This window comes from Bradyrhizobium altum, assembly GCF_020889705.1.
Lineage (GTDB): Bacteria > Pseudomonadota > Alphaproteobacteria > Rhizobiales > Xanthobacteraceae > Bradyrhizobium > Bradyrhizobium altum.
Window position 1 is genome coordinate 57672 of record NZ_JACMYP010000001.1, and the last position, 55525, is coordinate 113196.

General features: G+C 63.6%; 56 protein-coding genes and 3 pseudogenes (2 of these 59 only partly in view). 27 read left to right on the forward strand and 32 right to left on the reverse strand.

Annotated elements, in window-relative coordinates; all coding sequences use genetic code 11:
* Both H8B02_RS00215 and H8B02_RS00220 read right to left on the reverse strand, forming a co-directional pair.
* Positions 1–1387, reverse strand: partial view of a methanol/ethanol family PQQ-dependent dehydrogenase gene (locus H8B02_RS00215; protein ID WP_229163921.1) — the 5' portion only. 278 nt of this gene lie to the left of the window's left edge; the window shows 1387 of its 1665 coding nt (coding positions 1–1387); it begins with the start codon at positions 1385–1387; its stop codon lies beyond the left edge, outside the window.
* Between the two features lie 228 nt (positions 1388–1615).
* The gene (locus tag H8B02_RS00220; protein WP_229163922.1) at positions 1616–1861 is read right to left on the reverse strand and encodes a hypothetical protein; all 246 of its coding nucleotides are present in this window, start codon (positions 1859–1861) and stop codon (positions 1616–1618) included.
* 196 nt (positions 1862–2057) lie between these two features.
* Between H8B02_RS00220 and lanM the strand changes: the two genes are divergently transcribed.
* From lanM to H8B02_RS00240, 4 genes are all read left to right on the forward strand, one after another.
* Entirely contained in the window at positions 2058–2450 is a 393-nt protein-coding gene (lanM, locus tag H8B02_RS00225; RefSeq protein WP_229163923.1) for a lanmodulin LanM, read from the forward strand.
* A 340-nt stretch (positions 2451–2790) separates the two neighbouring features.
* Positions 2791–2871 carry a pyrroloquinoline quinone precursor peptide PqqA gene (gene pqqA / locus H8B02_RS00230; RefSeq protein ID WP_009031067.1) on the forward strand — a complete coding sequence of 27 codons (81 nt, stop codon included), beginning with the start codon at positions 2791–2793 and terminating at the stop codon, positions 2869–2871.
* 207 nt (positions 2872–3078) lie between these two features.
* Positions 3079–3963, forward strand: coding sequence for a DUF6662 family protein (locus H8B02_RS00235; RefSeq protein ID WP_229163924.1), 885 nt, complete (start codon positions 3079–3081; stop codon positions 3961–3963).
* A gap of 102 nt (positions 3964–4065) precedes the next feature.
* Complete coding sequence (locus tag H8B02_RS00240; RefSeq protein ID WP_173637820.1) at positions 4066–4302, forward strand: hypothetical protein; 237 nt, start codon at positions 4066–4068, stop codon at positions 4300–4302.
* Between the two features lie 3 nt (positions 4303–4305).
* Here H8B02_RS00240 and H8B02_RS00245 read toward each other — a convergent pair whose 3' ends face one another.
* The 4 genes from H8B02_RS00245 to H8B02_RS00260 are packed head-to-tail and all read right to left on the reverse strand — an operon-like array spanning position 4306 to position 7073.
* Positions 4306–4659: a hypothetical protein gene (locus H8B02_RS00245; RefSeq protein ID WP_229163925.1), complete on the reverse strand. Its 354-nt coding sequence runs from the start codon at positions 4657–4659 to the stop codon at positions 4306–4308.
* A 41-nt stretch (positions 4660–4700) separates the two neighbouring features.
* Positions 4701–5411 (reverse strand): ABC transporter ATP-binding protein, encoded by a 711-nt coding sequence (locus tag H8B02_RS00250; protein WP_229163928.1) that lies wholly within the window; start codon positions 5409–5411, stop codon positions 4701–4703.
* Positions 5401–6138: an ABC transporter permease gene (locus H8B02_RS00255; protein ID WP_229163929.1), complete on the reverse strand. Its 738-nt coding sequence runs from the start codon at positions 6136–6138 to the stop codon at positions 5401–5403. Before H8B02_RS00255 ends, H8B02_RS00250 begins: the two co-directional genes overlap by 11 nt.
* A gap of 2 nt (positions 6139–6140) precedes the next feature.
* On the reverse strand, positions 6141–7073 hold the full coding sequence (locus H8B02_RS00260; protein WP_229164231.1) for an ABC transporter substrate-binding protein: 933 nt from the start codon (positions 7071–7073) through the stop codon (positions 6141–6143).
* A gap of 149 nt (positions 7074–7222) precedes the next feature.
* Here H8B02_RS00260 and H8B02_RS00265 point away from each other — a divergent pair, with 149 nt between their 5' ends.
* Positions 7223–7564 carry a hypothetical protein gene (locus H8B02_RS00265; protein ID WP_376711575.1) on the forward strand — a complete coding sequence of 114 codons (342 nt, stop codon included), beginning with the start codon at positions 7223–7225 and terminating at the stop codon, positions 7562–7564.
* Positions 7565–7589: 25 nt separating this feature from the next.
* Here H8B02_RS00265 and H8B02_RS00270 read toward each other — a convergent pair whose 3' ends face one another.
* Together H8B02_RS00270 and H8B02_RS00275 are read right to left on the reverse strand one after the other, a co-directional pair.
* The gene (locus H8B02_RS00270; RefSeq protein ID WP_229163931.1) at positions 7590–8414 is read right to left on the reverse strand and encodes a quinoprotein dehydrogenase-associated SoxYZ-like carrier; all 825 of its coding nucleotides are present in this window, start codon (positions 8412–8414) and stop codon (positions 7590–7592) included.
* Positions 8415–8457: 43 nt separating this feature from the next.
* Positions 8458–9348, reverse strand: a complete 891-nt coding sequence (locus tag H8B02_RS00275; RefSeq protein ID WP_376711579.1) for a quinoprotein relay system zinc metallohydrolase 2 — start codon at positions 9346–9348, stop codon at positions 8458–8460.
* A 203-nt stretch (positions 9349–9551) separates the two neighbouring features.
* Between H8B02_RS00275 and H8B02_RS00280 the strand changes: the two genes are divergently transcribed.
* Positions 9552–10433, forward strand: a complete 882-nt coding sequence (locus H8B02_RS00280; protein ID WP_229163933.1) for a substrate-binding domain-containing protein — start codon at positions 9552–9554, stop codon at positions 10431–10433.
* Positions 10430–10984, forward strand: coding sequence for a PQQ-dependent catabolism-associated CXXCW motif protein (locus H8B02_RS00285; RefSeq protein ID WP_229163940.1), 555 nt, complete (start codon positions 10430–10432; stop codon positions 10982–10984). Before H8B02_RS00280 ends, H8B02_RS00285 begins: the two co-directional genes overlap by 4 nt.
* Before the next feature lie 36 nt (positions 10985–11020).
* On the opposite strand, the gene H8B02_RS00290 is transcribed toward H8B02_RS00285, so the two are convergent.
* The 6 genes from H8B02_RS00290 to pedA1 all read right to left on the reverse strand — a co-directional run bounded on the left by H8B02_RS00290 (position 11021) and on the right by pedA1 (position 15858).
* Entirely contained in the window at positions 11021–11317 is a 297-nt protein-coding gene (locus H8B02_RS00290) for a copper-binding protein (protein ID WP_212310304.1), read from the reverse strand.
* Positions 11318–11422: 105 nt separating this feature from the next.
* Positions 11423–12040 carry a hypothetical protein gene (locus H8B02_RS00295; protein WP_376711576.1) on the reverse strand — a complete coding sequence of 206 codons (618 nt, stop codon included), beginning with the start codon at positions 12038–12040 and terminating at the stop codon, positions 11423–11425.
* Positions 12037–12885: a lanthanide ABC transporter permease protein PedC gene (gene pedC / locus H8B02_RS00300; protein WP_229163942.1), complete on the reverse strand. Its 849-nt coding sequence runs from the start codon at positions 12883–12885 to the stop codon at positions 12037–12039. The genes H8B02_RS00295 and pedC overlap by 4 nt, the downstream gene beginning before the upstream one ends.
* Positions 12882–13697, reverse strand: coding sequence for a lanthanide ABC transporter ATP-binding protein PedB/LutE (pedB, locus tag H8B02_RS00305; RefSeq protein WP_229163948.1), 816 nt, complete (start codon positions 13695–13697; stop codon positions 12882–12884). The genes pedC and pedB overlap by 4 nt, the downstream gene beginning before the upstream one ends.
* Positions 13694–14671 carry a YVTN family beta-propeller repeat protein gene (locus H8B02_RS00310; RefSeq protein WP_229163949.1) on the reverse strand — a complete coding sequence of 326 codons (978 nt, stop codon included), beginning with the start codon at positions 14669–14671 and terminating at the stop codon, positions 13694–13696. The genes pedB and H8B02_RS00310 overlap by 4 nt, the downstream gene beginning before the upstream one ends.
* A gap of 5 nt (positions 14672–14676) precedes the next feature.
* Positions 14677–15858, reverse strand: a complete 1182-nt coding sequence (gene pedA1 / locus H8B02_RS00315; protein ID WP_229163950.1) for a lanthanide ABC transporter ABC transporter substrate-binding protein PedA1 — start codon at positions 15856–15858, stop codon at positions 14677–14679.
* A gap of 159 nt (positions 15859–16017) precedes the next feature.
* On the opposite strand from pedA1, the gene H8B02_RS00320 reads away from it, so the two are divergent.
* On the forward strand, positions 16018–16533 hold the full coding sequence (locus tag H8B02_RS00320; RefSeq protein ID WP_229163954.1) for a DUF3280 domain-containing protein: 516 nt from the start codon (positions 16018–16020) through the stop codon (positions 16531–16533).
* Between the two features lie 157 nt (positions 16534–16690).
* On the opposite strand, the gene fghA is transcribed toward H8B02_RS00320, so the two are convergent.
* Positions 16691–17536: an S-formylglutathione hydrolase gene (gene fghA, locus H8B02_RS00325; protein WP_229163955.1), complete on the reverse strand. Its 846-nt coding sequence runs from the start codon at positions 17534–17536 to the stop codon at positions 16691–16693.
* A gap of 24 nt (positions 17537–17560) precedes the next feature.
* Positions 17561–18181, reverse strand: a complete 621-nt coding sequence (locus tag H8B02_RS00330) for a response regulator transcription factor (protein WP_229163957.1) — start codon at positions 18179–18181, stop codon at positions 17561–17563.
* Between the two features lie 181 nt (positions 18182–18362).
* Here H8B02_RS00330 and H8B02_RS00335 point away from each other — a divergent pair, with 181 nt between their 5' ends.
* Positions 18363–19727, forward strand: a complete 1365-nt coding sequence (locus tag H8B02_RS00335; RefSeq protein WP_229163959.1) for a histidine kinase — start codon at positions 18363–18365, stop codon at positions 19725–19727.
* On the opposite strand, the gene H8B02_RS00340 is transcribed toward H8B02_RS00335, so the two are convergent.
* Both H8B02_RS00340 and H8B02_RS00345 read right to left on the reverse strand, forming a co-directional pair.
* Positions 19724–20140, reverse strand: coding sequence for a YkvA family protein (locus H8B02_RS00340; RefSeq protein ID WP_229163961.1), 417 nt, complete (start codon positions 20138–20140; stop codon positions 19724–19726). The genes H8B02_RS00335 and H8B02_RS00340 overlap by 4 nt on opposite strands.
* 29 nt (positions 20141–20169) lie before the next feature.
* Positions 20170–21144 (reverse strand): helix-turn-helix domain-containing protein, encoded by a 975-nt coding sequence (locus H8B02_RS00345; RefSeq protein ID WP_229163963.1) that lies wholly within the window; start codon positions 21142–21144, stop codon positions 20170–20172.
* A gap of 418 nt (positions 21145–21562) precedes the next feature.
* Here H8B02_RS00345 and xoxF5 point away from each other — a divergent pair, with 418 nt between their 5' ends.
* The 6 genes and pseudogenes from xoxF5 (at position 21563) to H8B02_RS00375 (ending at position 28045) form a co-directional block, all read left to right on the forward strand.
* Positions 21563–23365 (forward strand): lanthanide-dependent methanol dehydrogenase XoxF5, encoded by a 1803-nt coding sequence (xoxF5, locus tag H8B02_RS00350; RefSeq protein ID WP_229163965.1) that lies wholly within the window; start codon positions 21563–21565, stop codon positions 23363–23365.
* Positions 23366–23489: 124 nt separating this feature from the next.
* Positions 23490–23966, forward strand: coding sequence for a c-type cytochrome, methanol metabolism-related (locus tag H8B02_RS00355; protein WP_229164233.1), 477 nt, complete (start codon positions 23490–23492; stop codon positions 23964–23966).
* A 50-nt stretch (positions 23967–24016) separates the two neighbouring features.
* Positions 24017–25126, forward strand: coding sequence for an S-(hydroxymethyl)glutathione dehydrogenase/class III alcohol dehydrogenase (locus tag H8B02_RS00360; RefSeq protein ID WP_050405342.1), 1110 nt, complete (start codon positions 24017–24019; stop codon positions 25124–25126).
* Positions 25127–25158: 32 nt separating this feature from the next.
* Positions 25159–25721: pseudogene (gene gfa, locus H8B02_RS00365) on the forward strand (S-(hydroxymethyl)glutathione synthase).
* 151 nt (positions 25722–25872) lie between these two features.
* Positions 25873–26826 (forward strand): hypothetical protein, encoded by a 954-nt coding sequence (locus H8B02_RS00370; protein ID WP_229163967.1) that lies wholly within the window; start codon positions 25873–25875, stop codon positions 26824–26826.
* A 76-nt stretch (positions 26827–26902) separates the two neighbouring features.
* Positions 26903–28045 (forward strand): epoxide hydrolase family protein, encoded by a 1143-nt coding sequence (locus H8B02_RS00375; RefSeq protein WP_229163974.1) that lies wholly within the window; start codon positions 26903–26905, stop codon positions 28043–28045.
* Positions 28046–28150: 105 nt separating this feature from the next.
* Here H8B02_RS00375 and H8B02_RS00380 read toward each other — a convergent pair whose 3' ends face one another.
* Complete coding sequence (locus H8B02_RS00380) at positions 28151–28615, reverse strand: GNAT family N-acetyltransferase (protein ID WP_229163975.1); 465 nt, start codon at positions 28613–28615, stop codon at positions 28151–28153.
* Positions 28616–29288: 673 nt separating this feature from the next.
* On the opposite strand from H8B02_RS00380, the gene H8B02_RS00385 reads away from it, so the two are divergent.
* Positions 29289–29756, forward strand: a complete 468-nt coding sequence (locus H8B02_RS00385; RefSeq protein ID WP_229163976.1) for an invasion associated locus B family protein — start codon at positions 29289–29291, stop codon at positions 29754–29756.
* On the opposite strand, the gene H8B02_RS00390 is transcribed toward H8B02_RS00385, so the two are convergent.
* From H8B02_RS00390 to H8B02_RS00420, 7 genes are all read right to left on the reverse strand, one after another.
* Positions 29741–30754 (reverse strand): ABC transporter ATP-binding protein, encoded by a 1014-nt coding sequence (locus tag H8B02_RS00390; protein WP_229163978.1) that lies wholly within the window; start codon positions 30752–30754, stop codon positions 29741–29743. The two genes, H8B02_RS00385 and H8B02_RS00390, sit on opposite strands and share 16 nt — an antisense overlap.
* Positions 30747–31727 carry an ABC transporter ATP-binding protein gene (locus H8B02_RS00395; protein ID WP_229163980.1) on the reverse strand — a complete coding sequence of 327 codons (981 nt, stop codon included), beginning with the start codon at positions 31725–31727 and terminating at the stop codon, positions 30747–30749. The genes H8B02_RS00390 and H8B02_RS00395 overlap by 8 nt, the downstream gene beginning before the upstream one ends.
* Complete coding sequence (locus H8B02_RS00400; RefSeq protein WP_229163981.1) at positions 31724–32545, reverse strand: ABC transporter permease; 822 nt, start codon at positions 32543–32545, stop codon at positions 31724–31726. The genes H8B02_RS00395 and H8B02_RS00400 overlap by 4 nt, the downstream gene beginning before the upstream one ends.
* 67 nt (positions 32546–32612) lie before the next feature.
* Positions 32613–33548 carry an ABC transporter permease gene (locus H8B02_RS00405; protein ID WP_229163983.1) on the reverse strand — a complete coding sequence of 312 codons (936 nt, stop codon included), beginning with the start codon at positions 33546–33548 and terminating at the stop codon, positions 32613–32615.
* A 61-nt stretch (positions 33549–33609) separates the two neighbouring features.
* Positions 33610–35199: an ABC transporter substrate-binding protein gene (locus tag H8B02_RS00410; RefSeq protein WP_229163984.1), complete on the reverse strand. Its 1590-nt coding sequence runs from the start codon at positions 35197–35199 to the stop codon at positions 33610–33612.
* A 1043-nt stretch (positions 35200–36242) separates the two neighbouring features.
* Entirely contained in the window at positions 36243–37181 is a 939-nt protein-coding gene (locus H8B02_RS00415) for a GAF domain-containing protein (RefSeq protein WP_229163985.1), read from the reverse strand.
* Positions 37182–37293: 112 nt separating this feature from the next.
* On the reverse strand, positions 37294–38088 hold the full coding sequence (locus H8B02_RS00420; protein WP_229163986.1) for a class II aldolase/adducin family protein: 795 nt from the start codon (positions 38086–38088) through the stop codon (positions 37294–37296).
* A 188-nt stretch (positions 38089–38276) separates the two neighbouring features.
* Between H8B02_RS00420 and H8B02_RS00425 the strand changes: the two genes are divergently transcribed.
* The gene (locus H8B02_RS00425) at positions 38277–39773 is read left to right on the forward strand and encodes a M81 family metallopeptidase (protein WP_229163989.1); all 1497 of its coding nucleotides are present in this window, start codon (positions 38277–38279) and stop codon (positions 39771–39773) included.
* Positions 39770–40780, forward strand: a complete 1011-nt coding sequence (locus tag H8B02_RS00430) for a glutathione S-transferase N-terminal domain-containing protein (protein ID WP_229163991.1) — start codon at positions 39770–39772, stop codon at positions 40778–40780. Before H8B02_RS00425 ends, H8B02_RS00430 begins: the two co-directional genes overlap by 4 nt.
* A gap of 102 nt (positions 40781–40882) precedes the next feature.
* Here H8B02_RS00430 and H8B02_RS00435 read toward each other — a convergent pair.
* The 5 genes and pseudogenes from H8B02_RS00435 to H8B02_RS00455 form a co-directional block, all read right to left on the reverse strand.
* A pseudogene (locus tag H8B02_RS00435) lies at positions 40883–41452 on the reverse strand (2-hydroxychromene-2-carboxylate isomerase); the annotation flags it as partial.
* A 501-nt stretch (positions 41453–41953) separates the two neighbouring features.
* Positions 41954–43876 carry a flavin-containing monooxygenase gene (locus tag H8B02_RS00440; RefSeq protein WP_229163992.1) on the reverse strand — a complete coding sequence of 641 codons (1923 nt, stop codon included), beginning with the start codon at positions 43874–43876 and terminating at the stop codon, positions 41954–41956.
* 9 nt (positions 43877–43885) lie between these two features.
* Positions 43886–44659: an SDR family NAD(P)-dependent oxidoreductase gene (locus H8B02_RS00445; protein ID WP_229163993.1), complete on the reverse strand. Its 774-nt coding sequence runs from the start codon at positions 44657–44659 to the stop codon at positions 43886–43888.
* Positions 44656–45300, reverse strand: a complete 645-nt coding sequence (locus tag H8B02_RS00450) for a TetR/AcrR family transcriptional regulator (protein ID WP_229163995.1) — start codon at positions 45298–45300, stop codon at positions 44656–44658. Before H8B02_RS00450 ends, H8B02_RS00445 begins: the two co-directional genes overlap by 4 nt.
* The gene (locus H8B02_RS00455) at positions 45297–46793 is read right to left on the reverse strand and encodes an AMP-binding protein (RefSeq protein ID WP_229163996.1); all 1497 of its coding nucleotides are present in this window, start codon (positions 46791–46793) and stop codon (positions 45297–45299) included. Before H8B02_RS00455 ends, H8B02_RS00450 begins: the two co-directional genes overlap by 4 nt.
* 168 nt (positions 46794–46961) lie before the next feature.
* Here H8B02_RS00455 and H8B02_RS00465 point away from each other — a divergent pair.
* From H8B02_RS00465 to H8B02_RS00505, 9 genes and pseudogenes are all read left to right on the forward strand, one after another.
* Positions 46962–48220: pseudogene (locus H8B02_RS00465) on the forward strand (ABC transporter substrate-binding protein).
* A 93-nt stretch (positions 48221–48313) separates the two neighbouring features.
* Positions 48314–49216, forward strand: a complete 903-nt coding sequence (locus H8B02_RS00470) for a branched-chain amino acid ABC transporter permease (protein ID WP_312000581.1) — start codon at positions 48314–48316, stop codon at positions 49214–49216.
* Complete coding sequence (locus H8B02_RS00475) at positions 49213–50232, forward strand: branched-chain amino acid ABC transporter permease (protein WP_229164001.1); 1020 nt, start codon at positions 49213–49215, stop codon at positions 50230–50232. The genes H8B02_RS00470 and H8B02_RS00475 overlap by 4 nt, the downstream gene beginning before the upstream one ends.
* Before the next feature lie 2 nt (positions 50233–50234).
* Positions 50235–50990 (forward strand): ABC transporter ATP-binding protein, encoded by a 756-nt coding sequence (locus H8B02_RS00480; protein ID WP_229164003.1) that lies wholly within the window; start codon positions 50235–50237, stop codon positions 50988–50990.
* Positions 50987–51703 carry an ABC transporter ATP-binding protein gene (locus tag H8B02_RS00485; protein WP_229164004.1) on the forward strand — a complete coding sequence of 239 codons (717 nt, stop codon included), beginning with the start codon at positions 50987–50989 and terminating at the stop codon, positions 51701–51703. Before H8B02_RS00480 ends, H8B02_RS00485 begins: the two co-directional genes overlap by 4 nt.
* Before the next feature lie 85 nt (positions 51704–51788).
* Positions 51789–53015, forward strand: a complete 1227-nt coding sequence (locus H8B02_RS00490; RefSeq protein WP_229164005.1) for a CaiB/BaiF CoA transferase family protein — start codon at positions 51789–51791, stop codon at positions 53013–53015.
* Positions 53012–53788, forward strand: coding sequence for an enoyl-CoA hydratase/isomerase family protein (locus H8B02_RS00495; protein WP_229164010.1), 777 nt, complete (start codon positions 53012–53014; stop codon positions 53786–53788). The genes H8B02_RS00490 and H8B02_RS00495 overlap by 4 nt, the downstream gene beginning before the upstream one ends.
* A complete protein-coding gene (locus H8B02_RS00500; RefSeq protein WP_229164012.1) occupies positions 53789–54244 on the forward strand; it encodes a MaoC family dehydratase in 456 nt (151 codons plus the stop codon).
* Between the two features lie 3 nt (positions 54245–54247).
* Positions 54248–55102 (forward strand): HpcH/HpaI aldolase/citrate lyase family protein, encoded by an 855-nt coding sequence (locus H8B02_RS00505; protein ID WP_229164014.1) that lies wholly within the window; start codon positions 54248–54250, stop codon positions 55100–55102.
* Here H8B02_RS00505 and H8B02_RS00510 read toward each other — a convergent pair whose 3' ends face one another.
* Positions 55103–55525: the 3' end of a CaiB/BaiF CoA transferase family protein gene (locus H8B02_RS00510; protein WP_283842113.1), read on the reverse strand. Its footprint extends 813 nt past the window's final position; 423 of the gene's 1236 nt are visible here — the last part of the coding sequence; the start codon falls outside the window, past its right edge — the gene reads right to left on this strand; the stop codon is at positions 55103–55105.

Genomic DNA, 55525 nt, shown 5'->3' on the forward strand with positions numbered 1-55525 from the left:
GCGGAATATCGCTCGGCGCTTCCCACTTCGCCTTGCCGGTCATCGGATCGATCGCCTTGAGATGGCCGCGCGGTCCGGTGCCCCATTCCCAGGGATCGGTGAGGTCCATGCCGAGATACCACTCGCCCTGCTTGAACGTCACCGGTTCGGACTTGTACTTTCCGCCGAAGGCGAGCGTGTTGGCGTAGGCGAGGCCGGTCTGCGGATTGAACGACATCGGCTCCCAGTTCTTGCCGCCGAGGATCGACGGGTAGACCGTGACTTTCTTGCCCTCACGTGCATCCTTGACGACGTCGGTCTCGATCGGCCGCCCGGTCTTCAAGTCAACTCCGGTGGCCCAGTTGACGTTCACATAGGGATTGGCCGCGAGCAGCTTCCCGTTGGTGCGGTCGAGCACATAGAAGAAGCCGTTGCGGTTGGCATCCATCAGCACCTTGGTCGGCTTGCCCTCGACATTCATGTCGGCGAGCACCATCTCGGCCACCGAGTCATAGTCGAACGGATTGTTCGGCGAGAACTGGTAGTGCCACTTGATCTTGCCGGTCTTCGGATCGAGTGCGAGCACCGAGCAGGTATAGAGGTTGTCGCCCGGACGCACCGCGGAGTTGAACGGTCCGGGGTTGCCGATGCCCCAATACACGGTGTTCAGTTCGGCATCATAGGAGCCGGTGATCCAGGTCGACCCGCCGCCCAGCTTCCAGGTGTCGCCCTTCCAGGTGTCGCCACCGGGCTCGTCCGGAGTGGGGATCGAGTGGGTACGCCAGAGGCGCTTGCCGGTCGCGGGATCCCAGCCGTCAATGAAGCCGCGGGTGCCGAACTCGGCGCCGGAGATGCCGGTGATCACGACGCCGTCGGCGACCAGCGGCGCCACCGTCATCGAGTAGCCTTCCTTGATGTCCGCAGCCTTTTCGCGCCACAGCTCCTTGCCCGTCTTGGCATCGAGCGCGATCACATTGGCGTCGAGCGTGGTGCGGAACAGCTTGCCGTCATACAAGGCGGCGCCGCGATTGATGATGCCGCAGCAGACGATACGCGGCGTCTCGGCGGGATACTCGACCTTGGTCTTCCAGATCTGCTTGCCGGTCTTGGCGTCGATCGCAATCGTGGCATTGTGGGTGGTGACGTAAAGAACGCCCTGGTAGACGAGCGGCTGCGATTCCTCGCTGCGGTCGTCGTTCAGGCTGTAATTCCAGACCGGGACCAGATTCTTGACGGTGTCCTTGTTGATCTGGTTCAGCGTCGAGAAGCGCTGAAGATTGTAGCCCATTCCATAATTGAGAACGTTCGCTGTATCAGTCGCACCCTTGACCAACTGCTCGTTGGTCTGAGCGCTTGCACCATAAGATGCAAGAATCACGAGGCTTGCGGCCAGCGCAATGCGTCTCATCATATCCTCCCAATGAACCTTTTCCGCACGCCTATTCCTGACGTTGCGGACGGAACCATCCCCCTGAAACCAAAACGGGTCAATACGAAAACGTGAACGAACCCCAGCCAGCCTCCGGAGGCCGGTCGAAAGCTTCAGGTTTTTGCTGATACGCCCGTAGCTTACCGTGGCATGGAATACACAACGCCACGTGTGACTCGCCGCTATGCCGCAGCGCGAACGGTTCGGTCAGCTCGACGGCGCATGCGGACAGGCGCTCGCACGTGGCTTGGTGCCCCGCTTGTCCGGCGGCACATTGCAATTGTCGATGCGCTGCTCGTCGGTCCATTTGCGTCCGAGCCGCTCCTTGCCGGTGAGCGTGCGCTGCTGGACACCCTCTGCCGATGGTGCAGGGGTCCTGTTCTGCGCGGACGCAGGTGCGGTCAGACCGAGCGCAATGAGGCAGCCCAACGTGGTCCTGCAAATATCGCTCATGGGTCACCTCGCTCGTTCCGGTGCAATGCCATCCGAACGTCACAGATGATCCGCGAGGCGGTTTCTTTCCACCCGAAACCCGACAGGTCTCGCTGGTTGCTCTGGCTGTGGGAAGCCTCGTCGAAGCTGCTATGGTAGCTTCGATCGCAGGGCGCGCTCCGTATCCTTGCCGGAGCGCACTCAAGGGAGACCAATGATGATTTCGCGCCGATCGCTTGCTTTGACTTTGGCCGTGGCCGTGCTGTCAGGTTCCGCTCTGGCCGCATCGGGTAGTGGCAGCGCGCTCAAGATGCTCGATCCCGACAATGACGGCAACCTTGCCGAGGCCAAGAAGGCCGCCGCCGATCTGTTCGCGAAGCTCGATCCCGATCATGATGGCACGCTCGACATCCGCGAATTGCGCGGACGGCTGACCGCGAAAGAACTGGCGAAGGCGGATCCAGATCACGACGGCACCCTGACGCTCGACGAGTATCTCGCGGTCGTCGAGCAGCGGTTCAAGGCCGCCGATCCCGACAATGACGGGACGCTGGATGCGAAGGAGTTGAAGTCGCGCGCCGGCCGCGCGCTGCTGCGCCTACTCAAATAGGTCCGTGCCTGCGAATCGTGTCGGGCGGATTCCGCCTATCGGTGCTGGATTTCGCGCATAACAAAAAAGTTGCGATTTCGCTCTTGGGCAAGACTCGGCCGGCGCAATCGGGTCTGCTTATGGGTGCGTCGCCGCCCGGCAGCCGGAAAATGCCTGACAGATCAGCGTCGGGGTTTCCCAGCCGTTTCAAAGCCGGGCGGACGTCAGCGAGCCATCGTCCGCTTCGGCATGCCCAGCAGCGAAGTCGGGTCCTTACCCGGCCGGCTTGCGCCCTGGAACAGCCAGCCCTAGCTTGCCGCGCGGCGCGACGCTTGCGCCAACTTAGACTTGGGAGAAGGAAATGGCCTGGAAAACACCGAAGATCGTCGAAGTGCCGGTCGGCATGGAAATCAACATGTACGCCTGCGCAGCGCGCAAGTAATCCGAGACAAGTAACGCGAGACAGTCTGCCCGGCTCGTGCGGCTTGCTGCATCGAGCCGCGGCAGGCGTCTTTCGCGGCCGCGATGCCGCCGCTACAATTTCCCGCAGATCCTTCCCATAAATGCGCTGAAATCGAGACCACCTGCGCGATTGGCGGGCCGTCCTGCTTTGTCCTACAGTGCGGCTTGAGGCGGTGGTCCGGGGACGATGAGTTTCGAAATCAAGCGAGGGCGTTGGGTGGGCGTGCTGTGCGCGGCGATTGCTGGCGTCGCAGCGGTGCTGCCGCTCGGCGCCTACGCCGAGGGTTTTGATACCGAGCACATCTTCGGCTTCATGATCGGGTCCGATGTGGGCGACGTCGGCGAGCGGGAATTCCAGAGCCAGAGCACCGGGCGCTTCGCCAAGGACGGCGGCCGCTACCGCGCGCTCAATCAGGAAATGGAGCTTGAACTCGTTCCGGCGCCGAATTTTCGTGTCGAGCTCGGCACGTCGTTCAGCGCGTACGATATCAACCGCGTCCCGGGCTTTGACGATCGCCGCCAATTGTCGTGGCAGAGCGTCTCGGTCGATTTTCGTTATCGCTTTCTCGATCGCGAGGCGGCGCCGTTCAGCATGACCGTCGCGTTGGAGACACGCGCCGGCCGCGTCGACGAAACGACGGCTGCGGCCGTCCGCAGCTACGGGACCCAACTCACGGTGGCATTCGACCGCGAGGTGATCCCGAATTTTGCGGTGGCGGCCCTCAACGTCAGCTATGAGCCGGAATGGACGCGGATGCCGCGCACCGGCACTGCAGAGCAGGATGCCACGATTGGCGTCGCGTTTGGGCTGATGGCCAGGGTGAGGCCGGATATCCTGATCGGCGGCGAAGCGCGCTATTTCAGGAAGTATGAGGGGATCGGCCTGGACGAGCTGTCCGGGCAGGCGCTGTTCATCGGTCCCACCGCCTATTTCCAGCTCTCGGAGCGCTCGCGCCTGACCGCGACCTGGAGCGTCCAGGCCTGGGGGCAGCGGGCCGGCAGCAATGCCGCCCTCGATCTGGTCAATTTCGAGCGTCACCAGGCGCGGCTGGTGTACGGTCTGAATTTCTAGAGCCGGATTCCCAGGCCTTGTCACGGGCCTGTGAAACCCTGACCTGGCTGATTACGTATTCCATCGTGCTATCTATTTCATGAGCACGCCTAGGGATCGCGCATGAACCCGATTGATCTGATCGTCACTGTTTGTGCCGTGCTGTCGCCCGCCACCTGCGAGGAGCAGCATCTGGTGTTCAACTGGAACGGTTCGCTGCAGCAATGCGCCATGGCCGCGCCGCCTTACATCGCGCAATGGGTTGGCGAACATCCGAAATGGACCGCGGTGCGATGGCGGTGCGAATATCCACACACCAACGATCGCGCCAGCACGGACGGCAAACCGCCGGCGGGCTAGCTGCTATTTGTTGCAGTCATTCAGATCCTTGTCGGACACCGAAAACACGGCATCGGCCTTGATCTCGATGTCGCGAACGAAGCACTGCCTGGCGCCGCTGTAGCCGACCTTGGCATCGTAGCGACCGGGCTCGACGCCGGTGATCCGCAAGCGTTCGTCGTGGTCGACTTCCTTGTCCTTGTCGTTGAGCGTCTGATTCGGGCCCCACTCGTTCTTGCCCGCCGGTGACAGCTCGAAGCTCGAAATCGTGGCGCTGGTCAGATTCCACAGCCGTATGCCCTTGCCCTTGCTTTGGGCGAGCGCTGTCGCCGGCAGGACAAGTAACGCAACAGCAACAGCAATCAACGCACGCGCCATCCAACCTCTCCCTTACGCTTTCGTCCAAGGATGACGGCGTCTCACATATTTGCAAGGTCCAACTGTGAGAGCTGCCGCTTGATTTCGTCGATCTCCGGCTCGCCGCGCACCGCGCGCGGCGCGGCGATGGTTTCGACGTGAAGGATTCGAGCCGGTCGCGGCGACAGGAAGAACAGCCGGTCGCCGAGGCGGACTGCGTCGTCGAGATCGTGGGTGACCAGCAGCGTCATCATCTCCCGGCTGGCTACCAGCGTGGCGATCTGGTCGCGCAGCCGCCCCGCAAGTGCATTGTCGAGCGAAGCCAGCGGCTCGTCGAGGATGAGGAAGTCCGGCTCGATGGCGAAGGCGCGGGCGAGCGCGACGCGGCGGGCGAGGCCGAGCGACAGCTCACCGGGAAAATGGTTGCGGTGCACGCTCAATTCGAGCACCTCGAACAGCGCCGACAGCGTGCCGTCGTCGACATGCGGTGCGGCGATCCGCACATTCTCCTCCACGGTGCGCCAGGGCAACAGCCGCGGCTCCTGAAACACCATGCCGAGGCGCATGCCCGGGGAGCGCGCGATATGGCCCTGGTAGTTGGCGTCGAGCCCGGCGAGAATCCGCAGCAGGGTGCTCTTGCCGCAGCCCGACGGTCCGAACAGCACGCCAACCTCGCCGGCGTTCAACGTGAAGGTGACGTTGTCGAGCACGTCGTGCCGCTTTCCGGCCGCACTCGCAAAGCTCTTGCCTGTGATATTGACCTCAAGCTGCACGGAGCCGCCACCGCGTTAGCCTGGTTTCAAACGGCTGCACCAGCAAGGTCTCGATGACGAGCACGACACCGGCAAAGCTCAGCGAGTAGGCGAGCAGCAGGGGGATGTCGAACAGCTGGAAGGCGACCCCGATCTCGAAGCCGACGCCGTTGGGGCGGCCCAGATATTCTGCGACCAGCACGATCTTCCAGACCAGCGACAGCCCGGAGCGCGCAGCGGCCGCAATGTAGGGCGCAAGCTGCGGCAGGACCACATGCCGGAAGGCGCGGCCGCGCGGCAAGGCAAAGGCCGTTGCCATCTCGTCGAGCGCAGGATCGAGCGCGCGGGCCCCCTCGCGCAGGGTGACGACCGCGGTCGGCAGCTTGTTGATGGCGATGGCCGTGATCGCGGCGACCTCGGTCAGCCCGGCCCAGATGTAGGCCAGCACGATGACGACCAGTGCCGGCAGGTTGAGCAGCAGGATCAGCCAGGGATCGCCAAGGCGATTGGCAAGCGACACGCGGCCCATTAGATAGCCGATCGCCGAGCCGAGCGCCATGGCAAGGGTGAAGGCCAGCGCGACACGCGCCAGCGTTGCGCCGAGATTGACGAACAGCGCGCCCGATCGCGCTTCGGCGATGAGGACCGACAGCACCGCCGGCGGCGCCGGCAGCTTGGTATCGCCGATCAACAGCGAGGCAATCCACCAGGTCGCGATGAACAGCGCGAATGACAGGAGGCGCAGCACCGCTAGTCTCCCGGGATCGCTTGATAGAACGTGCCGGGATCGAGCTCGGTCGCGGTGCCGACGAGATCGCGGCCGCCGAGCTGCGCCAGCACCCGGTAGAGCACGCGAGCATCAGCCTCTTCGTCAGCGATCGGACGGCGTGGGATACCCTCGCGGTAGCGGTCGCGATAAGCGCGCAGCGTCGCCGCATCCTGCGCGCCGGTCAGCGGCGCAATCGTGTCCCATTCGGCATCCGAGGTCGCCAGAATCTCTTTCGCGGCACGCGTCACGGCGATGAAGCGGGCCACCAGATCCTTGTTGGCATTGGCCCAGGCTTCGTCGAACACGTAGCCGATCATCGCGATGCGGCCCTTGCTGCCGAGCTTTTGCAGGACCTCCTCCATGCCGGCGAGCCGGCGAAAGCCCTTGGCTTCAAGCGCCGCGCAGAAATTCCAGTAGTTGAGCGTCGCGTCCATCTCGCCACCGAGGGCCTTGGCGGCCAGCAGCGGCGGCGCGCCGTAGACGATGGTCGACTGCGACTTCAGGTCGACGCCATCCTGCTTCAATGCGGCCTGCAGCAGCAGCCAGTTCTTGTCGATCGCACCGCCGGCAATGGCGAGCTTGCGCCCCTTGAGGTCCGCCAGCGTCTTGAGCGGTGAGGCGGCTGGGACCATCACAGCGCCCAGCGCGCTCGAGTACGGATAGAACTGCAGCTTGGCGCCGAGCGAGCGTTCGCGCGACACCCAGGGCCAGTCGGATACCATGACGTCGGCCGAGCCGGAGCGCAGCGCGATCTTGCCGGCCTCGGGGCTGGCGAGCTCGACGACATCGATCGACAGATTGGCCTTCTTGTCGAGACCATGGGAACGAATGACGGCCAGTTCCCAGGCCAGCGTTCCGGTCTTCTGCGCTGCAACGCGGATGGTCTCCGCGTTGCACGAGGTGCCGAACTGCATGACCGCCAGAACTGCCGCAGCCAACACCGTGCGTACAGAGATGATCATCGTTTCTTGAGCCACTTCCCCGAATGTTTTCTTTTCTGATCAACATCCATAGCATAGCTTGCGGAAAGAGAAGAGGAAGCAGGACCATGGCAGGAGCTGGCATGCTACGACCGATTGTCGCCGTCCTGGTGCTCGGCGGGACGGCCGTCAGCGTGCGGGCCCAGGAGATCAATGACTATCCGACCTCGGCGCGGGCCGAATATGTGTTTGGCTGCATGAAGTCCAATGGCGAATCCCGGCAGTCGATCGAACAATGTTCCTGCTCGATCGACGTGGTCGCCTCGATCATCCCCTATGATCGCTACGTCACTGCCGAGACTGTGCTGAGCATGGCGCAGGTGCGCGGCAATCTGGGCGGCCAGTTCCGCTCGTCCGAGCAGGCCGCCAACGCGCTCAACGACCTCAGGCGTGCGCAGGCCGAGGCCGAAGTGAGGTGTTTCTAGCGTTGATCGTGGGATCGCGAACGCGTCAGGTCCCGGGATTCTCGACCTTCCATTCGTGGCCGAAGACGTGCCCGTCGGTGTCCTTGGCCTCGGCACGGAAATGCTTGGCGCCATTCGAGACGTAAGTGAAGCGGATGTTGGGGTCCTCGGAAATCGAGATCCCGCCCTCCATCGTGAGCACCGGACTGTCGTCCTGCCAGATGTGCAGCTCATTGACGAAGAAGGCCGGGATATAGAGCTGCGTGACCTGGTCCATCTGCAGGCCTGAATTATTCGGATGCCCGATCATGATCTGGGCCTCCCGTGTGCTCGTCGCCGGCCCCTGTTCGGACTTTGTGAATTGCCGGTAACGCATCTGGCCGAGCCGGTTCTTCGCTTCCTCGACGTTCTTGCCGGCCGGTGCCGAGCAGCCGCCGGATGCTTTCACATACACCTTGCTGACATAGAGCTTGCCGTCGCTGAGCTCCGCGACGGCGTGCACATTGGTGTAGTTGTTGACGCGGACGCGGGTCGAGATCTCGGTGACGTTGGCGTCCGGCCCCAGCGTGAACTTCGCGGCCATCGGCGCCGGGTTCTCGTCGATCACAAGCGTGATCGCGACGACGCGGCGGCTATCGCCAGGCTGCAGCTTGGTGCGCAGCGTCACCGGAACGATTGCGGCGTCTTCCGCGCGCGCCGGCATCTCGATGCCGATGATATCGTTGCCGTCATTCATCGGACGATTGCTGAAGATGTCCTGGACGAGACCCGGCCAGGGATCATAGGTCTCAGCCGCGGGCGCAGCGTGTGTCCCCAGCGCGATCGCAAGAAGGCTGGCGATGCAAAGCAGGCGGGCGCGATGTCCAGTCATGTTCGCGAGATCCTATGCAGCCGCGTCATTATAGGACCAACAGCTACTCCCATTCAATTTCCGAGAATGCTGCAGTTGCGTTGCGGGCGTTGTAATCGTCGAACAATTGCCAGCGCGGCCGCTCGGCTGCCGCGGCATGCTCCGCCGCGGCCGTGATCGGCTTGCCGCCTGCGACCAGCGCGCGGACGTCCGCGGCCAGCGTCTCAAGGTAACGCCGCTCGTCGGCAAGCGCTGCAGGCGACGCACTCACGGGTCCGTGACCAGGAACCACGCGCTCGGCAGGAATAGCCTGGAGATCGTCGAGCGCACGCAGCCAGCCCTTGAGGCTGCCGTCGACCACCGGAATATGCTCGAGGAACACCAGATCGCCGACGAACAGGGTGCCGGTGCGCTCATCGAACGCGGTGAGGTCGTTGTCGCTGTGGGCGGGTGGCCATGCCTTCAAGGTGAGGGTCCGTCCGCCGAGGTCGAGCTTCAGCGTGTCCGTGACCAGCACGGTCGGCGGAATGATGCGGACCTCGTCGATCAACGCATCGCCCATGGTCCGACGAAAGCCGTCGAGATAGAATTGCCCGCGTGTCGCCAGCGCGCGGGGCAGGGCCTTGTGGCCGACGAAGCTGGTACCGTCAGCCGCGAACGCCGCGTTGCCGAAGCTATGATCCGGATGCGCGTGGGTGTTGATCACATAGCGGATCGGCTTGTCACTATGGCTGCGCACCGCGGCGAGCAATCGCCGTCCTTCGCGGACACTGCCACCGGTGTCGATGACGGCAATGGCGCTGTCGCCGACCACGAAGCCGACATTGGCGATGGCGCCTTCGTTGTCGCGCGTCATCAATGCAGTGACCCCGGTGTGAACGAATATTCCGGGGGCGACTTCGCTCACAGGCAATTCCGCCTCTTGAGCCCGCGCTATGGTCGGCGCCCAAAGCATCAGGAGCAGCGCAAGCACCGAACCGCCATGAGCCATGTTTCCGCCTCAGTTTTTCCGGGACGCGCGATCGATGTCGTCGCGCTCCAGTTTGCGCTGCAACAAGCAACGCGGCACCGTCGCGATCATTATCCCTGTTGCACGCCATGGTGCGCCGGGCAATCGGTGGATGGCGGCAATCTGTCCGATCAAGAGGAGACCGCGCGATGAGAGTTATCGGATGCCGTCCTGTTCTGCTCGCGCTTGCCGGCTTCATCGTCTGTTTCGCCGGCCGCGACATCGCGCGTGCGCAGGTCAACGAGCAGAGCGAACTCTCCATCGAGCTGGTCGATCCCAAGGTGCTTCGCATCTGCGCCGATCCGCGCAACCTGCCGTTCTCGAATGACAAGGGCGAGGGCTTTGAGAACAAGATCGGCGAGCTGTTCGCCGAGAAGCTGCAAAAGAAGCTCGATTATATGTATTTCCCGCAGGCGACCGGCTTCGTGCGGATCACGCTCGGCTCGCATCGCTGCGACGTGATCATGGGCTTTCCGCAAGGCGACGACCTCGCGCAAGGGACCAATCCGTATTACCGCACGGCCTATGCGATCGTCGCCAAGCCGGGCAGTGGACTTGATGAAGTCACCACGCTCGAGGATGAGCGGCTGAAGGGCAAGCATATCGGCATCGTCGCTGGAACGCCGCCCGCGACCAACATGGCCATCAACGGCCTGATGACCAATGCGAAGCCATATCCGCTGATGATCGACACGCGCTACGATTCCTCGGCCGAGGCGATGATGAACGACCTTGAAAAGGGCGAGATCGACGCCGGCATCCTGTGGGGGCCGATGGCCGGCTTTTATGCCAAGAAGGCAAACCCGCCGCTGCATGTCACGCCGCTGCTCAAGGAGACCACGGGACCGAAGCTGGTCTATCGCATCGGCATGGGCGTGCGAGCGTCCGATCAGAACTGGAAGCGGCAGCTCAATCGCCTGATCCAGGAGAACCAGCCGGCGATCAACAAGATACTGCTCGACTTCGGCGTTCCGCTGCTCGACGAGAACGACCGTCCGATCGGGCCGGAGACCGCGACCAAATCGCCATGATCAGGCTCGCGGCCATGCTTGCGGTGATATTGCTCGCCGCTTCGCATGTCCGCGCGCAGGACCAGCCCGTAGAGCCCGAGGGGTATCGCACCGAGGATTATCGCACGGCGGTGCCGGCAACGCTTGCCGGCGCACGGGTGCTCACGACAGCGGAAGCGGCAGAGATCTGGCGCAACAAGTCCGGCACCTTCGTCGACGTGCTGCCGCGCGCGCCGAAGCCGAATCTGCCCGCCGGCACGGTGTGGCGCGAGCGGCCGCATCGCGATATTCCCGGCAGCATCTGGCTGCCCGACACCGGCTACGGCAAGCTCGCCGCATCGACCGAGGACTATATGCGACGCGGCCTGGTCCGCGCCTCCGGCGACGACAAGGCCAGATTGCTGGTGATCTACTGCCAGGAAAACTGCTGGATGTCGTGGAACGCCGCCAAGCGCGTGCTCTCCTACGGCTACCGCAGGGTGGCGTGGTATCCGGAGGGAACCGACGGGTGGGGGCGCGCCAATCTGCCGCTGGCGGATGTGGAGCCCGAGCCGCGCGAGGGCGAGCAGTAAGCCGTCCTCACGCGGCCAGGAAAATGCTCTAGCGAGCTACTTCTGCTTGTCGAGCTTGTTGATGGTCTTGCCGCCGTCGCCGTCCGTGGTGGTGAACGTCACCTTGTCGCCGGCGTGAAGCTCCTCCAGCGACTGTCCCTTGGCCACCTTGTATTCCTGAATGGCGCCGCCGGCCGCGCCCACCGTGCCGGTTTGCGTCTGCTGGATCGAGATGGTTCCACTCAGTCGGTCAATCTTGGTGACCATTCCCGACATGGATTGCTGGGCCAAAGCCGCTGTGGTGATCAGGCTCGCGGCGGCGAGGCTGGTCATGACGATCTTGGCTGCTCTCATCGAGGTCTCCCAACTTCAGATATAGTTGGAGACAACGAGCGGGCAGGGCAGTTTGTTCCGGCTGCGCGCTAATGATCCCCCGGGGGGCGGGCTCGGTCGCTGGCCTCAATCCAGTTCCTGCTGGATGGTGCGGCCGAGCGCGAACAGCCGCTGATCGATGATGGTCGGCACCTCGCAGACGAATTTCACCACGCGTCCGCGGTCCTCGAATATCCGCGTCTCCCAGACCAGCTGATTGCCGAGCTCGTCGACCTTGGCCAGGTCCGGCGGCGTGGCATCCTGCAGCGCCTGCAGCGCGATCGTATCGGCGCGGATCTTTTCCGCGGCCTCGCGCTGCTTGCGCATCACGCGCTCCAGCCCGTTCATGACCGAGGCCCGCTGACCGTTGAGCGTATCGAACAGGCCCGCAAACAGCAGCTTTCCCGCATTGGCCTTGTCGGCCGCGGCGGCCGACAGGAATTCGGCGATCTCCTTCTGCGCATCCTCGAGCGGAACGCGGCGCGCCGCGAGCTTGGTCGCAAGTTGGCTGACCTTCGGATCGTCTCTCCACTTGGTCTCGGCGTCGCCGAGCGGCGGCCCGGCCCAGACCGCGGCGAGCGAGATTTCGGGCACCTTGGCCTGCGCGCACGGCCAGTCCGGGTAACGCGGGTCGGCACCGAACGCGACCTGGTTCGACAGAACCATCGCGAGCAGCGCGCCGAGTGCTGGCCGCCAGCCTGTCATGCGTCGCCTCCGCCGGGTCCGCGGCGCACCAGGCCGCGCGATGGATCGTAAGCCAGGATCGCGCCGATCATGAACACCACCGTGCAGCCGCCGACCACCGCGAGCGAAACCCAGTTCATCTTGCCATACAGCGCAAACCGGATCAGCTCCACCGCATGCGTGAACGGATTGCACTGGCAGACATAATACAGCATCGGGCTGCCTTCCTGCACGCGCCAGAGCGGGTACAGGGCTGACGAGGCAAAGAACATCGGGAAGATGACAAAGTTCATCACGCCGGCGAAATTCTCCAGCTGCTTGATGCTGGCCGAGATCAGCATGCCCAATGCGCCGAGCATCAAGCCCGGCAGCACCAGCGCCGGAAGCACCGTGAGGTAGCCGATGTTCGGCGGCGTGATGTCCCAGAACCACGCGATCAGCAGGAAGGCGTAGACCTGAAGCAGTGACACCGCCGTGCCGGCGAGCAGCTTGCAGAACAGGAGATAGCCGCGCGGCAGCGGGCTGACCAGCAGCGTTCGCATGTTGCCCATCTCACGGTCATAGACCATCGACAGCGACGATTGCATGCCGTTGAAGAGCTGGATCATCGCGATCAGGCCGGGCGCGATATAGACCTCGTAGAGAATGTAGGTCTCATAAGGCGGGATGATCGAGATGCCGAGCACCTGACGGAAGCCGGCCGCGAAGATGAACAGCCAGACCAGCGGTCTGACCAGCGCCGAGACGAAGCGCTCGCGCTGATGCAGGAAGCGCAGCGCCTCACGCCAGACGATGCCGTTCAGGCAGACGATGTATTCCGACACCGAGAAGCCGCTTCGCTCAGGCGTGACCGTCGTGCTGCTCATGTTGGCGGTTTTCCGGCGAGGGTTGCCGTTCCGGTCAGGCGCATGAATGCGGTGTTGACGTCCTGGGCGCCGGCGTCCGCGATCACGCGCGACATCGGGCCGTGCGCCAGCATCCGGCCCTGATGCAGCACGACGAGGTCGTCGCCCGGCACGATCTCGTCGAACAGATGCGTCGCCCAGAGCACGCCGATGCCTTGTTCAGTAACGAGCTGGCGGACATGATCGAGAATGTCGGCGCGCGCCTTGACGTCGAGCCCGACGGTGGCCTCGTCGAGCAGCAGCAGCCGCGGACGGTGCAGCAGCGCGCGGGCGATTTCGAGCCTTCGCATCTGGCCGCCCGAGAGATCGCGCACCTTGCTCGTGGCGCGGTCGGCAAGACCAATGCGGCCGAGCACCTCGGCGCTGCGCAGCCGCGCCTCACGCCGCGAGATACCGTGCAGCGCGGCGTGATACAGCAGGTTCTGGGTCAGCGAGAGGTCGAGGTCGAGCGTGCGCGGCTGAAACACGACGCCCATCAGCCGCAGCGCTTCACCCGGCGTCCGGCTGATGTCGTGGCCGAAAATCCTGATCTGGCCGTTCTGGATCCCGAACAGTCGCGTCACCAGCGAGAACAAGGTGCTCTTGCCTGCGCCGTTGAGGCCCAGCAACGCGGTGAAGCTCGCAGGCTGAACCGTGAAGTTGATGTCGATCAGGGCGCGCCGCGGACCGTAGCTGTGGCTGACATTGCCGATCGACAGCGCCGGCGGCACGGCCGCTACAGGGCCTGTATCCGGCAAGGGCTGGCTCGCGATATGGGCGTCGGTTGCGGTCATGGCTGCGCGATCGTGATCCCCCAGGGCAGTTCGCCGACCTGAATGGTCTTGATCACCTTCTGGGCTGCGATGTCGATCACCGAGACATCGTTCGAGACGCCGTTGGTGACCATCAGATATTTTTCGTCGGGCGTGAAATCCATGTGCCAAACGCGCTGGCCGACCAGCAGATATTTGAGGACCTTGTGGGTCGCGCCGTCGACCACCGCGACGCGGTTGGCGGGGCCGAGTGCAACGAACGCGGTCTTGCCGTCCTTGGTCATGCCGATGCCGACGGGCTGGATCGCCTCGTTGCGCAGGCCCGGGATTTCGAAGGTGATCTTGCCGGTCACCTCGCGCTTGACCGGATCGATGATCGACACCGTGCCGCCGATCTCGGAGGAAACCCACAATTCGGAGCCGTCGCGCTTGAACTGGGCGAAGCGCGGCCGCGAATCGACCAGCACGTTGGCGACGATCTGGCGCGTCGTCGTGTCGATGAAATGCGCCATGTTGGTGGTTTCGGACGTGTTGATCAGGATCTTGCCGTCCGGGCTGATCGTCATGCCCTCGGGCTCGACGCCGACCTGGATGTCGCCGAGCCGGGCACGCTTCTCGAGATCGATCACGGTGACCGTGTTGTCGTTCTCGTTGGCGACATACATGGTCTTGCCGGCGGCATCCTGGGTGAAGAATTCCGGGTCGGGGCCGGAGGGCAGGGTGTCGACGATCTCCTGGGTCTTGGTATCGATCACCTGGATCGTGTCGTCGTCGCCGACCGCGACCATCACGAACTTGCCGTCGCGCGAGAATTCGATGCCGCGCGGCCGCTGGCCGACCTTGATGGTCTTTGTCACCGTCCAGCTGGTGGTGTCGATCACCGTGACGGTGTTGCCCTTCTCGTTGGAGACGTAGGCAACGAAGGCGGACGCCGGTGTCGCGGCAAGCCAAACCAGCATCCCGGTCAACAGACAGCGGCGCCACATGCGTTTCATCTCCCTCACTGCAGCTTGCACTTCGTTTCAGGCCGGTCAACACCGAGCGTGTCGAGTTCGGAGACCTGATGCAGGAAACCTTCCTGCGGCGAGACCGAAACGACCATACGACCATCGGCCAGCAGGATCGGCTGGCGGAGCTGCAGATTCCAGTCTCGCAGGGTCAATCGCGTGCCCTTGAAGGCGGCGATCGAGAAATCCTTGCTCTTGAGGAAGGCGATGACCTTCCTGGGATCGCCCGAATTGGTGCGGGAGGTGGCTTCCCCGATCATGCGCGCAGCGGTCCAGGCCTGCATGTCGAGCGCCGTCATGCGGCGCATGTTCAGCTTGACGAAGCGGTTCTGGATCTGGACCGCGCCCCATTGGTCATGCGTCGCGTCCCAGCTGGTCGGCACCAGGCCCGCCGAGCCGGCCACGGGACGGGGGTCCCAGGTCCGGTAGGGCAGATAGTTCGCGAACACCTCGCTCTCGTCGGCGGCGACCAGCACGTCGTAAGCCGGCGCCTGCTGCGTGAATACCGGCATCTGACGCTGGATCAGCGTCACGCCAGAGTCGGTGCGGCGGGCGCCGCCGGTGTCCTCGAAGGTCCGTTCCTGGACGATCTTGGCGCCGAAGCGCGTCGCGGCGCGTCGCAGCGCGTCGGCGTAGAGCTTGTCCTGATCATGCGAGCCAGTCACCAGCAGCCAGCGCTTCCACTGCTTCCACACCAGGTACTGGCCAAGTGCATCCGCCAGCATCGAGCGGGTTGGTGCGACATGGATCACGTTGGCGCGGCAGTCCTGCTCGCGCAGGCGATCGTCGATCGCGCCCACATTGAGCAGCACGGTGCCGTGATCGCGCAGCGCGTCGGCGACCTTGAGCAGGGCGTCGGCGGGCAGGTCGGTGATGATATAGTCGTTGCGGCCGGCGAGATCGGTCGCGACCTTGGCGACATCGTCGCTGTCCTTGACCTTGATCTCGTCGAGCACGAAGCGCTGGTTGAGGAATTTTCCGGTCGTATTGTTGTCTTCGATCGCAAGGCGTGCGCCGGCGATGCCGTCATTGTCGGCCGGCTGTTCGACCAGCGAAAGCGTCGATTTGATGCCGGCATGGCCGAGATAGCCGATATGGACCTCGACGGGATCAGCCGCCAGCGCTCCGGTTACCACCATGCTGAGCGCGAACGTGCCGATCAGCCATCGGAACATAACTCCTCCCGTAGTCATTTTTCACTCGGCATGGCATTGTCGAAAAGCGGCTTCCGCTTTTCTGGGCCATGCGTTGACGTGCAAGATGCCGGAATTGGCCTGGCTTGCAACCCCGCTTTTTGTCGTTGCGCGGTACCAAATTTCGATTGGTTCACAATCATGAGATCAGCGTTCGTCTTCGTCATGTATCTGCTGCTGATGTCCGCGGCGGCACGCGCCGAACCGCCCAAGCTTGCGGTGTTCGACCTCGAGATGATCGACACCAGCCTTCAAGGGGAGGTCGACGGACCGCGGACCGACGAACAGACGCGGTTGCTGCGCACCGGCGATCAGGTGCGCAAGGAGCTTGCAGATTCCGGCAGGTTCCACGTGATCGATATCGCGCCGGTCAATGCTGCGGCGCACGGCAGCAGTCTTCAGGCCTGCGGCGGATGCGACGTGAAGCTGGTCGGCGAGCTAGGCGCTGACCTCGCGATGACCGGCGTGGTGCAGAAGGTCTCCAACCTGATCCTCAACATCAATCTCTATCTGCGCGACGTACATGCTGGACAATTGGTGGCGGCAGTGAGCGCCGACATGCGCGGCAATACCGACGAATCCTGGTCGTGCGCCACCGATTACCTCGTGCGCAACCGCCTGCTCGCGCCGAACTACGGCGCGCCGCAAGCACGGTAGAACAGTTCTTCGCGTTGATGGCGGGACGGCAGTCTATCTCCGTCATCCTGAGGAGCGCGCTCATTGCGCGCGTCTCGAAGGGTCGACGGCCACCAGCCGGGCCGTGCATCCTTCGAGACGCGCTACGCGCTCCTCAGGATGACGGGGAGAGACTGGTTCAAGCCTTCAACCGCGCGGCGTGCCAGCGCAGGTGATCGGCCATGAAGGTCGAGATGAAGTAATAGCTGTGGTCGTAGCCGGGTTGACGCCGCAAGGTGAGGGGGATGTTGGCCTTCTCACAGGCGGCCTTCAGGAGCTCGGGCCGCAGCTGTTCGGTGAGAAAACCGTCGGCATCGCCATAGTCGACCAGCAGATCGGAGAAGCGGGCGCCGTCCTCGATCAATGCGACGGCATCCTGCTTGCGCCACGCCTGCTTGTCGCTGCCGAGATAGCCGCCCAACGCCTTGTTGCCCCACGGCACCTGCGATGGCGCCACGATCGGCGCAAACGCGCTGGCCGCGCGATACCGATCGGGATAGCGCAGCGCCACCGTCAGCGCGCCATGTCCGCCCATGGAGTGACCGAGGATCGATTGTCGCGCCGTGTCGACCGGGAATTGCTCGGCAATCAGCTTTGGTAATTCCTCGGTGACATAGCTCCACATCCGGTAATTGGTCGCGAACGGTTGTTCGGTCGCATCGACATAGAAGCCTGCGCCGAGGCCAAAATCGTAGGCGTTGGCGGGATCTCCAGGGACGCCTTCGCCGCGCGGGCTGGTGTCGGGTGCAACGAAGATCAGGCCGAGCTCGGCACAGGCCTGCCGGAATTCACCCTTCTCGGTGACGTTGGCGTGCGTGCAGGTCAGGCCCGACAGATAGGTGACGACAGGCAGCTTGGCGCCGACCGCATGATCAGGGACAAACACCGAGAAGGTCATATCAGTCTTGGTCTCGCGGCTTGGATGCCGGTAAACGCCTTGCGTGCCGCCATGCGACTTGTTCTGGGAAACCGTCTGCATTGCCATATTCCTCTGTGTTGGAGCGCGACGTCAGCCGACGCCGCTCTCGATCGCGAGGCGCACCAGCTCTGCCGAGGTGCGCACGCCAAGCTTCTGGCGCATGATCGATGACGTGTTCGCGACCGTCTTGTAGGACGAATGCACCAGCCAGGCGATCTCCGACAGGCTCTTGCCGGAACTGAGCAGGCGCAGGATCTCCATCTCGCGCGAGGTCAACTTGGAGAGCGGATTTTGCGCAAAGCCCGGCCGCGCAAAGGCGACGTTGCGTGCGATCGCCGGCGGCAGGTAGACGCCGCCATTGCCGACCTCACGCACGGCCTCCACCAGATCGTTGGGATCGCCGGTCTTCGAGACGTAGCCCTTGGCGCCGATGTCGATGGCGCGGGCGGCGAACACCGGGTCGTCGTTCATGCTGAACATGATGAGGCGCGCGGATGCATCGCGCGTCAGGATACGACGGGCCAGCTCGAAGCCGGAGACCGTCGGCAGGTTGATGTCGATCACACAGAGATCGGGCTTTTCCGTGATGAAGGCGCGTTCGCCGCTTTCGGCATCCGCAGCTTCCAGCAGGATGATCTCGGGATCGTCGGCGAACACGGTGCGACAGCCGGAAGCAACGATGGGATGATCATCAACGATCAGAATGCGCATGGCGTTGTTCCGGCGACCTGCTTCGACTAGCTCATCGTTACATCGATTTGCACGAAGAACACCTCGGTTCCGACCGGTTGTGCACCTCGCACGAGATTGCGATAGGGTGCGATTAGATAGCCGGGCAAATTTGGCTGTCAACGATCCTCTCGGAGGAGGGATCGCGGTCGGGGGCACCGTCATGTGGCAAAAGCTATCCTTGCGCGCACGGATCAACCTGCTGCTGGCGCTGATACTGGCGCTTGGGTTGGGCATCAATATTGCGCGGCTCGTGCTGGAAGCCGGGCCGCGTGTCCAGGCCGAGGACCAGAGCGTGATCCGGCTGGCGCGCGAGTTTGTTGCAACGATGGTGGCCGGTCTCGACGAAGCGCCGGATCCGGATGGGCGGCTCGACCAGATTGTCCAGGACCTGAGCCGGCTGCGCCATGTCAGCATCACGCGACAGGATGACGCGACCGCAAAGTCTGCCGAGCGCCTGGAGGAGGCAGGCGATCCACGCGCCCCGCCTGAGTGGTTCGTCGCGCTGGTTCATCCCGAGCAGACCTCGGTGCGGGTGCCGATCTCGGTTCACGGCAAGCCGCAATCGCTTGTCATCACCTCGCATCCCGACGACGAAATGGCCGAGATCTGGGACGGCATCGTCACCCAGATCGAGGTCGGCTCCGCGATCGCGGTGGCGCTGCTGCTGGTGACCATGCTGGTGGTCGGCCGCGCTCTTGCGCCGCTGGAAGCGCTGTCGCAGGCCATGACCGGTATCGAGGCCGGGGATTACGACGCGCGCGTCGAGCCCAGCGGATCGCCTGAATTGGCTGCGATCTGTGCCAAACTGAACCATTTGGCGGCGACCCTTGGCGAAGCGGTGGACAGCAAGCGGCAACTGGCCGAACGTGCGGTCTCGCTGCAGGATTCCGAACGCAAGGAGATCGCGCGCGAATTGCACGATGAGTTCGGGCCCTATCTGTTCGCGCTGCGCGCGCATGCCGGCGCGCTGACGCGGCTGTCGGAGGTCGAAAAGCCCGATCCTGCTGCGCTACGCAAGCACGGCAGCGCTATCCTCGAGCAGGTCAACGCGCTTCAGCAGTTCACTCGCCGCATCCTAGAGCGATTGCGGCCGGTGGGATTGGCGGAGCTTGGGCTTGCGGAAGCGCTTGGCGCGCTGGTGCGGCTGTGGGGCGAGACCCACCCGGAGGTGGAGATCGAAAGCAGCATATCGCCTGATCTCGGCGAGACCGGCGAGACGGCCGATCTGACGATCTATCGCATCGTCCAGGAGGCGCTCACCAATGTGTTCCGCCACGCCGGCGCAACGGCAGTCGATATCACGATCGAGCCTGCGGAGCGGCAGACCGGCCCGCGCGGCAGCCGCGGCTGCGCGCTGGTGCGCGTCCGCGACAACGGCCGCGGCTTGCTCAGGGATCACCGGCTTGGCCGCGGTTTGACCGGCATGCAGGAGCGAATCCTCGCGCTCGGAGGCACGCTCAAGATCAATTCCAGCGATGATGGCGTGACGGTCGAGGCGCTGGTGCCAAAGGCCGCGCAGGCTTAGCGCGCGGTTCGCGGCCAGTATGCGAAGACGGCCCATGCCAGCGCGAGTGCGCCGGCGATCCAGAGCACGATGATTGCGATCATTCCCGCTCGACTGATCGGGCGCTGCAAGACGGCACTGGCATTAGCGCGGCATTCGGCCATCACCTCATCCGGAACGAGGGAGATCGCAAGCCAGATGCCGAACGGCAGCAGGATCAGATCGTCGAGATAGCCGATGACCGGGATGAAATCCGGAATCAGATCGATAGGCGAGAGCGCATAGGCCGCGATGGCGACGGCGAGCGCCTTTGCGTACCACGGTACGCGCGGATCACGTGACGCGAAATACAGCGCAACGCTGTCTCGTTTCAGGTTGCGCGCCCAAGCCTTGATTGAGGAAAGTTTGATTGAGGATAGCTTGATGGACGGCATGGCATGGCGCCTGCACGCCAGGCGAATCGCTATTCCAGTACCACATCGACCGGCATGCCGCCGTGCAGACCCTTGTGCACGGAGGAGGGGGCGATGCCAAAATACTTCCGGAATACGCGGCTGAAATGCGAAGAGCTCGAGAAGCCCCAGGAGAACGCGACGTCCGTGATGGTCTTGCCGCTCTGGGATTCCAGCTCCTGCCGGCAATTTTGCAGCCGGGCCTTCCAGATGTAGTCGCTGACCGTCATGCCGCGATCGCTGAACAGCATGTGCAGATAGCGCTTCGAGCAGCCGAGCGCCGCGGAAATGCGGTCGATGCAGAGATCGGGATCGCGCAGATGCTCGCGGATGAAGCCCTGGGCCCGCACATAGGTCGCCTCGGCGCTGCCGCGGTCGAACATCGCGCCGGTCTCGCGCAGCGGCAGCAGCAGCAGGTCGATTAGCGCATCGGCCACGCCGACGGCGTTGACCGGGGTCAGCGTCGGCGCTTCGCCGAACGCGGCATGCACGAAATCATAGGCGATGCGGCCGGTGCCGTTGCGCGCCGAGAGCTTGCATGGCGCCATCTTGGAGAGCTGGAAGCCGCGCTCCTTGAGCAGGTCCTTCGGAACGATGACGACCTCGTGACGCGTCAGGGACGGGCTGATGATGGTGTGCGGACACGACACGTCGTAGGCGAAGCAGTCGCCCGGCATGATGTCGAAGTGCAGACCGTCCTGCTCGAAATGCGAGACGCCGTGGGTCTGGAAAACGATCTTGATGTAGGGATGCTCGCTCAGCCTGATGCGCGAGACGGTATGCGCGATGCGATGCTGGCTTGCCTCGATCTGGCACAGCTTCAGTCGCGATACCGTCGTGAAATTGATCCGGCCCTCGAGCGAGGATCCTTCCAGCGCATCGACGTCGAACTGACCGCACAGGTCAGTGAGCGCATCCGACCAGCGCTGGATCTGCCGCTTGGGCGTCAATCCGTTCGTGCTGAGTGAATGGACTGTATCGGACATCTTTCCAGCCACCGATTCGATCCCCAACGTGACTGCTCATCGAGCTGAAATCTGGCCCGGGATGATGCGCCTTCTCCCTGATTCTGAACAGCTTAGGGAGGCGGCGGGACTTCTTCCCGGATAATGTCGGGTGATCCTCCGACTTAGTTCTGGGCGCGTCAAGCGCAACCTTGGGCCGGTTCTACTCCGACGCAGGAACGGCACTGAAGACGTTGCCCTGCAACATGAAGCAGCTTTACCTGCCAATTCGCGGCCCGACCGCAAAAATCTGACGATGCTTCGCTTCTGAGCAAACGGCGCTTCGCTGCTGGGCAAGTCAGCGCGGTTCGATAGGACTACCAGTGAGGTACCAAAATGGAAGAAGTGGGGCCGTTTCGGCGGAAACCCTTGAGCTCATGAACCTGGGAGGAAATCCACGATGCGCAAGCTGCTTTACGCGACCAGCCTTGGGGCAATAGCGGTGTTCGCCGCCGGAGCTGCCAACGCCAATGACGAACTCCACAAGATGACGCAGAACCCGAAAGATTGGGTGATGCCGACCGGCGATTACACCAATCAGCGCTATTCGAAGCTGAATCAGATCAACGCCCAGAACGTCGGAAAGTTGCAGGTAGCGTGGACGTTTTCGACCGGCGTGCTGCGCGGTCACGAGGGCGGCCCGCTGATCATCGGCAACATGATGTACGTGCATACGCCGTTCCCGAACAAGGTCTACGCTATTGACCTTTCCAAGGACAATCAGATCGTCTGGAAGTACGAGCCGAAGCAGGATCCGAACGTCATTCCGGTGATGTGCTGCGACACGGTCAATCGCGGCGTCGCCTATGGTGACGGCAAGATCATCCTGCATCAGGCCGATACCACGCTGGTCGCGCTCGATGCGAAGACCGGCAAGGTGGAGTGGAGCGTCAAGAACGGCGATCCGAGCAAGGGATCGACCGGTACGTCGGCGCCGATGGTCGTCAAGGACAAGGTCCTGGTCGGCATCTCCGGCGGCGAGTTCGGCGTCCAGGCCCACATGACGGCCTACGATCTCAAGACCGGCAAGCTGGTCTGGCGTGGCTTCTCGGAAGGTCCGGATGACCAGATCCTGGTCGACGACAAGACCACCGAGCTTGGCAAGCCGATCGGCAAGGACTCGAGCCTGAAGACGTGGCAAGGCGATCAGTGGAAGATCGGCGGCGGCGCGACCTGGGGCTGGATCTCCTACGATCCCGAACTCAACCTCGTCTATTACGGATCGGGCAACCCCTCGACCTGGAATCCGAAGCAGCGTCCCGGCGACAACAAGTGGTCGATGACGATCTGGGCGCGTAACCCGGATACCGGCGTTGCCAAGTGGGTCTATCAGATGACGCCCCATGACGAATGGGACTATGACGGCGTCAACGAGATGATCCTCTCGGATCAGAGCATCGACGGGAAGGCACGCAAGCTGTTGACGCACTTCGATCGTAACGGCCTCGGCTACACGCTCGATCGCGCCACCGGCGAACTGCTGGTCGCCGAGAAGTATGATCCGAAGGTGAACTGGACCTCCGGCGTCGACATGAACAAGAGCTCGCCGACCTATGGTCGTCCGAAGGTTCTTGACGCAGCGTCGACCGACAAGGCCGGCGAAGATCACAACGTCAAGGGCATCTGCCCGGCGGCGCTGGGTTCGAAGGACGAGCAGCCGGCGGCCTACTCGCCGGACACGCAGCTGTTCTACGTGCCGACCAACCACGTCTGCATGGACTACGAGCCGTTCAAGGTGAGCTACACCGCAGGTCAGCCCTATGTCGGCGCGACGCTGTCGATGTATCCGCCTCCCGGTGAGACCAACATGGGCAACTTCATCGCCTGGGACGGCAAGACCGGCAAGATCGTGTGGTCGAACAAGGAGCAGTTCTCGGTCTGGTCGGGTGCACTCGCGACCGCCGGCGGCGTGGTGTTCTACGGCACGCTGGAAGGCTACCTGAAGGCAGTCGACGCCAAGACGGGCAAGGAGCTCTACAAGTTCAAGACTCCGTCCGGCATCATCGGCAACGTCACCACCTATGAGAACGACGGCAGGCAGTACGTCGCCGTGCTGTCGGGTGTTGGCGGTTGGGCAGGCATCGGCCTCGCGGCCGGTCTGACTGATCCGACGGCCGGTCTCGGTGCAGTCGGCGGCTACGCAGCGCTGAGCAACTACACCGCGCTCGGCGGAACGCTCACCGTGTTCTCGCTGCCGCAGTGAGCTGAGCAACCCTCGTTCCGGCGCATGGAGCGATCTCCATGCGCCGGTCCGTCTTCAATCCGCACGCGAGGATATGCTTTTGCGTAAGATCTGGTTTGTGACTGCCGCGATCTTCGTCGTGGTAATGGGAGGAGTTGCCTCCGCCGAGGACGTAGGTGATCCGGCCGCCGTCAAGTCCGAGGACGGCAAGTATCTCGACAGGGATGGAAACCCGACGTTCAAGGTCGCGTCCGACGGTACGGTGGACTGGTACACCTACTCGGGCTACCGCCGCTATCATTCGGAGTGCCACGTCTGCCACGGACCCGACGGCATGGGCTCGACTTACGCGCCGGCTTTGAAGGATTCGTTGAAGACCATGAGCTATCCCGACTTCATGGGCGTGGTCGCGAGCGGGCGCAAGAACGTGTCGACGTCGCAGGAAAACGTCATGCCGGCATTCGGCGATAACCCGAACGTTGCCTGCTACATGGACGACCTCTATGTGTACCTGCGCGCCCGCGCTAACGATGCGGTTGGGCGTGTTCGACCGGCCAAGCACGAAGACAAGTCGGATACCTATGGAAAGGCGGAAGACGCCTGCATGGGCAACAAGAACTGAGCGTGACCGGCGCGAATGACAAACCTGTTTGATGTTTTGTGGAGACCAAGATGAAGACCCGCGCCGCAGTCGCATTCGAAGCCAAGAAGCCGCTTGAGATCGTCGAGCTCGACCTGGAAGGCCCCAAGGCCGGTGAGGTCCTTGTCGAGATCAAGGCGACGGGCATCTGTCACACCGATGCCTACACGCTCGACGGCTTCGACAGCGAAGGCATCTTTCCCTCGGTCCTCGGGCACGAAGGCGCCGGCATCGTTCGCGAGGTCGGCGCCGGCGTGACGTCGGTGAAGCCTGGCGATCACGTGATCCCGCTCTACACGCCCGAATGCCGCCAGTGCAAAAGCTGCCTGAGCCAGAAGACCAATCTCTGCACCGCGATCCGCGCGACGCAGGGCAAGGGCGTGATGCCCGATGGCACCTCGCGCTTCAGCTACAAGGGCAAAACGGTCTTCCACTATATGGGCTGCTCGACCTTCTCGAACTTCACCGTGCTGCCGGAGATCGCGGTGGCGAAGATCCGCGAGGACGCGCCGTTCGACAAGAGCTGCTACATCGGCTGCGGCGTCACCACCGGCGTCGGTGCTGTCGTCAACACCGCCAAGGTGACGCCGGGCTCCAACGTCGTGGTGTTCGGCCTCGGCGGCATCGGCCTCAACGTGATCCAGGGCGCCAAGATGGTCGGCGCCGACAAGATCATCGGCGTCGACATCAACGACTCCAAGGACAATTGGGGCCGCCAGTTCGGCATGACGCATTTCGTCAACCCGACCAAGGTGAGCGGCGATATCGTGCAGCACCTGGTTGGCCTCACCGACGGCGGCGCCGACTACACCTTCGACTGCACCGGCAACACCAACGTGATGCGTCAGGCGCTGGAAGCCTGCCACCGCGGCTGGGGCGTGTCGGTCGTGATCGGCGTCGCGGAATCCGGCAAGGAGATCGCGACCCGGCCGTTCCAGCTCGTCACCGGACGGGTCTGGAAGGGTACTGCGTTCGGCGGCGCGCGCGGCCGTACCGACGTGCCGAAGATCGTCGACTGGTACATGAACGGAAAGATCCAGATCGATCCGATGATCACCCACGTGCTGAAGCTCGACGAGATCAACAAGGGCTTCGACCTGATGCACGAGGGCAAGTCGATCCGTTCGGTCGTCGTGTTCTAAAATCAAAACACCAAGCACTAGAGGATAGGTCAATGACTGTTCATATCCACCCGTCAGTCGACAATGGCGTCAAGCAAGGCTCCGGCAGTTTTGCCGGTGGTACGCTGGTCTGCAAATGCGCGGACAAGAAGGTCAAGGTCGGGGTCAAGGGCGACGTCGCCCACAACCACGCCTGTGGCTGCACCAAATGCTGGAAGCCTTCGGGCGCCACCTTCTCGGTGGTCGCGGTGGTCCCGCGCGAGAACGTCACCGTGCTGGAGAACGGCGACAAGTTGAAGATCATCGACGCCGCGGCGGTGATCCAGCGCCATGCCTGCACCGGATGCGGCACCCACATGTACGGCCGGATCGAGAACAAGGGTCATCCGTTCTATGGCCTCGACTTCATCCATCCCGAGCTGTTCCAGGAGTCCGGCTCGGCAGCGCCCGGGTTCGCCGCCTTCGTCTCGTCCGTGATCGAGTCCGGCGTCAAGCCGGCCGACATGGCTGGGATCAGGTCGCGGCTGAAGGAGCTTGGGCTCGAGCCCTATGACTGCCTGTCGCCGGCGTTGATGGACGCGATTGCCACCACGTGGCGAAATCCAAGGCAGCCTGATCAAGGCAGCCTGACCGCGGCAGCCTGACAAGGGCGGCACGACCGGCCGGCCCTGACGAGATCCGGCGTCGGCAGAGGGCCTGCCGGCGACGGATATGCTGGTAGTACCCGTGACCTTGAACCTTGCATGCCCTGCGGGCGACCACAGGGCATGCATTTTATCTTCCGCCTTGCCCTCGTCCTATCCCCGATCCTGGTGCTTTCGCCGGCCCGCGCCGCGTCGCCGGAGGACCGCTACATCGCCGCGCGCGACGCTGCGATTGCCAAATTCGCCAAGCTGTCGAACGACAACAAGATCAATGAGGCCGTCGACAAGGCAGAGGCGGCCGCGCGCGACGAGCTGAAGGGGCAGCTGGTCGCGATCCTGTCCCAGCCCGCCCGGCCTGGCTTTGCCCCGGCCCAGCTCAACCTCGACACTCTATATAAAGGCGATATGGGGTTCGGCATGCTGGACGGCCTGCGCTTCGATGCCGACCCCGGCGGGGACGGCGGCAAGATCGGCGAGGAGCGCGCCGACGGCAGCTTTGTCGAACCGAAGGCCCATATCATCGTCACCTCCGAAGCCCTGTTCACGCGCTGGCTGCACGAGCACAAGACCTGGTGGGACAAGGGCAGCAAGAATGTGCCGCAGCAGGTCGAACCGGCCCTGAAGTTCGAGGGCCTGTACACCCAGGCGATTTCGACCGATGCCGCGGTGATCAATTTCAACGAGCTGCCGCTCGCCAAACCGGCGTCGGCAACCCTGACTTACGGTTTCCTCGCCGGCCGCACTCAGGATTCAACCCCTGAGGCCGCCGACGAGGTGTTCGTCGCGGCTCTCGCCAACGGCAAGTTCTACATCGCCTATGGCGAGATCGAGCCCACCGTGCAGGTGCCGGCCTGCGCGACGATCCGCGCCGACTACAACAAGCGGGCGGATGAAGCGGACGAGAAGCTGCGTCAGAAGCGGATCGACAAGAAGGCCTATGACAAGCTCGGCGACCTGCGCCAGCAGGGCGAGGATGCATTCAAGCGCTGCTTCGTCCAGCACGCCCCGGAACAACCGGCATTCGCCGAAGCCACCAAACGGGCCCAGGCGTTGCTGGAGACGGCGCTCGGCAAATAGCGTTGCCTGATGGTTTGATCGGTTGGCGGTCCGACCCTATGTTCCCCAAGCAGCTTTCGAGCCTCGGGGAGACGCCATGACTACCGCCATCAGCCCGTTTCGCATCGCCGTCAGCGACGATGTCCTCGAGGATCTCCGCACCCGGCTGCGCCGGACCCGCTGGCCGGAAGCCGAGTTGGTCGACGATTGGAGCCAGGGCGCGCCGCTGCAATGGATCAAGGAGGTTTGCCGCTATTGGGCCGAGACGTACGACTGGCGGCAGCGCGAGGCGCAGCTCAACCGCTTCAGCCAGTTCACGACCGAAATCGACGGGCTCGACATCCACTTCATCCATGTCCGTTCAAAGCATCCCGAGGCACGGCCATTGCTCATCACCCATGGCTGGCCGGGCTCGGTGGTCGAATTCCACAAGGTGATCGAACCCCTGACCGATCCGACCGCGCATGGCGGCAGCGCGGCCGATGCCTTCCATGTGGTGTGCCCGTCCTTGCCGGGCTTCGGCTTCTCGGCCAAGCCGACTGCGACAGGCTGGGGCGTCGGTCGGATCGCCACGGCCTGGGCCGTCCTGATGGAGCGGCTCGGCTACGCCAGGTATTTCGCGCAGGGCGGCGATTGGGGCTCCGCGGTCACGACCGCGATCGGTGGGCAGGACGCGGCGCACTGCGCCGGCATCCACATCACGCTTGCGATGTCGACCCGGCCCAATGTCGAAGGGCAGCCGACGCCGGAGGAGACCCGTGCGCTCAACGGCATCAAGTACTATGCCGACTGGGATTCCGGCTATTCCAAGCAACAGTCCACGCGGCCGCAGACCCTTGGTTACGCCCTGACGGATTCGCCGAGCGGGCAGGCGGCCTGGATCCTGGAAAAGTTCTGGGCCTGGACCGACTGCGACGGGCATCCGGAAAACATCCTCAGCCGCGACGAACTGCTCGACAATGTCATGCTGTACTGGGTGACCGAGACGGCCGCATCGTCGGCGCGGCTCTATTGGGAAAGCTTTGGGCCCGGCAAGCGAACCCCGCACAAGGTGAGCGTGCCGACCGGCGTTGCCGTGTTTCCCAAGGAGATCGTGACGCCGGTCCGCAAATGGATGGAGACGAATTTCACCAACATCCAGCACTGGCGCGAGATGCCGAAGGGCGGACATTTCTCGGCGTTCGAGCAGCCCGAGCTGTTCGTTGGCGAGGTGCGGGAATTTTTCGGCAAGCTGCGCTAGTTGTGTAGTTCGATGCGTAGGATGGGTAGAGCGAAGCGAAACCCATCGACCTCGCGTGCGGCACGCATGATGGGTTTCGCTGTGCTCTACCCATCCTACGAACTGCTACAGCAGTCCCCGGTAAATCCCCGGCGCGGAGCCTTCGATGGCCACCGCGCCGACGGCCTTCGAATAGAATTCGGCCGGCCCGACGCCGCCGATGATGGCGTAGCCGAAGCCCTGGTGTTTCATGTCCTCGAGACAGGCGAACAGCAGTGCCTTGCCGATGCCGCCCTGCTGCGCCTTCGGCGCGACGCCGGTCGGACCGAAGAAGTTGCGGCAGGCCGCGTCGTGGCAGGCGAATCCCACGATCTTCTTTTGCTGGATCGCCATGAAGCAGGAGACCGGTTGGCGGCTGAACGCAACCTCGGTTTCGCTGGCCCACGCCTCGCTGAACGTTTCCCGCACCCAGGCCACGACCTTGTGCTTTTCGGGAGCGAGCGCCCGGCGCATGACAATTCCGGCCTTGAGCAATCGCTCGTAGGCAGGCCGGGAATCGGGCAGGGCATAGAGTTTGACGAGCATGTCCATCCCGCGACCTTAATTGAAAACGCGTCCCTGGGGCAAATCACGGGAGGAAGGGTGAGGCGTAGGATGGGTAGAGCGAAGCGAAACCCATCGACCTCGCGTGCGGCACGCATGATGGGTTTCGCTGCGCTCTACCCATCCTACGAACTGCCTCGTCATTCCGGGGCGTGCGAAGCACGAGCCCCGAATCCATCGGGCCGCAGGCCTTTTGGATGAATGGATTCCCGGTTCTCGCTTCGCGAGCCCCGGAATGACGGATCTGTCGCGATAGATTGCCTCAGTGCGGACCGTCGAGCACCGCTGTTATTTCCGCCGTTGCTTGTTCGCGATCCTGGCTTCACGTGCAACTGCCCAGAAATACCCGCCGCAGAATGCAACTATCGCAACAATCACAGTGGCGGCGATAATCTCTTGCATGTCGGCGGCTCTCCAAGTACACGTACCCCGCATGCGTGGGAATAATACCCACGCAAAGTAAATCTCGGTTTCGAGATGTGACGAGGCGGAGCCAAGGCATGGTGAGAGTCAGCGCAAAGACAGGCGTCTTCGGGCGATCGCGGCTCTCGTCGTCATCGCCGGCATCGGTTCGGCGCAGGCCGCCCGAACCTCTGACAAATCGGACGCCAGCGGGGGCACGGTCTCGATTCCGATCGACACAAGGAGCCAGACGTCCGCGATGGATGGCGTTGTCCGCCCCGTCCAGCTTCCCAAGGGCGTATCAGCCGTCAGCGAGACCTACGGAGACTGGATCGTCAAATGCCTGCTCGATGGCGGTGCCAAGCTCTGCACTCTGGGTCAGACACAGACCTCCAAGGAGACCAATCAGAAAATCTTCGCCATCGAGCTGATCGCCAAGGACGGAAAGGCCGAAGGCAATATCGTGATGCCGTTTGGGCTGAAGTTCGATGCCGGGGCCGTCCTCAAGCTCGACGGCAAGGATCTGGAGCAGACCCGGTTCTCCACCTGCACCGCGCAAGGCTGTTCGCTTCCGGTATCCTTTCCCACGGTCGTGACCGACACCATCAGCAAGGCCAAGACGCTCACCGCCGCGCAGAACATCAGTAACGGGCAGGCTGTCGTCTTCAATGTCCCCCTCAACGGCTTCGCAGCTGCGCTGGAACGCACCATTCAGCTTGGAGGCTGACCGGCAATCTCGTCAGCTCGCCAGCACCGGACCGCGTGCCCGTCGGTGCGCGTTTGAAGCGACGGCCCGGGCTCGCGCTGGCACACCGCTTCGGCGTAGCGACAGCGTGGACTGAATGCACATCCGTCCGGCGGATTGAGTGGATTGGGAAGCTCGCCCCTTGTCGTCGCGAGCGGTGCGCGGCGTAGCGGATCGGGAATGGCGGCGATCAGGGTCTGCGTATACGGGTGTGCCGGCCGCTCGAAGATTTCGCGCCAGCCGCCCGTCTCCACAATGCGGCCGAGATACATGACCGCGACCCTGTCGCTCATGTGCTCGACCACGCCGAGGTCGTGGCTGATCATGATGTAGGAGAGGCCGAGACTCTCCTTCAATTCCAGCAGCAGATTGATGATCTGGGCACGGATCGAGACATCGAGCGCCGAGACCGGTTCGTCGCAGATAACGATCTTGGGATTGAGGATTAGCGCGCGGGCGATGCCGATGCGCTGGCGCTGGCCACCCGAGAATTCATGCGGGTAGCGGCCGGCCTGCTCGGGCCGCAGGCCGACATGTTTGAGCATCGCCGCAACGCGTCCATCGATCTCGCTTTGGGCCGTCACACCATGCAGGCGCAGCGGGTCTTCAAGCGTGCGGCGAACGGTCTGGCGCGGGTTGAGCGAGGCGTAGGGATCCTGAAACACCATTTGGGCGGTACGGGCCAGGAGCTTTCGATCGACCGATCGCTGGCCCGTCACGACGTGGCCGTCGAGCACGATCCTGCCTCGCGTCGGCGTCAGCAGCCCAAGCAGCGAAAGGGCGACGGTCGATTTGCCGCAGCCGGATTCACCGACGAGGCCCAGGCACTCACCGCGCTTCAGTTCGAGATCGATGCCGTCGACCGCGCGCAGCAGCCGCTGGCCGCCACCCAGCAAGCCGCCGCCGAGCGGAAAATGCACCGCGAGATCCTCCACGCTAAGGATGACATCGTCGCCAGGCTTCGCCGCGGGCTCATGCATGGTGGTGGCACCTGACGAGGCCGCCTGCACCGAGCCATGTCGTTTCCGGTGCGGTGGTCCGGCAGATCTCGGTCGCCTGTGCGCAACGCGGATTGAAGCGGCAGCCGCTCGGAAAGTCCGCGATCGCCGGGACGACGCCGGCGATTTCCCTGAGCCGCGACCGGCCGAGCGCCGCGCGGCTCCCGAGCCGCGGCAGCGAGTCGACCAGGCCTTGCGTGTAGGGATGCGCGCAGGCGCGGAAGATGTCGTCCGAGCCGCGTTCCTCGACAATGCGACCGGCATACATGACGCCGACGCGGCGGCAGACGTTGGCGACCAGGCCCAGATCGTGGCTGATCATCAAGATCGCTGTGCCCCGCTCGGCGCACAGATTGCGCATCAGCTCGATGATCTCCGCCTGCACCGTCACGTCCAGCGCGGTGGTCGGCTCGTCGGCGATCAGAAGATCCGGATCGCATGCCAGCGCGATGGCGATCATCACGCGTTGGCGCATGCCGCCCGAAAGCTGGTGCGGGTAATCCTTTACCCGCCGCTCCGGTGCGGGGACGCGCACGTTCGCCAGCGCCTCGACGGCCAGCTGGTTTGCCTCGCGCCAGCTCTTGCCCTTGTGCAGCACGAACATCTCCGCGATCTGCCGGCCCACGGGCGATACCGGATTGAGCGCCGTCATCGGCTCCTGGAAGATCATGGCGATGCGGTCGCCGCGCAGCGCCCGCTGCGCGGCCGCGGAAAGTCCCTGAATCTCGCGGCCCTCGAACCGTATCGCGCCGGCGGCGACCGAGAGCGGCCGGCGCAGCAGGCCGATCAAAGCGAGTGCCGTAATGCTCTTGCCGCAGCCGGATTCGCCGACAAGGCCGAATGTCTCGCCGCGATCGATGCGGAATGAAACGCCCTCGACCGCCGCAACATGGCTGGCGCCGTTGTCGAGATCGATGCGCAAATCCTCGACTTCGATCAGCGGAGCGGCCGTCATGCGCGCCGGCTCCGCGACTGGGGATCCAGCACGTCGCGCAGGCCATCGCCGAGCAGATTGAGGCCCAGTACCGTTAGGAAGATGGCGAGGCCAGGGAATACCGACAGCCATGGCGCCGTGGTGATCTGGTCGCGCGCCTCCGACAGCATGCTGCCCCAGCTCGGATAGGGCGGACGGATGCCGAGGCCGAGGAATGAAAGCGAAGCTTCTGCCAGTACCGCGCCGCCCATGCCGAGCGTGCCGATGACAATGATGGGGCCGACCATGTTCGGCAGCAGCTGCGTGATCATGATGCGCAAATCTCCATAGCCGAGCACTCGCGCAGCCTGCACATAGCCCTGGCTCTTGAGCGACAGTGTCGAGGCGCGTGCGATCCGGCAGGTGAAGGACCAATTGGTCAATCCGAGCGCGATCAAGAGGCTCGTCAGGCCGGGTCCAAGCACCGCCATGATGGCGAGCGCGAAGATCAGCGAGGGGATCGCGAGCATCAGATTGGTCAGCCCGTTGACGACATCGTCCCACCAGCCGCCCCAATAGCCCGCGGTCAGGCCCAGCGTCACGCCAATGACGCTATTGACGAGCTGCGAGACGATGCCGACCGTCAGCGAGATGCGCGCGCCGTGCACGACGCGGGAATAGATGTCGCGACCCTGCGCATCGGTGCCGAACCACCAGATCCAGCTCGGCGGTTCTTCGGCATTCATGAGGTTGGCGCCCATGACCGGGTCTGTATGTGCAAGCCAGGGCGCGAACAGGCCGACGAAGATCGCAAGCGCGAACAATACCCCGCCGATGATCGCGCTGGTTCCAAGCTTCATCGCGACCGCCCCGCTGTGGCAGGGTGCGCGGTCGATCGCTTGCTCGTGTGATGAGATCGACCGCCGCTCATGCGTATCGGATCCTGGGATCGATCACGCCGTAGAGCAGGTCAACCACCGTATTGACGGTGAGGAAGAACAGCACCACCACGAGAATGGTGCCCTGGACGGCGGGAATGTCGCGCTGCAGGACGCTGTCGACCAGCAGCGAGCCGATGCCCGGCCAGGAGAACAATTTTTCGACAACGACGGCTTGCCCCATCACGACGCCGAATTGCAGGCCGATCGCCGTGAGAATGATGACAAGGGCATTGCGCATCACGTGCCACGTCACGACGCGGGTCTCGCTCATGCCCTTCGAACGCGCCGTCCGGACAAAATCCGCGGTCATGATCTCGAGCACCGCTGCCCGCGTCGTCCGCGCCAGCAGCGCCATCGGCGAGACGCCGAGGGTCACGGCAGGCAGGAGCAGATATTTGAGGCTGCCATCGCCATAGCCAAAGCTCGGCAGCCAGCCGAGCTTCAATGCAAACAGATACATCAGCAAAAGCCCGAGCCAGAACTTGGCCATCGAGAGGCCGGACACCGCCAGGACCATCGAGAGCGTGTCGACGATGCTGCCTGGCTTCAGCGCGGCGATGAAACCGAGCGGAACGCCGACCGCGATGGCAAACGCCAGGGCTGCGAAGATCAGCTGCAGCGTTGGCCACATCCGTTTGGCAACCATGGTCGTGACCGGCTCGCGGGTCCGGAACGAGGTCCCGAAATCTCCCGTCGTGAGCTTGGCGACATAGGAGCCGAAACGCACGTAAACGGGATCGTCGAGGCCGAGCTGCTTTTTCATGCGTTCCACGACCTGCGGGTCCGTCGGACCCCGGCCGTCATCGCCGATGCTCGACACGATGCTGCCCGGAACGACGCTGAACAGCACGAAGATCACCAGCACGACGGCCAGCACGGTCGGAATGGTTTGCAGGACTCGACGGATCGCGAAGGAGAGCATTCGACGTTTTCCTCATCCCCTCCATCGTTTCACACGATGGAGGGAGAGCGATTGGCACCTGTCACTTCGCCGGCGAGGTGTCGTCGACCCAAAGGTCTTCGACGTTTTGATGGGTCAGTTCCGTCGCGTCCAGCTGGATGCCCTGGAGCCAGGGCTGCACCGCCATGACCGCCTTGTTGTAGTTGAAGAACCAGATCGGCGCTTCCTCCTGGAGCAGCGCATTGGCCTTTTGCAGCAGCTGGACGCGCTTTGCGGCATCGTCGGTCTGGCCGGCTGCATCGATCGTCTTGTCGAACTCCGCGTTCTTGAAAGTCGTATAGTTGCAGGCCGATTGCGGTGTCGCCGAGTGGAAGCATTTGAGCGCTGCCTGCGGATCCGGGCCGGTCGCCTGGGAATAGATGAAGGCCTGGAAGTCGCCCTTGCGAATGACCTCCGCCAGCACCGCGGTCTCGACCTGCTTGACCTTCACCTTGATGCCCACCTTGTCCAGCATCGGGATCGCCGCTTCGACGATCGGCAAGCCCCAGCTTTCGTTCTGGCTGGTGGTCCATTCGAATTCAAAGCCGTTGGGATAACCCGCGTCCGCAAGCAATTGCTTCGCCTTCGCAGGATCGTAAGGGTAGGGCTGCATGGCCTTGTCGTATGCCGGCGAGGTCAAAGGCAGCCAGCTCGTGGCGCGATAGGCTTTGCCCTTGACCAGCTTGCTGATGATCAGATCGGCATCGATCGCGTAGTTGACGGCCTGCCGAACCCGCTTGTCGGAGAATGGCTTGAACGTGGGATTCATCCCCATATAGCGGGTGAAGACCTCGGCGACCTCGACGATGCTGCCCTTGAGGTTGGGATCGGCCTGATAGGCGACATATTGCGCGGGCCCAAGCACCGAGGTGTCGATCTCCTTGTTGCGGAAGGCGACGTCGCGGGCGGCGGCTTCGCCCATCAGCGATACGACGAGCTTGTCGGCATATGGCTTGCCGGGCTTGTAGAACCGGTCCCAGCGTTCAAGCACGATGCGCGATCCCGGCACGTGCTCGACGAATTTGAATGGACCGAGACCGATCGGCTTCTGGAGGAAGCTCTCCTTGCCGCCCTCGTCGGCCGGATAGATCGAGGTCAACGCGGTGAAGAAATAGAAGGCGGGATCGACTTTCTCGGTCAGCTTCATTTCGAGGGTGAAGTCGTCGATCTTCTTCAGGCCGGAGATTTCCTTGGCTTGGCCCTTCTCGACCTCGGCCGCGCCCTCGATCAACCGGACAAAGCGCGCACCGGGATAGGCCTTTGTGCCGTCCATGATGCGATTGTAGGACCAGATAATGTCGTCGGCCGTCATCTTGCGGCCGTTGTGGAAATAGGCGTCGTCGCGCAGCCTGAAGGTATGAACGAGGCCACCGCCCGAGACGGCGACCTCCTTGGCAAGTTCCAGAACCGGCTTGCCCTCGGTCGAGTCCCAGATGTAGAGCGAGCGGTGCAGAGCCTTGGCGTAGATCTCGTCTTGGGCGCGCGGTGTCGTGTGGATGTCCATGCTGGTGAAGCTGGAGCCATAGGGCGCGGTCATGCGAATGGTCCCGCCCTTGCGCGGGGTCTGGGCCGCCGCCGTGGCGGCGAGTGCGAGCCCGAGGCCAACCGCGATCGCAATCAACTTGAACTTCATGCTTCCCCCAACGATGCAGGAACATTCCGATCAGCGAGTTGACCATCGGCAGCACGTCAAGCGCAAGGTCCTCATGTCGCGTCGATGGCGACCGGCACCAAATAATTTGTGTCGCCGCGATGCGTGGGGCAGGAATATGGAAACGCTGCGGGTGCTGCGGGCGCCTACGGACATGATTTGACCGCGCCAGGACCTTGGCTGCAACTTGCGCGAGTATGTAAGCGCTTGCGATTGAACGGATTTCGGCTTCCGTCGCGAAATTGCGAAGCCAGGGTTCCGGACCGCATGACCTGGCAACGAGCCGCCTGTGACATAATAACCCGACGGGCAAATCGGCGCTTCCGTCGTCGGGCAAATCAGTGATCCAATTCCGCCCGTCTCACCCGATTGAGGGGCGCGTCGCGATCGTCACGAGTGTTGCGGTGAGATGCGGTGGACGTGGATCATGCAAGCGACGACTGCATGTGAAGCGGACGGTGAAGTCGTGTGGTCCTGACGCCCCAGTGGCTGGTGTCCTCTAGCAGGATGCGAAGCATCCCTGCGAAGGGCGGTGACAAGCAAGCCAGGTCTCGCCGGGGAGAGCACGAAGTAAGCCGTAAACCATCGCGCAGGGAAAGCCGGAGTTTCCGGTTACACCTGTGGTCCTACCCCCGGTGCTTTTTGTTGCACCGGACCCATGGGTGCAATCGGCACCCGGCTTCCCCTGCGCCCTCTTCAAGAGAGAGGGCGGAATGAGAGGCAAGACTCGGGCAGATGTTGTCGCGGGAATGCGAAAGCATGACCCACAAACGGCGCAACATATTCGATGTCGTCTTGGCGAAAGCCAGGACCCATTACCCCAAATGTCAGTTGCGATGCGACGCTGGGGCCACGGCCCTCTCTCAACAGATATCGGTGGTTATGGGTCCTGGCTTTCGCCAGGACGACGATTGGGCAGATGGCGGGCTCGTATCTCTGCCGTCATGCCCACGCGATGGCGAAGACTTTGCGCGGGCATGACGGGACGGATAGCTCCGCGCGATCTTGGACGCTCATTCCAATCCCTAAAGATACCACGCCAGCACCGCCTTGAGCCGGGCGTTCTCGATCACCGGCAGCGCGACCACCTGGTTCATGCCGGAGCCACGCGCCAGGGTAGCCGCGATCGATTCATCCTGCTTCAGATGCTCGGTGAGCGCGGGCATGCCGGTGGCCCATGCGCCGCCGATAGAGCCTTCGCCGCGACCGATCGTCTTGGCCGCATAGAGCGCAGCAAGATCGGACTGCTCGCTGCAGTCGCCGGAGTGAAACACCAGCGCCGACCGCGCTTCGTTCGGCACCCAGATCTCGAACCGGCGTGCGATCGGCGTCGCCTGCGCCGACAGGAATGTCACCACCCAGGTCTGGTCGCCGGTCGTGTAGGGGATGCCGACACCGCAATTGATGCCGATTTCGGATGCGTCCTCCCAGCGCAGGAATCCCTTGGAATTGTGCAGGTCCTTGATGATCAGCGGCATGCCGGCCTTCCAGGTCCGGCCGGGCAGGCCGAAGCCGCGCGGGAATTTGGTGTGACGCGAGTTGAACTCGAACATGTCGGCGGTGCCGTAGTAGCCGTCGACCAGCGCCATCTCGTGGGATTTGTCGGGATCGTTGTGCCAAAGTTCGATCGCGCCGACATGCTTCCGGTCGTCACCGCAGAGCAGCACCATCACCGCCATTAGGAATTCGCCGGCGAACACCGGAAGCGCGACGCCGCAGGTCAGGCCGGCTTCGCGCGCCTCTTCGGTTCGCTTGAAATAGGAATTGGCGAATTCGGTCAGGATGACCGGATGGCCGCTCGCCCAGGCCTTGCCGGGAAGGCCCTCGTCATAGGCGAACAGCGCGTTCTCGCTGACCGCGTTGAACTCGACAAACTCGGAGTTGTGCAGGCTGCCGCCGAATTCCAGCCGCGTCCGTGTTGGATCGGGCACCCAGAGCTCAACAACGCGAATGAAGGTTTTCATCGCACGCACCTGCCGTCTCGCCGACGGCTAGCATCGGCGATGTCACAGCAAAATGTGCGCTCAAATAGCGGGCAAGCGACGCCCAAAGTTGATGCGAAGGCGCGATTTCGTCTCAGTCCCGGTACGACGGATCGGCGCGATCGAGCTTGCGCAGCAGCGCCGGCCAGGCGAGTTCGCCGTTACGCGCGGCGCGGCCGGGCTTGGGTAGCATCCGCTCATAGGTGTCTTCGAGGATGTTTTGCGGCGGATAGATCAGCTTGGTGTTGCAGGACAGCGCCATCACCTGGGTCTGGCAGGCGCGCTCGAGCCGGAACAGCACGTTGAAGGCGGCGGGCACGGTGCGGCCGACGACCAGGAGGCCATGGTTGCGCAGGATCATCGCCTCGTTGTCGCCGAGGTCGCGGACCAGCCGCTCGCGCTCGTCGACATTGTCGGCGATGCCCTCGAAGTCGTGATAGGCGATGTGCAGGAAGCGCATCGAGGTCTGCGCCAGCGGCAGCAGGCCGCATTCCATCGCGGAGACCGCCATGCCGGCCGGGGTGTGGGTGTGCGCGACGCAGTCCATATCGTGCTTGGCCATGTGGATGGCGCTGTGAATGACCAAGCCGGCGACGTTGACATCATAGTCGGTTGCGTTGAGCAGCGTGTTGCCCTCGACGTCGACCTTGATCAGGCTGGAGGCGTCGATCTCCTCATACAGCATGCCGTAGGCATTGATCAGGAACTGGTCGGTGGTGCCGGGCACGCGGCAGGAGATGTGGTTCGCGATCATCTCGGTCATGCCGTACATCGCCATCAGGCGATAGCAGGCGGCGAGATCGACACGGGCCTGCCACTCCTCGGCGCTCACCTGCTCGCGAACGGATTTTACGACCTTGATCGCGGGCGAGCTGACGGGGGGATTCATGGCGTTCTCTCCTTGAGACATCTGCGGGGCCGGGGCCCGATCGTTGGCGTGGACCATAGCAGAATCGGCACGGCGGCAAGCGGCGGCGCGTCTGCTTATTTGCAGATCTGGCGGGCAAAAGCCGAATGCGGCATTGGCGCCCCGCGCCTTCGATGTCAGGATACGAAAAAACAGCCGAGGCGCACAAAATGAGCGAACGCAAGATTCGTATTGCCGTCCTGCATTTCTCCCACGAAACCGTCTCGTTCCTGCCGAACGAGACCACGCTCGACGACTTCATCTATCCGGGCTCGCCGGCGAGGGGCGAGGCGCTGCTGCAGTTCGATCCCGAGAACTACATGGGCGGCTTTGTGCAGGTGGCGCGCGAATTCTCCGAGGTTGAACTGGTCGGAATCGAATCCCCACTCTGGCCGAAGACCTACACCGGATCGGGCTGGATCACCGAGGAAGCCTATCGCACCTTTACCGGAAGGATGATCGCCGGACTGAAGGAGGAGGGGCCGTTCGACGGAGTCTATCTGTGCCTGCATGGCGCGATGGCGGTGCGCGGCGTGCCGCGGCCGGAGGCCGATCTGGCGCGACAGGTCCGCGAGGTGGTCGGCCGCTCCGCCTTGATCGCCGCGACCTTCGACCCTCACGGCAATGAGGACGAGGCATTCCTCGAACAGGCCGACATGGCGTTCGGCGTCAAATATTTCCCGCACTATGACGCGCATCTGCAGGGCGAACGGGCGGCGCGCATGCTGGTGCGGGCGATCCGCGGCGACTTCAGACCAGCGCACAAGACCATCAAGGTCCCCGTGATCTCGCCCACCGTGCTGCAATGGACCGGCGCGCGTCCCTGGATGGATCTCGTGCAGCGCGCGCTGGTCTGGGAGGCCCGCGAGGTCGACGTCTACGTCAACATCTTCTTCGGCTTCCCGTTCGCTGATGTCCCCGACGTCGGCATGACCGTGCAGGTCCTGACCAACGACAACCCAAAGCTCGCCGAGCAGGTCGCGCGCGATCTCGCCGGCATGATCTGGCGGCTGCGCAAGGCGCTGCTGCAATCGACCCGGTTGCACAGCATTGCCGAGGGTGTGGCGCTGGCCAAGCAGGCCGTCGCCGATGGCAACACGCCGGTGGTGCTGGCCGATCACAGCGACCGCTCGGGGTCGGCGACCTGGCTGCTGCGCGAGATCATTGCGCAGGACCTCGCCAACACTGTCATCGCGACCATTGCCGATGCCAGGGCGACGGCAAGCCTGAAGGCGGCGGGTGCCAAGGCCGGCGATGCCTTCGACATGGAGATCGGCGGCCGCGCCGACGAGTCGGCGGGCGATCCGGTCCGCATTCAGGGTGCGATCTCGGCGGCGGCGGAGGGGTACGGGCAGTTCTGGGTCTGCGTGCGCTTCGGCCGCAACAATGTGCTGATCCTCTCCACCTATCTGGTGCAGATCATGGAGCCGTTCTCGCTGAAAGCGCTGGTGCCTGACATCGGTGGATTCGAGGTCATGGCGATCAAGTCGCGGGTGCACTTTCGGCGCGGCTTCGACGACAACGGCTTTGCCAAGACGATCCTGCTGGTCGAGCCTGACGAGCCTTTCCTTGGCACGACGCAGCTGGACAAGCTGCCCTACAAGAACGTCGATCTTGCGCAGTTCTATCCGTACGGCAATCCGGCGTTTTCGGAGGGGGCGTCATGACGGAAGGCCGCTACCGCCTGATCGGTTCGACCGCATCGCCCTATGCGATCAAGCTGCGGGCGCTGATGCGCTACCGGCGCATCCCGCACGACTGGGTGATCATGACCAAGGCGTTGCGGGCGGCAACCGCGCATCTGAAGCCGATGCTGATTCCGGTGCTGCAATATCCCGACGGCAGCTATCGCGGCGAGACCACGACGCTCGCCTACGATCTGGAGGCGCGTCACCGGGGGCGGTCGGTGATCCCGGAGGAGAAGGCCACAGCCTTCGTCTGCGATCTGCTCGAGGACCTCGCCGACGAATGGGCGGTGAAGCTGCTTTTTCTCTATCGCTGGTGGGACGAGGAAGATCAGGCTTATGTCTCGCGCTGGGCGGGAGAGGAGTGGTCGACGTCGGAAGCCGCGGCCGGCAGCCGCGAGGAAATCGAGGAATTCCGGCAGCGGCAGATTTCGCGCATGGCCATTCTCGGCGCCACCGAAGAGAACCGTCCGCTGCTGGAGCAGAGCTATCGCCGGACGCTCGCGGCATTCGAGCCGCATGTCGGCATGACGAATTATCTGTTCGGCAGCCGGCCGTCGCTGGCGGATTTCGCCTGGTTCGGCCAGTTCAGCGAGATGGCGACCGATCCGACCCCGATGCGGATCATGCGGGAACGCGCGCCGTTCACCGATCACTGGGTGCGGCGGCTCGATGATGCCTCCGGTGTGGAGGGCGACTGGTATCCGCGCGAGCAGGCGCTCGGCGGGTTCGCCGAGGCGCTGCTGCGGATCGCGGGCGAGCTCTATCTGCCGTTCCTTGCCGCCAATGCCGATGCATTTGGGAAGGGCCTCGAACGGCTCGAGATCAGCGTCTGGGGACTGCCTTACGCGCTTGCGCCGTTTAAATATCAGGTCAAGTGCCTGCAGCAGCTGCGCGAGAAGTTTGCCGCGCTCGATGCCGGCGATCGCGCGGCGCTGAAGCCCGTGCTGGAACGCACGGGATGCTGGGCGACCCTGAGTGGAGGCTGATCGATCAGGGACGTTAAGCAGATTAGAAACGCCCGTCGTCCAGGTTCGATGCCTGCTGCCGAGCGCGACCGCGACCGGGTCCGGATGCCTGATCCGCTCGATCATCATATCGATGCGATCGCCGCCCCAGAACAGTTCGCCGTTGAACACCATGCTGGGCACACCGAACACGCCGAGCGCTTCGGCCTCGTCGATGATGCGATCGTGTTCCGCGCGGGCAGGGCCGCGAACATAGGCTTCGAACGCCTCAGTGGAACCGCCGATCGCGGAAATCACGCTGGCGATCCCCGCCAGGTCGTCGATCTCCAGCTCGTGGTTCCAGAACTTCCGGAACACCGTGTCATGATAGGGCCGGAACAGCCCGTGGCGCTGCGCGAACAACATCCCGGAGCTGGCGTAGAAGGCATCATAGATCCGGCGCGGGCCCTTCATGGTCAGTCCCTGCGCATTCGCGAACCGCCGCGCATCCATGTAGGAGTAGCGGACCTTGCGCCAGAAATGCGGGGTGCGCGCCTCGACCGTGCCCATGAACTCGGGAATGCGAAGCGTGTAGGGCAGCCATTCCAGCTCGACGCCAAGGGTCTCCTCGAGCTCGAACAGCCGCTTGTTGGCGACATAGGCATAGGGAGACTTGTAGTCGGTGTAGATGCGTACGCGCGGCTTTTCGATCATCGTTCCTCACCCTGTCGAGACAATTGTTCCCGATCCCACGCGGTGACGCAATGCGGTGCGACGAGAGAGAGATGGCGCGCAAACGAATGGGCCCCGGTGCATTCAAGCATCGCGGGGCCCTGCTACTTCGTTTTAGCGAAGGATCTCTGGTGTAGACCAGTGGTGTTTCGGGACCTAAAAGCGCTTGGCCTTTGCGCTCTCGTCCTGCGGATATGTTCAGATTGTCGGCAGTGCACGCGGCTAGCAGCTGCTGTTCGCCTCAACGTGCACCGAGACCTTGCCGCTGAGCAAGGTCGCTGGCTTTCGCCGGTGGCGTCATGCTCCTCTCCAAGAGTGGGCCGACGGACCTCTGTCCGCTTCTCTGCCTGGCGGCCGATTCCAAAATCGTCCGCCAATTCCTGCGACGCGGGGAGCAGGCGCTCCCGACCCCGACAGGTGCAGTCAGCGAAATGCTGCGGCAGATATGGCCTGCTGTCAAGTTAACGAGCGGGGCAATTCAGGTCAGGACTCCTGTCGCGCCTTGGTCTTTCGATACTGCGTGAAGTCCGGATCGTGCGTCATTTTCCAATAGTCGACGAACCGCCACGGCATTGCCGAGAACACCCGCCCGCTTCTGTTGCGGTAGTAGGTCGTCATGCCCGGATGCGTCCAGATCAGCTGCTCGTGCTCGGCATCGACGTTGCGGATGTATTCGTCATGCGCGTCGGGATGCACATCGATCGCAGCGATATCGTTCTCGATCATCTCGACGAGACAGGCGGAGATGTAGCGGCTCTGGCATTCCGACTGGAAGATCACGCTGCCGCCATGCGCGGGTCCCGAGTTGGGGCCGAGCATCAGAAACAGGTTGGGGAAGTCAGGCACAGTGAGACCGAGATACGCGGTCGGATTGTCGTCGCGCCACGCCTGCTTGAGGTTCTTGCCGTCGCGGCCGGTGATGTTGAGACGCGCCGCCATCTCGGAGACCTTGAAGCCGGTCGAGATCACGATGACGTCGTGCGGTCGGGATTTACCGTCGGCCGTGACGATTCCGTCCGCAGCGAAATGGTCGATCTCGTCGGTGACCAGCTCGACATTCGGACGGGTCAGCGTCTTGAACCAGTTGTTGTCGAGCAGGATGCGCTTGCCGTAAGGCGGATAGGTCGGCATGCACTTCTCGATCAAATCAGGGCGGTCCTTCAGCTCGGAGAGGATGAAGTCGGCCAGCTCCTGGCGATGCCGGTCGTTGCCCTTGTTGACGGCGCGGTCCGGGTGCGGCCAGGCCGGATCCTTGCGCAGGAACGGCAGCAGCCCGTCGCCGTAGCGCCAGAACATGTTGAAGCGATACCACTGCACATAAAACGGCAGATGCGCCAGCAACCACTGCGCGCCGTCGGTGATCGGGTCGGAATAGCCCTTGACCGGCCGCGCCCACTGCGCGGTGCGCTGGTAGACGGTGACCGAGGCGACGCGGTCGGCGATCGACGGCACCAGTTGCATCGCGGTCGCGCCGGTGCCGATTACGGCGACATGCTTGCCGTCCAGCTTGATGTCGTCGGACCACAGCGCCGAATGAACCTTCTGGCCGGTGAAATCCCCGTCTCCCTTGAAAGAGGCAGGCGAGGGATCATTGAGTTGCCCGATCGCGCTGACCAGCGCGGTGGACTCGAAGGTCTCTTCACCGCTTGCGGTCTTCAGCGTCGAGATCCAGCGGCGCTTGCCTTCGTTCCAGCGCGAGGCGACGAGCTCGGTCGAGAGGCGGACGTGCTCGCGGATGCCGTATTCGCGCACGACCTTGAGCAGATAGTCGAGCAGTTCCTGGCGCTGCGCGAAATAGCGGCTCCACGGATTGCGGGCGCCGAACGAAAACGAATAGGAGTGGTTCGGCGTATCGACACCGCAGCCGGGATAGCGGTTGACGTACCAGGTGCCGCCGATCTCGTCCTGCTTCTCGACGATCGTGTAGGGAATGCCGAGCCGCCCGAGCGCAACGCCGAGCGCGATCGCGCAGACGCCGGCGCCGACGATCAGCACGTGCTGCTGCGCCAGCCTCTCGTTGGACGGGCGCTCGCGCCATCTGGCATCGCGGGGAACGAATCCCATTTCCTCGCGCATCAGAGGCGCGTATTCCGGCGCGACGTTCTCGCCGAGCGTCGCGTGCATCATCCGCAGCATCAGTTCATCGCCGGGATTGGTGATGACGGGCTTCGGCGTCCCGTTCGCGAACAGATTCAGGACGGCCGCGCGGACCTCGTCCTGGATCTCTTTCGGCACGCCCGCGTCCGGATCGGGGATCAGGCGGACGTCGCGCTTTGGCTTGTACGGCGGCTCGAGCCACTTCTCGTCGCCGGTCATGTGCACCAGCACCATCAGCAGCACGCGGATATCGCCCTCGGCGATGGCGGAGGACAGATCGAGGTGTTGGCGGGAAAGCTCGATATTCATGTGTCGTCCTCAGCTGGCCGGTGCGTCGGGCAGACCGCCATAGGCGGCCCAGGTGGTGCCGACGATGTAGCCGGCATCGACCGGCAGGTTGATGCCGGTCACGCCGCTGCTCTGCGGCGAGAGCAGCCAGGCGATCGCCTGGGCCACTTCCATCGGCTCGACCAGCCGGTTCATTGCGGTCGGGCGGGCCAGCAGATCCTTGTTCAGGGCGCCCGACGCGATGCCGGCCTCGAGCGCCACGGTGCGGGTGAAGCCGGGCGACACCGCGTTGACGCGAACGCCGGAACGGCCCCATTCGGCGGCGAGCGTCTGCGTGATCTGGATGACGCCGGCCTTCGCCGCGGTATAGGCGTGGATCGGGCCCGACGTCATGCCGGCCACCGAGGCGACGTTGACGATCGCGCCATGCCGCCGCTTCGCCATGCCGATGCCGACGCTGCGCGCGACCAGAAAGGTGCCGCGCAGGTCGATATTGACCTCGCGGTCCCATTGTTCCATCCGCACCCGCTCGATCGTGTGCATCTTGCCGAACACGCCGGCCGCGTTGACGAGGCCGGTGATCGGGCCGTGCGCCTTCTCGATATCGGCGACGCCGATAACGACGGCGCTTTCGCTCGCGACGTCGAACGGCGCCGGCCAAAGGATGGCGGTCGTTCCGACCAGCGGCTCGGGCGCGATATCGACGATGACGACGCGATGGCCCTGATCGGCAAGCAGCGTTGCGGTCGCCGCGCCAATGCCGCGGCTGCCGCCGGTGACGAGGATGGTACCGTCGGCGCTCATGACTTTCTTCCTTGGTCGCTCGTGGTGAACAGGCCGCGCGTGACCAGCTTTTGGTAGGCCGTGATGACGTAGTCGGGCACGGCGGTGACGCCTTGCTCGGAGTAGGAATAGCGGCGGCTGAGATAGCCGCGCGCACCCATCAAGACCTGGACGATGGCCTCGAATTCCTCGTCGCTGAAATTGTTGGTGGCGCCCGCGGCCCGCGCGCGCTGGAGGATCCGGACATAGGCGCTCGAAATATTGTCGAAATGCTTCTGGTAGCCGATCGGTGCGAAGAACTCGGCCTCGTTGAGGATGCGGAGAAACTCGGGCACCTCGCGGATGAAGTCGAAGAAGGCACTGAAGCGCTCGACCTCCTGCCGTGCTTCGTTGGCAGTGCCGGTGCGTGCATGGATGAAGCGGACCATGTCGAGGCCGATCTTCGGCAGCAGCTGATCGAGCAGCTCCTGGCGATTCTCGAAATGATTGTAGAAGGTGCCTTGCGCGACGCCGGCAGCTTCCGTGATGCGCGCAACCGAGGCTTCGGCATAGCCGTATTTGCCGACGACCTTGGTCGCGGCGTCGAAGATCTTCTGCTTGGTCCAGGCGTTGCGCTCGACCCGGTTGAGTTTTGTGACCTTGGCGGATGTCGCTTGCGTCATGCGGTGGCCTCGACCTCAGCGCGGAGCACGCGTTTGAGCACCTTGCCGGATGGATTGCGGGGCAGGCTGTTGCGGATGATCAACTGCCGCGGCACCTTGAAGCCGGCGAGACGTGTCCGGCAGAATTCGGTGAGATCAGCCAGGTCGAGCCTTGCGTCGTCGGCCAGCACCACGATGGCGACCGGCTTTTCGCCCCAGCGGTCGTCCGGCAGGCCGATCACCGCGACCTCGCGCACCCCGGGGATTTCATCGATGACGCGCTCGACCTCGGAGGAGGCGATGTTCTCGCCGCCGGAGATGATCATGTCCTTCTTGCGGTCGGTCAGATAGAGGAAGCCATCGTCATCGAGATAGCCGACGTCACCGGTGCGGAACCAGTCGCCGAAGAAGGCGGATGCGGTTTTATCAGGATCCTTCCAGTAGCCCTGCGTGACCTTCGGTCCGCGCAAGCAAATCTCGCCGTTCTGGCCAGCGGGCAGGCGCTTGCCGGCGTCGTCGCGGATCTCGATCTCGACATGGGCGATGGCGCGGCCGGTCGAGCCGATCTTCTCGATCTCGCGGCCGGCGTCCATGAAGGTATCGCCGCCGCAGCTCTCAGTGAGGCCATAGGCATCGATGTAGCGCGCGTTCTTGAAATAGTCAGAGAAGGCGCGGATGCGGACTTCCGGCGTCTTCTCGCCGCCGCCGATCGCCCATTGCAGGCTGGAGACATCGTAACGCTCGCGGTTCGGGCAGGTGAGGAGGGCCGTGGTCATGACCGGCGCAAACCACGCCGCGTTGAGCCTCTCGCGTTCGATGGCGGCCAGCGCCGGTTCAGGCTCGAAGGTGCGGTGAATGCACAGCATACCGCCATGCCAGAGCACGGCAATGCCGGGCAGGTCGAGGGCGCCGACATGATAGAGCGGGCCGACGACGAGCAGCCGCGTGTCGGCGTTGAGTCCAAGCACCACGGTCTGGTCGGCGGATTTCCAGTAGATGTTCTCGTAAGTGAGCATCACCCCCTTGGGGCGATCCGTCGTGCCCGAGGTGTACATCAACCGCATCAGGTCGCGCGGCTGGCGCACATGGATCGGCGCCGGGGCAATATCGGGCGCAAGGTTGGTGACGCTGGATTGGGCGGCTTCATCGAGCAGCACGACCGGTGCATCGCCAGCTGCGATCGCGGCAAATTCCTCGTCGGCGACCAGCAGCCGCGAGCCGGAATTGCCGACGATGTAGCCGACTTCAGCGGCCGACAGGCGATAATTGATCGGCAGGAACACCGCGCCGATGTGGCTGGTGGCGAATACCAGTTCGAGGAAGGCCCCGCTGTTCTTCATCAGGACGGCGACGACATCGCCCGGCGCAATTCCGCGTGCTGCGAGCCAGCTGCCGACCTGCCGGATCCGCAGATCGAAATCTGCATAGGTGACGTCTTCGCCGCGATAATTCAGCGCACAGCGGTCCGGAGTCCGCCTGGCATGAAATGCGATGAAGCTGGAAAGATTGATCATTTGCCGTCCGTCGGGCCGATTCCGGCGCCGTTTTCTCCCTGGATGAATTATGAGTCGTAATTCATCTTTGGCTTGACGTCACCCCCCTTGCTCTGAAAACATCGTGGCCATGGAGACGAAACGATCTCCGACAGGGATTTGGGAACGCGAACCCGACAGGGAGGGAGTATGACGAGGACCCGGAAACCGGGCATCAGCCGGCGCTCGACGCTTGCGCTGATGGGCGCCGGTGCGATGAGCTTTGCTGCGCCATGGGTGGCGCGCGCACAGGCCAAGACCATCAAGATCGGCATGCGACCATTCTGTCGGGTCGCGTCGCGCAACTCGGGACGTCCTCGCGCAATGCGGTGATGCTGGAAGTCGAGAAGGTCAATGCCGCGGGCGGACTTGCCGGGCGGCAGATCGAGATGGTGATCCGCGATTCCAAGGGACAGCCGCAGGAAGCCGCGCGGATCGCGCGCGAGCTCGTCAACACCGACGGCTGCGAGATGCTGCTCGATGGCGAGGCATCGTCGGGATCGTTCGCGGTTCACGAGGTGGCGCGCGATCTCGGCGTGCTCTGCATCCACACCTGCTCGGAAGCATCGTCGCTGACCGCCGATCCCAAGCAGCACATTCCGAACGCCTTCCGTTGCGTCCGGCAGGGCATTCATGACTCGATCGTCGGCGCCGGCTACGCGGCCGGGATCGCCAAGGCCAAGAGCCTGAAGAAATGGGCGACCTGTTCGCCCGACTACGCCTATGGCCGCGACACCACCGGCGAATTCGTGCTGTACCTGAAGAAGTTCGCGCCCGATGTCGAGATCATCAGCGAATCCTGGCCGAAGCTGTTCCAGCCCGATTACACCGAGGTGGTGACTAAGATCCTGCAGGCCAAGCCGCAGGCGCTCTATTCCTGCCTGTGGGGTGGCGATCTCACCTCCTACATCGACCAGGCCAACATCTACGCGATGTTCAACCAGATGGAGGTGTTCGCGGTCAACATGGCCGACTACACCGCGCTCACGGTGGTGAAGAACTTGCCCAAGGGCATCCACTCCGGCGACCGTTACATCAAGACATTCCCGCCGACGCCGGAGAATGCAGCCTGGGGTGATGCCTACAGGGCGAAGTACAACGAGTATCCGACCAACTGGTCCTGGCAGAACGCGACCGCCGTCATGTTCCTCAACGAGGCCGTCAAGAAGGTGAACTCGACCGACGGCAAGAAGGTCGCAGAGGCCCTCACCGGGCTCACCATCAAATGCCCGTTCGGTGCCGACGGCACCGTCACGATGCGCGCCGACGACCACACGCTGGTCGGCTACGCGATCGGCTGGGGCACCACGATCCCGCAGGAGCCCTACGTGCCTGACGTCAAGGCCGGGGACTGGAAGACCATCTTCGAGCTCGAAGCCGAGTGGAAGAAGAGCAAGGGCTACACCTGATCCGCATGCGGGGCGGAGGCAGCGTGCTGTCTCCGCCTTGCATCTGATGTTGTCGCGCGCCGGCGTTGCGGCCCGCCGTAATGGATGATTCTCGTGGACCTCGACGCGCTCGCCAGTTGCCTCACCAGTCCTGCATGCCTGGTGACGCAGACCACCAGCGGCCTGATCATCGGCATGCTGCTGTTTCTCGTCGCCGTCGGGCTGACCCTGATCTTCGGCGTGCTCAAGGTGGTCAATTTCAGCCACGGCGCCTTCTATATGTTCGGCGCCTATTTCGCGATGACGGCCTATCAGCTCACTGGCAGCTTTGCGCTGGCGATCCTGAGCGGTGCCGTCGGCACCGCGCTCCTCGGCCTGATCTTCGAACGCGCCTTCATGAGCCGCGTCTACGGCCGCGACGTGCTGATGCAGCTTTTGGTCTGCTACGCCTTCGTGCTCATCTTCGACGATGTCGTCCGCATGATCTGGGGGCCTGAATTCAGGTCGATGGGTATGCCGGCAGCGTTCCAGGTGCCGCCGCTGTTCATCGCCGGCGGCGTAGTGCCGCCTTATTATCTGCTGCTGATCGGGGTGGCGCTCGCGGCCGCGGTGGTTCTCGGGCTGGGGCTGGCGCGCTCCAGGATCGGCAAGGTGATCCGTGCGGCCGCGCACAATCCCGGGATGGTGTCGGCGCTCGGTATCAACACCGGGCTGATCTATGGCGGCGTGTTCGCGCTCGGCGGCATGCTGGCGGGGCTGGCGGGAGCACTTGCCGCGCCGGTGCGCTCGCTGACGCCGGGCATGGGCTTCTCGGTCCTCATCGAGTCCTTCATCGTCACCGTGATCGGCGGCATGGGTTCGATCCTGGGTGCGCTGATCGGCGCGCTCCTGATCGGCCTGATCCGCTCGTTCGGATCGCTCGGCTTCCCGCTGTTCACCGAGGGGCTGATGTATCTCTTCATGGTGATCGTACTGGTGTCGCGTCCGACCGGCCTGTTCGGCAAGGAGGTCGCATGACCGAGTTGCAGGCCGGGCAGGGCGCGCAGCCCCTCAAGGTGCCCCGGATCGACGCCAGGCCGCAGCGCTATCGCGATGTGCTGATCGCGCTCGCGGCCTTTGTGCTGCTTGCGCTGCTGCCGATGGTGTTCGGCAGCAAGCAGCTGCTCGACTTCGTGATCCGCTGCGCAGCCTACGGATTGTTCGCGACGTCGCTCAACCTTCTGGTCGGCTACACCGGACTGATCTCGTTCGGGCATGGCATGTTCTTCGGCCTCGGCGCCTATGGTTTCGGCCTCATGATGCAGAAGACCGGTGTGCCGATCCCGGTGGCCTTCGTCGCCACGCTGGCGATGACCTTCGTCGTCGCCGTCGTCATCGGCGCGATCTGCGTGCGGCTGAAGGAGATCTATTTCGCCTTCGTCACGCTGGCGTTCCAGATGCTGGTTCATTCGACCATCCTGTCGTGGCAGTCGCTGACCGGCGGCGACCAGGGACTGCGCGGCGGCATTCCGCGGCCGCCGTTTCTCGGCATCGACCTCTCGAACCATCTGCATCTCTACATCACGAGCTGCGCGCTGCTGGTGATCGGGCTGTTCCTGATGCGCCAGATCGCGCAGTCGCCGTTCGGCTACACGCTGCGCATGATCCGCGACAATGCCACGCGGGCGAGCTTCATCGGCATCGATGTCTGGCGCGCGAAGCTGACTATCTTCGTGCTAGCGGCGCTGTTCGCGGCGGCCGGCGGCATCATCATGGCGCTGTTCGTCTCCGGCGCCTATCCCGAATTCGCCTACTGGACGATCTCGGGCGAAGGCATCTTCATCAATATGCTTGGCGGCGTGACGACCTTCCTCGGGCCGATGGTCGGAACAGTGCTGCTGCTGATCCTCAACGACACCGTGACCCGCCTGACCGAGTATCACGGCATCGTGCTCGGCATTGTGATCCTGTTCTTTGCCATCGGCCTGCGAAAAGGCCTCATGGACTTCGTCGTCGAATGGTACGGCCATCGACGTGGTGAAGGGCGCGGTTAGCCATGCTGGAAATTCGCGCCCTCTCGAAATCCTTTGGTGGCGTCAAGGCGACCGACAACGTCTCGCTCGACTTTGCCGACGGTTCGCTCACCGCCGTGATCGGCCCCAACGGCGCCGGCAAGAGCACCTTCTTCAACCTGATCACGGGCGCGCTGCGGCCGGATGCCGGGCAGATTTTGCTCAATGGCGTCGACATGGCGGGCAAGACCCCGCCCGAGATCGTGCGCCACGGCATCGGTCGCGCCTTTCAGGTCGCGAGCATCTTTCCGTCGCTGACGGTCGAGGAGACGATGCTGGCAGCGGTCTGTGCCGATCAGCGCCGTGCCGGCGTGATGCATCGCCGCTTTCCGCTGGCCGAGACGCGCGACCGCGCCGAGCATGCAATGGAGCTGCTCGGCCTTGCGAGCAAGCGCAACAGGACCGCGGCGACGCTGTCGCATGGCGACCAGAAGCTGCTCGATATCGCGCTCGCGCTGGTGCTCGATCCCAAGGTGCTGCTGCTCGACGAGCCGACCGCGGGCATGGGCACCGAGGAGCGCTGGCGCATGATCGATAAGGTGCGCGAGCTCTGGGAGAAGCAGAAGATCACCGTCGTGTTCATCGAGCACGACATGGATATCGTGTTCAAGATCGCACCTGAGATCGTCGTGCTGTGTTACGGCCGGATCCTGGCGACCGGGACGCCTGATGCGATCCGCAGGAATGAAGCCGTCATCGAGGCCTATCTCGGCAGCGACGACCACGCGGGGGTGGTATGAGCACGCAGCCGATGGTGCAGGTCGAGGACCTCGACGTCTATTATGGCACCAGCCAGATCCTGTTCGGCGTCGGACTCTCGGTGCGGATGGGCGAGACCATGGCGCTCCTGGGCCGCAATGGGGCCGGAAAGTCGACCACCATGAAGGCGATCATGGGGCTGGCGCCGGCGCGCCGCGGCAAGGTGACCTTGCGCGGCAACGTGGTCTCCGGGATGAGGCCGCACCACATCGCGCGGGCCGGGCTTGGCTTCGTGCCGGAGGACCGCCAGATCTTCCCCGAGCATACGGTCGAGGACAATCTCGTCATCGGCCAGAAGACGGGGCCCGACGGCGAGGACGAGTGGTCGATCCGCCGCGTCTATGACGTGTTCCCGCTGCTGGAGCCGCTGCGGCACCGGATCGCCGGCAGGCTGTCCGGCGGCGAGCAGCAGATGCTGGCGATCGCCCGCACGCTGATGGGCAATCCGGTGCTGCTGCTGCTCGATGAGCCGAGCGAAGGGCTGGCGCCGATCATCGTGCAGCGCATCGGAGAATTGCTGCGGCAGCTCCGCGGCACGGGTGCCACAGTATTGATCGCCGAGCAGAACATGCATTTTTGCCTTGGCCTTGCGAGCCACGCGACGGTTATCGACAAGGGACAGATCGTCTACACATCCTCCATCGATGAGCTGAAGGGCAACGACAACATCCGGCAGCGCTATCTGGCGCTGTAGGGCATGATCCGGAAAAGTGCGCAGCGGTTTTCCGATAAGATCATGCCCAAGAGAATAGGGCTCTTCGAAAGTCATGGGAGGACAAATGGCGGGCGAACGCAAGCTGATGCCTACGCACGAGGCGCCGTATCGCGGGCTGAAAGTGCTGGATTTCGGGCAGGGGATCGCCTCGCCCTATTGCGCGATGCTGCTCGGGGTCTACGGCGCCGACGTCATCAAGGTCGAGCCGCCTGAAGGCGACTGGTCGCGCTATTTGGGCACGACCTATGGCAATCACACGACGTTGTCAGCGGTCTATAACCGCGGCAAGCGCAGCCTGTGCCTCGACATGAAACACAAGGACGGGATTGCGATCGCGCAGCTTCTGGCGCGCGAGGCCGATGTGCTCATTGAAGGATTTCGCCCCGGTGTCGCGGAGCGGCTCGGGCTCGGCTATGAGAGCCTGTCGCGCGACAATCCGGGTCTGGTCTATCTGTCGGTCAGCGGCTTCGGGCAGAGCGGGCCGTATTCAAAGCGGCCGGGTTCGGATTCGGTGGCGCAGGCGTTCTCAGGACTGGTCTCTGTCAATGTCGGTGCCGATGGCGTACCGCATCGGGTCGGCACCACGATCTCCGACGTCGTCACCGGCGTCTACGCGTTCCAGGCGATTGCGACGACGCTGTTCGCGCGAGCGACGGTCGGCACCGGTCGCTGGATCGATGTCAACCTCTGCCAGTCGACGTCGGCGCTGCTTGGCCATAAGGTCGCGGAATTCATCCTCGAGGGCGGTGCCCCGCGCGCGCTCAATGTGCCGGCCGGCACCTACCAGACGCAGGACGGCTGGATGATGGTCACGCTGGTGAACGAGCCGCAATACAAGCGGCTGTGCGGTGCGATCGACCGCGAGGATCTCGCCGGCGATCCCCGTTTCGCCGACTTCGCCCGGCGTGCGGACGCGGCCGATTCGCTGATCCCGCAGCTGCGCGAGGTGTTCCTGACGCAGCCGACGGATGTCTGGCTCGCGCGGCTGCACAGTGCCGATATCATCGCGGAGCGCATCCTCAATCCCGGCGAATGGCTGCGCAACCGCCACGTCGAGGCGACCAGCGCGTCGGTCCGCCAGGATACGCCGGGCGTCGGCGCGGTCTATTCGCCGCGGACGCCGGGGATCGCGAGCCTGTCCGAGGATCATCTTTGTCCTGCGCCGGACGTTGGGCAGGATAGCCGCGCGGTGCTGACAGAGGCTGGCTTTGGTTCGGCCGAGATCGACGGCTTGCTGCTGTCGGGCGCGGTGCGGCAGGCCAAAGCGATGACAGGAGGCAAGACATCATGAGCACGGACCTCGTTCGTTACTCGATCAGCAACCAGATTGCGGAGATTGTGCTGGACCGCGGGCCGGTGAATGCGCTCAGCATCCCCTTGATCGACGCGTTGCTGGCGGCGTTGGCGAAAGCGCGCGACGACGATGCGGTGCGCGCCGTGATCATCAGTAGCGCGCACAAGGTGTTTTGCGCTGGCCTCGACCTCGACATCGTCAGGGGCAAGCCCGCGATCGAGACCAAGGCATTCCTCGAGCGGCTGTACTTCGCGCTGAACGATACGCAGTACCGCATGGGTAAGCCGACGATCGCGGCGATCGACGGCGCGGTGCGCGCCGGCGGCATGACGATCGCGATATCATGTGACATGATCGTCGCGGGCGACAGCTCGACCTTCGGCTATCCCGAGATCGATGTCGGCCTGATCCCGGCGATCCACTTCGTGCAGTTGCCGCGGCTGGTGGGCAAGCACCAGGCGTTTGGCCCGCTGTTCCTCGGCGAGCCCTTCGATGCCGCGACCGCCTATCGCATGGGGCTGCTCAGCGAAGTGGTGCCGAAGGGCACCGCGCTCGGGCGGGCCCGCGAGATCGCGCGCAAGCTGGCCGCGAAATCGCCGATCGTGATGAAGATCGGCCGCGACGCCTTTATGCGCGCGGTCGATGCCGACTTCCGCCGCTCGGTGGAGAACACCGCGGAAAGTTTCGTGGTGGTCGCATCGACTGAAGACTGTCAGGAAGGGCTAAACGCGTTCGTTGAGAAGCGAGCGCCCAACTACAAGGGACGGTAAATGGCTGGATTGTATTTCGAAGAGTTCGAGGTCGGGCAGGAATTCCATCACGAGTTCAGCCGGACTGTGACGGAAATGGACAACACCATGTTCAGTCTCCTGACCATGAACCCGCAGCCGCTGCACATCGACGCGCACTTCTCCGAGAAGACCGAGTTCGGCCAGCGGCTGTTCAACAGCCTCTATACGCTCGGCATCATGATCGGCATGAGCGTGTACGACACGACCTTGGGAACCACGGTCGGCAATCTCGGCATGACCGACGTCAAGTTTCCAAAGCCGGTTTTCCATGGCGACACGCTGAAGGCGCATACCAGGATCATCGGCAAGCGCGCCAGCAAGTCGCGGCCGACCCAGGGTCTCGTCGAGTTCGAGCACACCATGACCAACCAGCGCGGCGAGGTGGTGGCAAGCTGCCGCCGCACCGGCCTGATGCACTGCAAGCCGAAGGCATAGACGATGCGATCGTTCCTGTTCGTTCCCGGCGACAACACCCGGAAATATGAGAGCGCGAAGAAGACCGCAGCCGACGCATTGATCCTCGACCTCGAGGACTCCATCGCACCGGAGCAGAAGGTGGTTGCGCGCGGCATCACGCGCGAGATGCTCGATGCGCGCAATCCGGACCAGAAGCTCTATATCCGCGTCAACGCGCTCGACACCGATCTGACGCTCGGCGACCTCGCGGCCGTGATGCCCGGAAGGCCTGATGGCATCGTGCTGCCGAAATGCGCCGGCGCCGCCGACGTCAACAAGCTCGCGCTCTATCTCGATGCATTCGAGGCCGCCTCAGGTATCGCGCAGGGCACCACGCGGATCGTTACGGTCGCAACCGAGACGGCGCGGGCGGTGCTGAAGATCCTGGACTTCGAGAACATGAGCCCGCGGCTCTGGGGCATGATGTGGGGTGCGGAGGACCTTGCGGCCTCGCTCGGCGCAACGCGCAACCGCACCGACGGCCGCTATCATTCGCCCTTCATCCTCGCCCGCGACCTCTGCCTGATCGGCGCAGCAGCGGCCGGCGTGGTTGCGATCGACACGATCGCCACCGATATCAACGATCTCGACGCGTTGAAGGTGGAGGCGATCGCGGCGCGGCAGGACGGCTTCCTCGCCAAGGCCGCGATTCATCCCAAGCATGTCGATGTCGTCAACGCGGCCTTCATGCCGACGGACGAGGAGATCGCATGGTCGGAGCGCGTGATCGCCGCGTTTGCCAACAATCCGTCCGGGGTCGCCAAGATGGACGGCAAGATGCTGGACAAGCCGCATCTGCGCGCCGCCGAGAAAATCCTGGCGTCGCGCAGGAAATAGTCAGTCGGGTTCGATCAGCGCGCCCTCCTTGAGGAGGGCCGCAATCTCGGCATCCGCAAGTCCAGCCTCGCGCAGGATCTCCCGGCCATGCTCGCCGAGGTTCGGCGGATAGGTCCGGATCGATGGCGGCGTCTTGCTCCAGGTGGCGACCGGGCCGGCCACGCGCAGCGTGCCTTCGGTCGGATGCTCCATTGATTGGATCAGCCCAACGGCGGTCAGATGCGGATCGTCGATCAGACTGTCGAGGTCGTGTAGCGGTGCATGCGGAATGTCGGCCTCTTCGAAGAAGCGCATCCATTCGGCGGTGCTGCGGGTCTTCATCATCTGTGAGAACCAGTCGTAGACGAAGTCGTAGTTCCGGGTTCTTGCTGAGATGCTGTTCAGCCGCGGGTCGCGGTCGGCTTCGTTCGCAAGGCCGATCTT

Bases quoted from the DNA above. Each gene is read 5' to 3' on its own strand.
- H8B02_RS00335 (WP_229163959.1), top strand. From the start codon at position 18,363: ATGTGGCAAAAGCTATCCTTGCGCGCACGGATCAACCTGCTGCTGGCG.
- H8B02_RS00295 (WP_376711576.1), bottom strand. From the start codon at position 12,040: ATGACAGGCTGGCGGCCAGCACTCGGCGCGCTGCTCGCGATGGTTCTG.
- H8B02_RS00410 (WP_229163984.1), bottom strand. From the start codon at position 35,199: ATGAAGTTCAAGTTGATTGCGATCGCGGTTGGCCTCGGGCTCGCACTC.
- H8B02_RS00320 (WP_229163954.1), top strand. From the start codon at position 16,018: ATGAGATCAGCGTTCGTCTTCGTCATGTATCTGCTGCTGATGTCCGCG.
- H8B02_RS00485 (WP_229164004.1), top strand. From the start codon at position 50,987: ATGAGCACGCAGCCGATGGTGCAGGTCGAGGACCTCGACGTCTATTAT.
- H8B02_RS00440 (WP_229163992.1), bottom strand. From the start codon at position 43,876: ATGAATATCGAGCTTTCCCGCCAACACCTCGATCTGTCCTCCGCCATC.
- H8B02_RS00280 (WP_229163933.1), top strand. From the start codon at position 9,552: ATGAGAGTTATCGGATGCCGTCCTGTTCTGCTCGCGCTTGCCGGCTTC.
- pqqA (WP_009031067.1), top strand. From the start codon at position 2,791: ATGGCCTGGAAAACACCGAAGATCGTCGAAGTGCCGGTCGGCATGGAA.
- pedA1 (WP_229163950.1), bottom strand. From the start codon at position 15,858: ATGTTCCGATGGCTGATCGGCACGTTCGCGCTCAGCATGGTGGTAACC.
- H8B02_RS00285 (WP_229163940.1), top strand. From the start codon at position 10,430: ATGATCAGGCTCGCGGCCATGCTTGCGGTGATATTGCTCGCCGCTTCG.
- H8B02_RS00425 (WP_229163989.1), top strand. From the start codon at position 38,277: ATGAGCGAACGCAAGATTCGTATTGCCGTCCTGCATTTCTCCCACGAA.
- H8B02_RS00235 (WP_229163924.1), top strand. From the start codon at position 3,079: ATGAGTTTCGAAATCAAGCGAGGGCGTTGGGTGGGCGTGCTGTGCGCG.
- H8B02_RS00360 (WP_050405342.1), top strand. From the start codon at position 24,017: ATGAAGACCCGCGCCGCAGTCGCATTCGAAGCCAAGAAGCCGCTTGAG.
- H8B02_RS00430 (WP_229163991.1), top strand. From the start codon at position 39,770: ATGACGGAAGGCCGCTACCGCCTGATCGGTTCGACCGCATCGCCCTAT.
- H8B02_RS00495 (WP_229164010.1), top strand. From the start codon at position 53,012: ATGAGCACGGACCTCGTTCGTTACTCGATCAGCAACCAGATTGCGGAG.
- H8B02_RS00340 (WP_229163961.1), bottom strand. From the start codon at position 20,140: ATGCCGTCCATCAAGCTATCCTCAATCAAACTTTCCTCAATCAAGGCT.
- H8B02_RS00275 (WP_376711579.1), bottom strand. From the start codon at position 9,348: ATGCTTTGGGCGCCGACCATAGCGCGGGCTCAAGAGGCGGAATTGCCT.
- H8B02_RS00475 (WP_229164001.1), top strand. From the start codon at position 49,213: ATGACCGAGTTGCAGGCCGGGCAGGGCGCGCAGCCCCTCAAGGTGCCC.
- H8B02_RS00455 (WP_229163996.1), bottom strand. From the start codon at position 46,793: ATGATCAATCTTTCCAGCTTCATCGCATTTCATGCCAGGCGGACTCCG.
- pedB (WP_229163948.1), bottom strand. From the start codon at position 13,697: ATGACCGCAACCGACGCCCATATCGCGAGCCAGCCCTTGCCGGATACA.
- H8B02_RS00355 (WP_229164233.1), top strand. From the start codon at position 23,490: ATGGGAGGAGTTGCCTCCGCCGAGGACGTAGGTGATCCGGCCGCCGTC.
- H8B02_RS00400 (WP_229163981.1), bottom strand. From the start codon at position 32,545: ATGAAGCTTGGAACCAGCGCGATCATCGGCGGGGTATTGTTCGCGCTT.
- H8B02_RS00375 (WP_229163974.1), top strand. From the start codon at position 26,903: ATGACTACCGCCATCAGCCCGTTTCGCATCGCCGTCAGCGACGATGTC.
- H8B02_RS00220 (WP_229163922.1), bottom strand. From the start codon at position 1,861: ATGAGCGATATTTGCAGGACCACGTTGGGCTGCCTCATTGCGCTCGGT.
- H8B02_RS00420 (WP_229163986.1), bottom strand. From the start codon at position 38,088: ATGAATCCCCCCGTCAGCTCGCCCGCGATCAAGGTCGTAAAATCCGTT.
- fghA (WP_229163955.1), bottom strand. From the start codon at position 17,536: ATGGCAATGCAGACGGTTTCCCAGAACAAGTCGCATGGCGGCACGCAA.
- H8B02_RS00260 (WP_229164231.1), bottom strand. From the start codon at position 7,073: ATGCAGTTCGGCACCTCGTGCAACGCGGAGACCATCCGCGTTGCAGCG.
- H8B02_RS00450 (WP_229163995.1), bottom strand. From the start codon at position 45,300: ATGACGCAAGCGACATCCGCCAAGGTCACAAAACTCAACCGGGTCGAG.
- H8B02_RS00385 (WP_229163976.1), top strand. From the start codon at position 29,289: ATGGATGGCGTTGTCCGCCCCGTCCAGCTTCCCAAGGGCGTATCAGCC.
- H8B02_RS00395 (WP_229163980.1), bottom strand. From the start codon at position 31,727: ATGACGGCCGCTCCGCTGATCGAAGTCGAGGATTTGCGCATCGATCTC.
- H8B02_RS00265 (WP_376711575.1), top strand. From the start codon at position 7,223: ATGCTACGACCGATTGTCGCCGTCCTGGTGCTCGGCGGGACGGCCGTC.
- H8B02_RS00345 (WP_229163963.1), bottom strand. From the start codon at position 21,144: ATGTCCGATACAGTCCATTCACTCAGCACGAACGGATTGACGCCCAAG.
- H8B02_RS00270 (WP_229163931.1), bottom strand. From the start codon at position 8,414: ATGACTGGACATCGCGCCCGCCTGCTTTGCATCGCCAGCCTTCTTGCG.
- H8B02_RS00240 (WP_173637820.1), top strand. From the start codon at position 4,066: ATGAACCCGATTGATCTGATCGTCACTGTTTGTGCCGTGCTGTCGCCC.
- pedC (WP_229163942.1), bottom strand. From the start codon at position 12,885: ATGAGCAGCACGACGGTCACGCCTGAGCGAAGCGGCTTCTCGGTGTCG.
- H8B02_RS00290 (WP_212310304.1), bottom strand. From the start codon at position 11,317: ATGAGAGCAGCCAAGATCGTCATGACCAGCCTCGCCGCCGCGAGCCTG.
- H8B02_RS00505 (WP_229164014.1), top strand. From the start codon at position 54,248: ATGCGATCGTTCCTGTTCGTTCCCGGCGACAACACCCGGAAATATGAG.
- H8B02_RS00245 (WP_229163925.1), bottom strand. From the start codon at position 4,659: ATGGCGCGTGCGTTGATTGCTGTTGCTGTTGCGTTACTTGTCCTGCCG.
- H8B02_RS00445 (WP_229163993.1), bottom strand. From the start codon at position 44,659: ATGAGCGCCGACGGTACCATCCTCGTCACCGGCGGCAGCCGCGGCATT.
- lanM (WP_229163923.1), top strand. From the start codon at position 2,058: ATGATTTCGCGCCGATCGCTTGCTTTGACTTTGGCCGTGGCCGTGCTG.
- H8B02_RS00415 (WP_229163985.1), bottom strand. From the start codon at position 37,181: ATGAAAACCTTCATTCGCGTTGTTGAGCTCTGGGTGCCCGATCCAACA.
- H8B02_RS00480 (WP_229164003.1), top strand. From the start codon at position 50,235: ATGCTGGAAATTCGCGCCCTCTCGAAATCCTTTGGTGGCGTCAAGGCG.
- H8B02_RS00380 (WP_229163975.1), bottom strand. From the start codon at position 28,615: ATGGACATGCTCGTCAAACTCTATGCCCTGCCCGATTCCCGGCCTGCC.
- xoxF5 (WP_229163965.1), top strand. From the start codon at position 21,563: ATGCGCAAGCTGCTTTACGCGACCAGCCTTGGGGCAATAGCGGTGTTC.
- H8B02_RS00500 (WP_229164012.1), top strand. From the start codon at position 53,789: ATGGCTGGATTGTATTTCGAAGAGTTCGAGGTCGGGCAGGAATTCCAT.
- H8B02_RS00490 (WP_229164005.1), top strand. From the start codon at position 51,789: ATGGCGGGCGAACGCAAGCTGATGCCTACGCACGAGGCGCCGTATCGC.
- H8B02_RS00405 (WP_229163983.1), bottom strand. From the start codon at position 33,548: ATGCTCTCCTTCGCGATCCGTCGAGTCCTGCAAACCATTCCGACCGTG.
- H8B02_RS00310 (WP_229163949.1), bottom strand. From the start codon at position 14,671: ATGAAACGCATGTGGCGCCGCTGTCTGTTGACCGGGATGCTGGTTTGG.
- H8B02_RS00370 (WP_229163967.1), top strand. From the start codon at position 25,873: ATGCATTTTATCTTCCGCCTTGCCCTCGTCCTATCCCCGATCCTGGTG.
- H8B02_RS00390 (WP_229163978.1), bottom strand. From the start codon at position 30,754: ATGCATGAGCCCGCGGCGAAGCCTGGCGACGATGTCATCCTTAGCGTG.
- H8B02_RS00330 (WP_229163957.1), bottom strand. From the start codon at position 18,181: ATGCGCATTCTGATCGTTGATGATCATCCCATCGTTGCTTCCGGCTGT.